47 protein-coding genes, 1 tRNA gene and 1 other RNA gene (1 of these 49 only partly in view) are annotated in these 57,671 nt (G+C 41.7%); 15 read left to right on the top strand and 34 right to left on the bottom strand.

The annotated features are described in order from the left end of the window. Nucleotides 1–10: 10 nt before the first annotated feature. Complete coding sequence (locus tag QL898_RS01645; protein WP_290175558.1) at nucleotides 11–811, bottom strand: lysophospholipid acyltransferase family protein; 801 nt, start codon at nucleotides 809–811, stop codon at nucleotides 11–13. 306 nt (nucleotides 812–1,117) lie between these two features. On the opposite strand from QL898_RS01645, the gene hflX reads away from it, so the two are divergent. The 5 genes from hflX to QL898_RS01620 all read left to right on the top strand — a co-directional run bounded on the left by hflX (nucleotide 1,118) and on the right by QL898_RS01620 (nucleotide 6,067). Beyond that, nucleotides 1,118–2,545, top strand: a complete 1,428-nt coding sequence (hflX, locus tag QL898_RS01640) for a ribosome rescue GTPase HflX (protein WP_201547936.1) — start codon at nucleotides 1,118–1,120, stop codon at nucleotides 2,543–2,545. Between the two features lie 373 nt (nucleotides 2,546–2,918). Continuing rightward, nucleotides 2,919–3,353, top strand: a complete 435-nt coding sequence (locus tag QL898_RS01635; RefSeq protein WP_290175584.1) for a CidA/LrgA family protein — start codon at nucleotides 2,919–2,921, stop codon at nucleotides 3,351–3,353. Between the two features lie 16 nt (nucleotides 3,354–3,369). Further along, the gene (locus QL898_RS01630; protein WP_101204237.1) at nucleotides 3,370–4,059 is read left to right on the top strand and encodes an LrgB family protein; all 690 of its coding nucleotides are present in this window, start codon (nucleotides 3,370–3,372) and stop codon (nucleotides 4,057–4,059) included. Nucleotides 4,060–4,179: 120 nt separating this feature from the next. After that, the gene (locus QL898_RS01625) at nucleotides 4,180–4,830 is read left to right on the top strand and encodes an IS1595 family transposase (RefSeq protein ID WP_290175557.1); all 651 of its coding nucleotides are present in this window, start codon (nucleotides 4,180–4,182) and stop codon (nucleotides 4,828–4,830) included. A gap of 430 nt (nucleotides 4,831–5,260) precedes the next feature. Then, the gene (locus QL898_RS01620) at nucleotides 5,261–6,067 is read left to right on the top strand and encodes a lytic transglycosylase domain-containing protein (RefSeq protein ID WP_201571512.1); all 807 of its coding nucleotides are present in this window, start codon (nucleotides 5,261–5,263) and stop codon (nucleotides 6,065–6,067) included. 156 nt (nucleotides 6,068–6,223) lie between these two features. On the opposite strand, the gene tsf is transcribed toward QL898_RS01620, so the two are convergent. The 10 genes from tsf to QL898_RS01570 all read right to left on the bottom strand — a co-directional run bounded on the left by tsf (nucleotide 6,224) and on the right by QL898_RS01570 (nucleotide 19,813). After that, on the bottom strand, nucleotides 6,224–7,105 hold the full coding sequence (gene tsf / locus QL898_RS01615) for a translation elongation factor Ts (RefSeq protein WP_290175556.1): 882 nt from the start codon (nucleotides 7,103–7,105) through the stop codon (nucleotides 6,224–6,226). 360 nt (nucleotides 7,106–7,465) lie between these two features. After that, a complete protein-coding gene (rpsB, locus tag QL898_RS01610; RefSeq protein WP_057758431.1) occupies nucleotides 7,466–8,257 on the bottom strand; it encodes a 30S ribosomal protein S2 in 792 nt (263 codons plus the stop codon). Nucleotides 8,258–8,720: 463 nt separating this feature from the next. Then, nucleotides 8,721–9,170, bottom strand: a complete 450-nt coding sequence (locus QL898_RS01605; protein ID WP_057758429.1) for a chemotaxis protein CheX — start codon at nucleotides 9,168–9,170, stop codon at nucleotides 8,721–8,723. A 35-nt stretch (nucleotides 9,171–9,205) separates the two neighbouring features. Further along, complete coding sequence (locus tag QL898_RS01600; RefSeq protein WP_057758427.1) at nucleotides 9,206–9,655, bottom strand: chemotaxis protein CheX; 450 nt, start codon at nucleotides 9,653–9,655, stop codon at nucleotides 9,206–9,208. Nucleotides 9,656–9,685: 30 nt separating this feature from the next. Next, the gene (locus QL898_RS01595) at nucleotides 9,686–10,048 is read right to left on the bottom strand and encodes a response regulator (RefSeq protein WP_057758425.1); all 363 of its coding nucleotides are present in this window, start codon (nucleotides 10,046–10,048) and stop codon (nucleotides 9,686–9,688) included. 61 nt (nucleotides 10,049–10,109) lie between these two features. Continuing rightward, the gene (locus tag QL898_RS01590) at nucleotides 10,110–12,290 is read right to left on the bottom strand and encodes an ATP-binding protein (protein ID WP_290175555.1); all 2,181 of its coding nucleotides are present in this window, start codon (nucleotides 12,288–12,290) and stop codon (nucleotides 10,110–10,112) included. A gap of 12 nt (nucleotides 12,291–12,302) precedes the next feature. Then, complete coding sequence (locus QL898_RS01585) at nucleotides 12,303–13,172, bottom strand: transporter substrate-binding domain-containing protein (RefSeq protein ID WP_290175554.1); 870 nt, start codon at nucleotides 13,170–13,172, stop codon at nucleotides 12,303–12,305. A 355-nt stretch (nucleotides 13,173–13,527) separates the two neighbouring features. Beyond that, a complete protein-coding gene (locus QL898_RS01580) occupies nucleotides 13,528–14,787 on the bottom strand; it encodes a multidrug effflux MFS transporter (RefSeq protein WP_101204230.1) in 1,260 nt (419 codons plus the stop codon). A gap of 360 nt (nucleotides 14,788–15,147) precedes the next feature. Beyond that, complete coding sequence (locus QL898_RS01575) at nucleotides 15,148–15,960, bottom strand: crotonase/enoyl-CoA hydratase family protein (RefSeq protein ID WP_134292623.1); 813 nt, start codon at nucleotides 15,958–15,960, stop codon at nucleotides 15,148–15,150. 223 nt (nucleotides 15,961–16,183) lie between these two features. After that, the gene (locus tag QL898_RS01570) at nucleotides 16,184–19,813 is read right to left on the bottom strand and encodes an ATP-binding protein (protein ID WP_290175553.1); all 3,630 of its coding nucleotides are present in this window, start codon (nucleotides 19,811–19,813) and stop codon (nucleotides 16,184–16,186) included. Between the two features lie 489 nt (nucleotides 19,814–20,302). On the opposite strand from QL898_RS01570, the gene cysM reads away from it, so the two are divergent. The 6 genes from cysM (at nucleotide 20,303) to QL898_RS01540 (ending at nucleotide 28,545) form a co-directional block, all read left to right on the top strand. Further along, nucleotides 20,303–21,259, top strand: coding sequence for a cysteine synthase CysM (gene cysM / locus QL898_RS01565; RefSeq protein ID WP_290175583.1), 957 nt, complete (start codon nucleotides 20,303–20,305; stop codon nucleotides 21,257–21,259). Between the two features lie 142 nt (nucleotides 21,260–21,401). Beyond that, complete coding sequence (locus tag QL898_RS01560; protein ID WP_057758412.1) at nucleotides 21,402–22,226, top strand: 3'-5' exonuclease; 825 nt, start codon at nucleotides 21,402–21,404, stop codon at nucleotides 22,224–22,226. A 62-nt stretch (nucleotides 22,227–22,288) separates the two neighbouring features. Beyond that, nucleotides 22,289–23,860 (top strand): 23S rRNA (uracil(1939)-C(5))-methyltransferase RlmD, encoded by a 1,572-nt coding sequence (gene rlmD / locus QL898_RS01555; RefSeq protein WP_290175552.1) that lies wholly within the window; start codon nucleotides 22,289–22,291, stop codon nucleotides 23,858–23,860. 422 nt (nucleotides 23,861–24,282) lie between these two features. Continuing rightward, entirely contained in the window at nucleotides 24,283–26,820 is a 2,538-nt protein-coding gene (locus QL898_RS01550; protein WP_290175551.1) for a bifunctional (p)ppGpp synthetase/guanosine-3',5'-bis(diphosphate) 3'-pyrophosphohydrolase, read from the top strand. A 55-nt stretch (nucleotides 26,821–26,875) separates the two neighbouring features. Continuing rightward, nucleotides 26,876–27,814: a bifunctional DNA-formamidopyrimidine glycosylase/DNA-(apurinic or apyrimidinic site) lyase gene (mutM, locus tag QL898_RS01545; protein ID WP_290175550.1), complete on the top strand. Its 939-nt coding sequence runs from the start codon at nucleotides 26,876–26,878 to the stop codon at nucleotides 27,812–27,814. Between the two features lie 290 nt (nucleotides 27,815–28,104). Beyond that, nucleotides 28,105–28,545, top strand: a complete 441-nt coding sequence (locus QL898_RS01540; RefSeq protein WP_290175549.1) for a hypothetical protein — start codon at nucleotides 28,105–28,107, stop codon at nucleotides 28,543–28,545. Between the two features lie 112 nt (nucleotides 28,546–28,657). Here QL898_RS01540 and mscL read toward each other — a convergent pair whose 3' ends face one another. The 3 genes from mscL to QL898_RS01525 all read right to left on the bottom strand — a co-directional run bounded on the left by mscL (nucleotide 28,658) and on the right by QL898_RS01525 (nucleotide 32,873). Further along, nucleotides 28,658–29,113, bottom strand: a complete 456-nt coding sequence (gene mscL, locus QL898_RS01535) for a large conductance mechanosensitive channel protein MscL (protein ID WP_057758404.1) — start codon at nucleotides 29,111–29,113, stop codon at nucleotides 28,658–28,660. Between the two features lie 279 nt (nucleotides 29,114–29,392). Then, a complete protein-coding gene (gene typA / locus QL898_RS01530; protein WP_290175548.1) occupies nucleotides 29,393–31,243 on the bottom strand; it encodes a translational GTPase TypA in 1,851 nt (616 codons plus the stop codon). 349 nt (nucleotides 31,244–31,592) lie between these two features. Beyond that, nucleotides 31,593–32,873, bottom strand: a complete 1,281-nt coding sequence (locus tag QL898_RS01525; protein ID WP_290175547.1) for an OmpA family protein — start codon at nucleotides 32,871–32,873, stop codon at nucleotides 31,593–31,595. A gap of 584 nt (nucleotides 32,874–33,457) precedes the next feature. On the opposite strand from QL898_RS01525, the gene QL898_RS01520 reads away from it, so the two are divergent. After that, a complete protein-coding gene (locus QL898_RS01520; RefSeq protein ID WP_201547925.1) occupies nucleotides 33,458–34,186 on the top strand; it encodes a GspH/FimT family pseudopilin in 729 nt (242 codons plus the stop codon). Between the two features lie 20 nt (nucleotides 34,187–34,206). Here the strand turns inward: QL898_RS01520 and QL898_RS01515 are convergent, their stop codons facing one another. The 19 genes from QL898_RS01515 to coaD all read right to left on the bottom strand — a co-directional run bounded on the left by QL898_RS01515 (nucleotide 34,207) and on the right by coaD (nucleotide 54,049). Then, entirely contained in the window at nucleotides 34,207–34,980 is a 774-nt protein-coding gene (locus QL898_RS01515) for a pyridoxine 5'-phosphate synthase (protein WP_290175546.1), read from the bottom strand. Between the two features lie 66 nt (nucleotides 34,981–35,046). Then, the gene (locus tag QL898_RS01510; protein WP_201547923.1) at nucleotides 35,047–35,823 is read right to left on the bottom strand and encodes a DNA repair protein RecO C-terminal domain-containing protein; all 777 of its coding nucleotides are present in this window, start codon (nucleotides 35,821–35,823) and stop codon (nucleotides 35,047–35,049) included. A gap of 63 nt (nucleotides 35,824–35,886) precedes the next feature. Further along, nucleotides 35,887–36,852: a GTPase Era gene (era, locus tag QL898_RS01505; RefSeq protein ID WP_290175582.1), complete on the bottom strand. Its 966-nt coding sequence runs from the start codon at nucleotides 36,850–36,852 to the stop codon at nucleotides 35,887–35,889. A 346-nt stretch (nucleotides 36,853–37,198) separates the two neighbouring features. Continuing rightward, complete coding sequence (gene rnc, locus QL898_RS01500; protein ID WP_201547921.1) at nucleotides 37,199–37,996, bottom strand: ribonuclease III; 798 nt, start codon at nucleotides 37,994–37,996, stop codon at nucleotides 37,199–37,201. 102 nt (nucleotides 37,997–38,098) lie between these two features. Then, nucleotides 38,099–38,491 carry a DUF4845 domain-containing protein gene (locus QL898_RS01495; protein WP_227511189.1) on the bottom strand — a complete coding sequence of 131 codons (393 nt, stop codon included), beginning with the start codon at nucleotides 38,489–38,491 and terminating at the stop codon, nucleotides 38,099–38,101. 131 nt (nucleotides 38,492–38,622) lie between these two features. Next, entirely contained in the window at nucleotides 38,623–39,525 is a 903-nt protein-coding gene (gene lepB / locus QL898_RS01490; RefSeq protein ID WP_290175545.1) for a signal peptidase I, read from the bottom strand. Between the two features lie 102 nt (nucleotides 39,526–39,627). Continuing rightward, the gene (lepA, locus tag QL898_RS01485; protein WP_101204270.1) at nucleotides 39,628–41,427 is read right to left on the bottom strand and encodes a translation elongation factor 4; all 1,800 of its coding nucleotides are present in this window, start codon (nucleotides 41,425–41,427) and stop codon (nucleotides 39,628–39,630) included. Between the two features lie 388 nt (nucleotides 41,428–41,815). Then, nucleotides 41,816–43,054, bottom strand: coding sequence for a capsular biosynthesis protein (locus tag QL898_RS01480; protein ID WP_290175544.1), 1,239 nt, complete (start codon nucleotides 43,052–43,054; stop codon nucleotides 41,816–41,818). 145 nt (nucleotides 43,055–43,199) lie between these two features. Then, the gene (locus QL898_RS01475; protein WP_290175543.1) at nucleotides 43,200–45,683 is read right to left on the bottom strand and encodes a capsular polysaccharide biosynthesis protein; all 2,484 of its coding nucleotides are present in this window, start codon (nucleotides 45,681–45,683) and stop codon (nucleotides 43,200–43,202) included. Between the two features lie 75 nt (nucleotides 45,684–45,758). After that, nucleotides 45,759–47,531, bottom strand: coding sequence for a polysaccharide biosynthesis/export family protein (locus tag QL898_RS01470; RefSeq protein ID WP_102078776.1), 1,773 nt, complete (start codon nucleotides 47,529–47,531; stop codon nucleotides 45,759–45,761). Nucleotides 47,532–47,586: 55 nt separating this feature from the next. Beyond that, nucleotides 47,587–48,693 carry a capsule biosynthesis protein gene (locus QL898_RS01465; protein ID WP_240990950.1) on the bottom strand — a complete coding sequence of 369 codons (1,107 nt, stop codon included), beginning with the start codon at nucleotides 48,691–48,693 and terminating at the stop codon, nucleotides 47,587–47,589. Further along, nucleotides 48,671–49,342 carry an ABC transporter ATP-binding protein gene (locus QL898_RS01460; protein ID WP_102078774.1) on the bottom strand — a complete coding sequence of 224 codons (672 nt, stop codon included), beginning with the start codon at nucleotides 49,340–49,342 and terminating at the stop codon, nucleotides 48,671–48,673. The genes QL898_RS01465 and QL898_RS01460 overlap by 23 nt, the downstream gene beginning before the upstream one ends. A gap of 57 nt (nucleotides 49,343–49,399) precedes the next feature. Further along, on the bottom strand, nucleotides 49,400–50,212 hold the full coding sequence (locus tag QL898_RS01455) for an ABC transporter permease (protein WP_102083181.1): 813 nt from the start codon (nucleotides 50,210–50,212) through the stop codon (nucleotides 49,400–49,402). A 226-nt stretch (nucleotides 50,213–50,438) separates the two neighbouring features. Beyond that, nucleotides 50,439–50,515, bottom strand: a tRNA-Met gene (locus QL898_RS01450). 121 nt (nucleotides 50,516–50,636) lie between these two features. Beyond that, nucleotides 50,637–51,003, bottom strand: an RNA gene (rnpB, locus tag QL898_RS01445) — RNase P RNA component class A. A gap of 74 nt (nucleotides 51,004–51,077) precedes the next feature. Beyond that, nucleotides 51,078–51,794 carry a dethiobiotin synthase gene (bioD, locus tag QL898_RS01440; RefSeq protein WP_356638346.1) on the bottom strand — a complete coding sequence of 239 codons (717 nt, stop codon included), beginning with the start codon at nucleotides 51,792–51,794 and terminating at the stop codon, nucleotides 51,078–51,080. Continuing rightward, the gene (gene bioA / locus QL898_RS01435; protein WP_290175580.1) at nucleotides 51,791–53,101 is read right to left on the bottom strand and encodes an adenosylmethionine--8-amino-7-oxononanoate transaminase; all 1,311 of its coding nucleotides are present in this window, start codon (nucleotides 53,099–53,101) and stop codon (nucleotides 51,791–51,793) included. The genes bioD and bioA overlap by 4 nt, the downstream gene beginning before the upstream one ends. An 85-nt stretch (nucleotides 53,102–53,186) precedes the next feature. Beyond that, complete coding sequence (locus QL898_RS01430) at nucleotides 53,187–53,435, bottom strand: YfhL family 4Fe-4S dicluster ferredoxin (RefSeq protein ID WP_021814308.1); 249 nt, start codon at nucleotides 53,433–53,435, stop codon at nucleotides 53,187–53,189. Nucleotides 53,436–53,530: 95 nt separating this feature from the next. Continuing rightward, nucleotides 53,531–54,049: a pantetheine-phosphate adenylyltransferase gene (gene coaD, locus QL898_RS01425; RefSeq protein ID WP_102078894.1), complete on the bottom strand. Its 519-nt coding sequence runs from the start codon at nucleotides 54,047–54,049 to the stop codon at nucleotides 53,531–53,533. A gap of 251 nt (nucleotides 54,050–54,300) precedes the next feature. Here coaD and smpB point away from each other — a divergent pair, with 251 nt between their 5' ends. After that, the gene (gene smpB, locus QL898_RS01420) at nucleotides 54,301–54,777 is read left to right on the top strand and encodes an SsrA-binding protein SmpB (protein ID WP_290175542.1); all 477 of its coding nucleotides are present in this window, start codon (nucleotides 54,301–54,303) and stop codon (nucleotides 54,775–54,777) included. Nucleotides 54,778–54,891: 114 nt separating this feature from the next. Here smpB and rarD read toward each other — a convergent pair whose 3' ends face one another. Further along, a complete protein-coding gene (gene rarD / locus QL898_RS01415; protein WP_265089161.1) occupies nucleotides 54,892–55,914 on the bottom strand; it encodes an EamA family transporter RarD in 1,023 nt (340 codons plus the stop codon). Between the two features lie 242 nt (nucleotides 55,915–56,156). Between rarD and QL898_RS01410 the strand changes: the two genes are divergently transcribed. Continuing rightward, on the top strand, nucleotides 56,157–56,624 hold the full coding sequence (locus QL898_RS01410) for an Lrp/AsnC family transcriptional regulator (RefSeq protein ID WP_160021529.1): 468 nt from the start codon (nucleotides 56,157–56,159) through the stop codon (nucleotides 56,622–56,624). 90 nt (nucleotides 56,625–56,714) lie between these two features. Beyond that, nucleotides 56,715–57,671: the 5' portion of a hypothetical protein gene (locus QL898_RS01405; RefSeq protein ID WP_160021530.1), read on the top strand. It continues 36 nt past the right edge of the window; 957 of the gene's 993 nt are visible here — the first part of the coding sequence; it begins with the start codon at nucleotides 56,715–56,717; its stop codon lies beyond the right edge, outside the window.

Genomic DNA, 57,671 nt, shown 5'->3' with positions numbered 1-57,671 from the left:
CTGTAAATAATCAGTCTTCAACTGGTGCGCTAAGTACTCTTGAGTGCAGCTCAGCCAACCCTTCATTCATGCGTGCTTGCAATAAATTGGTCAGCTCGCTTTTGTTACGACCCTCTGGATCTATAGGCGCGAGTGGCAATACATAAGCGGTCACGTTTTTGCTATCGAGCACTTTTTTCATACTTTCTTTCATCGTCAGCTTACCATAGTATGGCAATGCGTCGCTTAGTGTGCCGTCTTTATTGACATAAGCGATGATGATCGGTCTGATAGGCACATCAGCGTCAATGGCTGCTTGCAGCAATGTTCCATGAATGCGCTTTATTTTTTTACCACTAGTGGTCGTCGCCTCAGGGAAGAAAATAATCGAAAAACCTTTGGCTAAAAAGTCAGCAATCTGTGCCGATACTGAGCTTGCATCACCGGATCCACGCTCGATGAAAAGCGTCCCTGCGGCATGGGCAAGTTTGCCAAATACAGGCCATTCACCGATTTCAGCCTTGGATAAAAAGAACGCTGGGCTCACAGTACCAACGACAGGGATATCCATCCATGACACGTGATTCGATACCCATAAGCCATGAAACTGCTCTACAGGTTCCACTTCTACCACTTTTACCCCAAAAGAGCCTGCCATCTTGCGGCAGAATGTCTGGATATAGCGCGGTAGGGTCTCGCGTGGTGGCTGCTTAAATGCACCGATACGCTTCGCCGCGCGTATGCCGCCGACCATGGTCGTGGTCATACCAGCAACCTGACGGCCTCGGCTCAACTGTCGTCTGAGTGAAAAGCTTGATTTAGCTTGGCTCATCTTCGCCCTCATGATTAAATAACGGGTGTTTAATAGTCAAAAAACGAGCCCAGTATAACAAAGTTCGCACACTCAGTGATAGCTTGTTCACTCAGTGAGTGCCGACTTTTATACAAACGGGTAATAAAGCAGATTTATAAAAAATTATCCGCAGCAAACGCTGTAACATAAAACCATCGCTAATTATGCTAATACGCTTTAATATCAAGTGATAAGACCATATATAGATAATCATATGAACGCTGCGTCAAAGCTTCTTGAGCTGGTTATAGCGAGACATTTACTTTATTAAATAGGTGATACTCTTTGGATTATTTTGAAAGACATGAAGGTGGCGAACGCGCCATTTTAGTACATTTAGACATCCGCCAAATTCAAGATCCTGATGATCTTAGTGAATTTGAGCTGTTGGCTGATTCAGCAGGTGCCGATCGATTGGCGCTAGTCACTGGATCACGCTCGCGCCCTGACGCCAAATACTTCGTTGGTAGCGGAAAAGCAGAAGAAATCGCAGAGTTGGTACGCGAACACGAAGCAGACATCGTACTGTTCAACCACAGCCTGTCGCCATCACAAGAGCGTAATATCGAAGCGCTAGTGAAGTGCCGCGTGTTAGACCGTACTGGTTTGATTTTGGATATTTTTGCGCAGCGCGCTCGTACTTACGAAGGTAAGCTGCAAGTAGAGCTGGCTCAGCTTAACCATCTATCAACGCGTCTGGTACGTGGTTGGACGCATTTGGAACGTCAAAAAGGTGGTATTGGTCTGCGTGGACCTGGTGAAACCCAGCTTGAGACCGATCGCCGTCTACTACAGACTCGCGTCAATCAGCTAAAGAGCAAACTAGAAAAAGTCCGTCAGACCCGTGCGCAAGGGCGTGCCCGTCGCCAAAAATCTGATGTGCCAACCATCTCACTGGTCGGCTACACCAATGCGGGCAAATCTACTTTGTTCAATCGTTTGGTCGATGAAAATATCTACGCTGCTGACAAACTATTTGCGACGCTAGATCCTACTCTACGCCGTTTAGACTGGCAGGGAGTTGGTCGTGTCGTCTTGGTCGATACGGTTGGTTTTGTTCGTCATCTGCCGCATGAGCTGGTTGAGTCTTTTCATGCAACCCTAGAAGAAACGCTAGAAGCAGACTTGTTATTGCACGTTATCGACTCCTCTAGCGAAGACATGCATGAGCAGATTCAGGCAGTCAAAGAAGTATTGGCAGAAATCGATAACGATGTACCTGTGCTCAATGTCTACAACAAGATTGATTTGACTGATGAGCCTGCACATATCGGCTATGCTAGCGAAGGTCAGCCAAACCGCGTCTATGTTTCTTCTAGACAGAATCTAGGCATGGAAGAGCTAACGCTTGCCGTACAGCAACTGCTGACAGGTAAACTGACGACGTTTGATTTGACCTTGCCGTATGATGCTGGACAGTTCAAAAACACTCTATATGAATTGGGTGTTATTGAAGAAGAAAGCTACGACGATACAGGTCGTGAATGTCTGACGATTCGTTTGCCAAGTGACCGCTTAAGACAGCTACTGGGTCAAGCCAACTTAAAACCTATCGATGTGTTGCCGCTGGCACAAGCAACATTGCTGATGCCAGTACTCGAAGAGTTTGAAAAAGTTAATGACGTTGAAGAGCCAACCATGACAGAGGCTGAAGAAAAGGCGTTTGACGAGTTTGATGCATTACATTCAGAAACAGCTGATTCAGAAAAATAATCGTTTCTGTAAAATAAGAGCTATTGTTAAAGTGAGTCATTTGCGGCAGTAGTTGAATGAGTATTTGATTCATACTGTTAGCCCACAGACCCTTATATAGTAAGCTAAAATAGAATAGACGATATCCATTGATATCGTCTATTTTTTTTGGATATGATGAGTCACAGTGCATAGGCTTTATTAGTTGCCCCACTCTCTATATAATCGCCTGTTATACATTCAACAAATATTGATAGATAGCGTTAATATTTTAAAAGTGAATCATTGCTACTATCAGTATTTATAGCATCATTTTCTACGTTGTGTTCTTGGTGCGATCATGTGCTTTGTTTTATACACCATCCATTTATATCTGACTTGGCCAGAATTGCTTATGAAGCCTGCTCACTCTCCCCATCTCCCACTATGGCTTGCGTTAATTCTAACGTTGACCATGGTTATCGTAGTCCGAGAAACGGCGGTTGTTCTCTGTCAAATGGCAGGCATCGAAAAAGCGGCCAATATTGCCGGTTTGGTTGCGATGTTTGTTATTTTGATGGCGTGGCGATTGCTTAAGGGATTACCGAGCTGGCTCACACAGGCCAGTAATACTTTACTAGTCGATAGTGGTTTTGCCTTCTTACCAGTTTCTGCTGGCGCAGGTTTGTTGCTATTTGCTCTAGGAGATGAGTTATTGGGTGTGATGATAACGATGATCGTTAGTACGCTCATCCCATTGTGGGGACTGGCATTACTGGCCAATCGTTGGCTCAATCACGCTGCAAACACTGATAGTACGACTACCACTGAGCAAAAGGGACAGCCGTGAGCTGCGGAGAGATATTATGACTTTTGACAGCGTATTTATGGCAACCCTAGCCGCAATATTATTGACATTAGCAGCACATGTAATTGCACGTGTATTGGCACGTAAACTATCATGGCTACCGATGGTCATTACCGCACTTGTTCTAGTACTTGTTTTCCTATTTGTACTGCAGTGGGATTACAACAACTATTACAGCGCGGCAAAACCTGTATTTGACCATCTGTTGGGATATGTCACAGTACTTCTGGCTGTGCCATTGGCGGCGATGAATTTTAAAGGCTTACCAGTCAAAAAACTCACTCTAATTGTCGCTATTGCTAGTGTCGTTGGGGCATTATTGCCTATGTCACTGGCCTATTTATTTTCGCTCAGTCATGAGACCCTATTGGCTTTCGCTACCCGTTCTGTGACTACGCCGATTGGCTTGAGTGTCGCAGATTTAATCAAAGCACCATTGGCAATGGCTAACCTAATTATCATCGTCTCAGGTCTGATAGGTGGTACGGTCGCGCGATTTTTGTTCCGCGGTATCAATGATGACCGTGCTAAAGGTCTAGCACTGGGGTTAGCAGCTCACGCGTTTGGTACAGTAGAAGCTTGGCAAATCAGTCACACAGCTGGACGTTATGCAGCATTTGGCTTGGCAGTGAACGGGTTGGTTACTGCGGTTTGGGTGCCTATCTTCATCAGTGCTATCGGTATCTAGTCATCACTAAAAGTCTATCTACACTATTCTTATATTTTTAAAAACCTAACCATTAATAGGCTTATCTACTGTTAATTTTAGGGGCTGTCCTAGATAAGTAAAATTATTTAGGATAGCACTATGAGAAAGAGTAAACTAAGTTGGTATAAACAAAGCAGACTAATCGAGTTATTTGTTGCCGGTTCTACCGCGAGAACAGCAGCAAGCCTAATTGGTATTAATAAAACGACAGCCAGTTATTACTTTCATAGGCTAAGACTGCTTATTTACGAGAATAGTCAAGACCCTGGTCTATTTGAAGGCGAAATCGAAGTAGACGAATCATACTTTGGTGGAACTCGTAAAGGCAAGCGAGGGCGAGGTGCTGGTAGCAAAGTGCCCGTGTTTGGTCTATTAAAGCGTAATGGCAAGGTCTACGCTTGTATTATACCCAATGCTAAAGCAGATACTTTGATCCCCATCATAAGAGAAAAAGTGAAGCCTGATAGCATTGTTTATACTGACTCATTTAAAAGCTATAACGCATTAGATGTCAGTGAGTTTACTCATTATCGTATCAACCACTCCAAAACCTTTGTTAATGACAAGAATCACATTAATGGTATAGAGAACTTTTGGAACCAAGCTAAACGGCATCTACGTAAGTTTAACGGAGTTCCAAAAGAACATTTTCACCTCTATTTAAAGGAATGTGAGAGGCGTTTTAATCACAGTGACCCAAAGTCGCAATTACTACAATTAAAACAATGGGTTAAACAGGGTTTGAACTAGTTATCTAGGACAGCCCCTAATTTTAAATTAAAAATCACCTCGACTATTCAAATGTCATTATTATTTCTTAAAAAATTGAGACACTTTATTTATCTGAATTCATAAACGAAAAAACCGACTACAAATGGCTCATTAAGTAACCTAAAAAAGTTAGCATATTGATTTATCTAAGGTTATTTAATAAAAGAAATCTGATCTTACAACTTAGTTTGTCAATCTGATGCGCCAAAAAGTTATTATATGTTATAGTAAGCAACTATTATTTTTTGTATCTATTGCAAGTGGTTCCTTATTGAAAGTGATAATTGCTCAGCTGCTGTCCTCACAGTGGGCTAAATAATTCTGCAAAATCAGTAACCGCTTAAGCGCCTAAATCAATGCATATATAGGCAAAATAATTTGCTGTTATTCGATAAAAAGTGATTTTACTATGATAAATACGGCTACTTTGATGACTCGCTGCTTATCTCCCCTTTTACTAAGTGCTATTGCTCTTTCGACCTTTTCTGTCGCTGCCAATGCAGGCAACATGTATATCTACAAAGACAAAGGTGGACAAGTACTGTTGACCAACGTCAATCCTAGTGGAAATTTTGATAAGTTTACGAAAAAAGTAAAAGTCACTTATTATAAAGACTCTAAGATGTATGACGGAAGTAGCGATAGCTATGGTAGCAGCGCCGCTAGCAACAGCGGAAGTCGCAACTCTTACGACAGCTACATTCGTGCGTCTGCTGAGCGCAACGGTGTGGACCCTGCCCTAATGAAAGCAATGATGCACACTGAATCAGCTTTTAATCCAAACGCACGCTCACCAGTAGGCGCACAAGGCCTGATGCAGCTGATGCCAGCAACTGCGCGCCGCTTCAATGTGAGCAACCCTTGGAACCCTGCAGATAATATCGAAGGATCAGCCAAATATATCGCGTGGCTTATGCGCCGTTTCAATAATAATGTCGAACATGCTGTCGCAGGCTACAATGCGGGTGAAGGCAATGTCGATAAATACGGTGGCATCCCTCCATTCAAAGAAACACGTAACTATGTTCAAAGAGTGATGAGCCGTTATCATAGCTTGTATAAGAACGATGCAGGACTGTTTGGTGCAAGTATCAGTGCTAACAATCAAACCAGTAGCACCAGTACAAGTAATGGCTTACAAAATGTCAGTTATGGTACCAGCAGCAATGTGAATAGTGCCAGCTATGCCAACTCAGCCTATGCTGCTTTACGCTAAGCCAGTTATCTAAAAGTCAGACATAAAAAAGCCCATTAACGAATTAATGGGCTTTTTTATGTCTGGATGCTTTATATCTTGATGCATTAAGAATAATAAAGCCAAACTGTGAGCCACAATTAAGGACTCACAGCCTAGTCCAATACTATTTGGTACTTACTTGTTAGCAGCCTGAGTTGCAGCAACTTCAGCAGCGAAGTCTTCTTGCTTCTTCTCAATGCCTTCACCAACTTCTAGACGTTTGAAGCCAAGTACTTTTACGCCTTCAGCTTTTAGGACTTCACCAACTTTTTTGTCGTTGTCCATAACGTATGGCTGACGTAGTAAAGTTACTTCGTCTAGGTACTTACGTAGGCCACCTTCAATCATTTTTTCAACGATGTTGTCAGGCTTGCCAGACTCACGAGCTTTCGCTTCGATGATGTCTTTTTCGCGTGCCAATACGTCAGCAGCAACATCTTCGTCATCTACAGCAACAGGGTTGAATGCAGCGATATGCATAGCAAGGTTTTTGCCAGTGTCAGCGTCGCCACCTTCAAAAGATACAACTACACCGATACGTAGACCATGACGGTATGCAGCGATGTTAGTACCTTCAAGTGTTTCAACACGGCGAATCTGGATGTTTTCACCGATTTTCTGTACTAGAGATACACGTGCTTCTTCAACAGTCTGACCTTCGCCATAAGACAATTCAGAGATAGCAGCAACGTCAGTTACGTTGTTTTCTAATGCAAGGTTAGCAACTTTTTCTGCAAATGCAGTGAAGCTGTCATCTTTTGCAACGAAGTCAGTCTGGCAGTTAACTTCTAACAAGAATGCTTTGTTTTCGCCTTGAGCGATGATTATAGCGCCGTCAGCTGCGATGTTACCCGCTTTTTTAGCTGCTTTAGCTTGACCAGATTTACGTAGGTTATCAATGGCAACTTCAACATCACCGTTTGATTCTTCTAACGCTTTTTTACATTCCATCATGCCAAGACCAGTACGGTCACGCAATTCTTTTACCATTTTGGCAGATACTTTTACTTCTGTCATAAGAGTCACCTTAGTATAGTTATGTATAGGAGTGCTGTATTTCTATTCGTTATCTTGGTATTACTTAAAATCTAGCAGACAGCTCGTTTTGAACGATTACTAATATAGCCATAAATGATGTCAAACAAATAACATCTGTACAGTACAGCGATATGGCTAGTAAGAACGATAATACTCGCCCAATAGCTACTCGCCTATACGCATGGCGTTATTAATAAGGCTTTATTCAATAACAAGGCATGACGAGTAAAACTACATCATGCCTATTATGAGCTTATACGCTGTTCAAAACATTATATGGATGCTAATAAATACACTATCAAGACATCCTTACAAAGTTAAACTTTTTAAGTCAGCTACTTATTCTGCTGGAGTTGCAGCAGCTTCTTCTGCAGCTGGCGCTTCTTCAGTTGCAGCAGGTGCTTGCTCAGCTTTACCACCAGCTTGAGTCTGTGCGTATTCTTTACCAGCGATGATAGCATCAGCCATAGAAGTTACGTACAAAGTCACAGCACGGATAGCATCATCGTTAGCTGGAATGATGTAGTCAACGTTGTCTGGGCTAGAGTTAGTATCAACGATACCGATAACTGGGATACCCAAGTTCTTGGCTTCTTTAATAGCGATAGCTTCGTGATCTACGTCTACTACGAAGATAGCGTCAGGTAGGCCGCCCATGTCTTTGATACCACCTAGTGAACGCTCAAGTTTTTCCATATCACGAGTACGCTCTAGCGCTTCACGCTTAGTTAGCTTAGCGAAAGTACCGTCTTCTGCTTGCTTTTCTAGCTCTTTTAGACGGTTGATTGACTGGCGTAGAGTTTTCCAGTTAGTCAACATACCACCTAACCAGCGATGGTCAACGTATGGCATGCCAGCGCGAGCTGCTTGCTCACGTACGATACCGCTTGCAGCGCGCTTAGTACCAACAAACAATACTTTGTTCTTCTTAGCAGCTAGGCCGTTTACGTAAGTCAACGCTTCGTTGAACGCTTTTACGGTGTGCTCTAAGTTAATGATATGGATTTTGTTACGTGCGCCAAAGATGTATGGACCCATTTTTGGGTTCCAAAAACGTGTTTGGTGACCAAAGTGAGCGCCTGCTTGTAGTAAGTCGCGCATTTCGATTTTGGTTGGATTCTTTGTAGCCATGAGAATATATCCTATTGGTTGGGTTATGCCTCCACATCACAAAAACAGCCTATTTAGCGACACGCATCTGCTACCAGTTAGTTTTCATTAGTAATGCACTAACAGATCACAAATTAATCAAGTCGCCAAACACCCAGCAATTTTTTGCCATGATGTGTGTGTCATTGGTTGGTTTAAAAAATAAGCTATCGCTAGATTGAAGCAAATGCCCAAATCTAAACTATAAAAAATAGCTGCGCTGTATTTTATCACATAACGTCTTGGAATCTCCAGCAGTTTGTTTGTAGTGTATCAATAAGATAAAAACAAACTATGGCGATAACAAAACAGATAACAAAACAAAAAAAGCGACACATTTGCATCGCTTGTTTCATGATTGTCTTTTTAATAGCTATTTTTTAAGCAGGGTTACCGCCGTCGCTCTTTTACAGTTATCACTCTTTTATAGAGGATTGACTATAACTTATGCAATGCAAATACCAATGACCGCCTTGTAACCACGCCACGTAAATGGTGTGATATAGCTTTGACGGTCTTTAGGTAAATAAGACACGCTTGGTGCACTCTCTACAATGTGCGGCGGCGAGATAATAAACTCTGAACCAAACTCTGTCCGAGCATTACCTGAAATTGTATTGGCCATTTCACCCAACAAATCTTTCATCATTGTGATTGAAGAGTCAGGCTCGCCCATCACTTTGATGACTTCTCGCAACATCACGCTTGGTGCACTGACATAGACGCAACCCTCTAAAGGGCCTGATATCTTAATGACACCGCTATAATCAAAGCCAATCGCGCTTTTGTTGTTGTTCAAGTAAGGGGTATCAATTGACACTTCCGAGCCATCGATTTGCGCAAAAAACGCATTGATCGAGCTTAGAAATACACCCAGTTTTTCTACTTTAACCATAATATATTAATATCCATCTGTATTACGTGGCAGCATTAGTCTTGCAAACAAACCACAATCTCGCCTACTTGAGAATGCCAAGTGATGGGGATGATAAAAGAACGCTCATCGTTCGGCAACACAATACTTTGCGGCGCACCTTTGAACACAAATGGCACAGAGATATGAAACTCTGAGCCAAACTCTTTGCGTGCATTGCCTGCGATAGTGTTGGCCACTTCCCCAGCCAGATCTACATAGTTCTCTTCACTTTTATCGGTTTCGCCCATGCTGTCTAAGATTGAAGACAGCAAATCACGCGTCGCCGAAAAATACACTACGCCTTTTTGGCCACCAGATATACCAATCACGCCCGTATAATCATGGACTTTTGGCTGTTTGTTTTCTAGTAGGTAAGGGGTATCAGCAATTAACTCTTCTCCCCCAAACTGATCGAAATAATTACTAATAATACTTAAAAAAATCTGTAGCTTTTGCTCTTTCATAATGACATCTGCTTTGGTCGATGAATGGTATTAGTCTTGCATCAGCTCATACAAAGACTCTACAAGCTCCTCTTCTGAAAAAGGCTTGCACAAAAAGCCACTGGCACCTAGTGACAATGCTTCAATGCCGGTGGCTTTATCCGATAACGCTGATACCACCAAAATGCGTACTTCAGGATCAATCGCGATGATTTTTTCAATACATTCTAGCCCATCCATTTGTGGCATGGTTAGGTCCATGGTGATCACATCAGGACGATGGACATTGAACTTTTCGATGGCTTGAACACCGCTAGTCGCTGTCGCAACCAACATGAATTTTCCTGAATCGTATGCGCGCTGAATACGGTTTCTAATAATATTTGAATCATCAACAATCATTAACTTATGCATAACTTATCTACTACCTTTAATGAAGTGCTTGTCGTCCCTGACAATATAATTACTATTTTAATTAAGCTTTAGGTAAAGTAATGACAAACCGTGTCATCTGACCCAGCTCGCTATTTACGTTAAGCTTGCCATCATACTCTTTTACTTTTGCTTTGATGATATCAAGTCCGACACCGCGACCACCGTCTTCATCTGCGTGCTCTTTGGTAGAGAATCCAGAAGAGAACAGCTGTTTGAGTAAGTCGCCTTTGCTAAGCTGATTTGCCTCTTCCGTACCGAAACGACCTTCTTCAATCAGCTTATTACGGATGCTGTCATAGTTGATGCCTTGTCCGTCGTCTTGCACCACCAACATAAAGTTTGAACCGTTGTCCTGCACTTCCAAATCAATGGTTCCAATGTCAGTTTTGCCAGTAGTATGACGCACACTTGGCGACTCGATACCATGGACTACTGCATTACGCAGCAACTGGATACTGATTTCTTTGATTGGCTTTGCAAGATGCGCCGGAATGCTGGTTTGGGTCAGCGTCGTACTTTTTAGCTGTACTCGCTTGCCTTGTCTTGCAGCAATCTCTTTTGTAAACTCATTGTAAAAAGACAATAAATCGTCATCCGCTTCATTGTCTAAGTCGATATCTAGCCCACCATCAAATTCAGCATTGCCAGCTGTATGGTTTGCTACTGGATTTTGAGTAGCGACTGGTGCTTGTACGGTTGACGACTTAGCTACTGTCGGTGCTGAGCGGTTGATACGCTCACCCAATGTCGCAATCGTGTTCGATAAGCTAAGCAAGTCATCCAAATGTACTGCCAATGGTAAGAAGTCATTACCAGACAACTGACCTTGGTTTTGTAATGCATGTAACTTGTCTTCAGCATCAGAAGCAATCTTCGTAAAGCTGTGTAGTTTTAGTGCTGATGCTTCGCCTTTTAAGCTGTGCATTTCACGATAAATAGCTTTCAATTTACCTTCAAGCTCGTATTGTGAGCTACCAGGATTTTTCAAGATGTTATTCATCTTCTCGATATGCGCTTGGGTATTACCAATAAACTCATTAATAATCTTTGGATTTACATTCAAGATAGTCGTTAACATCTCAATTTGCATATCGTTTTGCGAACGCTCTTTTTCTAGGCGCTGTTCTAAGTAGACTGCATCTGATACATCATTCACGTTGACCAAGATACGAGCAATGTCTTTATTATCATAAACACGTGAGAATTTAAAATCCAAGAAGCGATTATCAAGACTCTTGTCGTCAGACAGGTTATGCAGCATGACTTTATTTAATGGGTTAAGTGAATCTACCAGTTTTTCTTTAACTCGAGGGTTATAGAGCTGTTCAATAAACTGCTGGGTGGTCTTGAGGTCTTTATCAGAGATACGGCCACGCAAGACATTGGTAAAGTTTTCCCCTGCCAAACTATCAGAGCCGATGATATTGTTCAGCGCGCGAGAATGCTGTTGACCAATATTCAAGTCTTTATCCAGTAGGAAAAGACCCGTATTTACCGTTTCCATAATCTCTTGCGTTTCTTGGCGAGCGGCAGATGCTTCAGCATCCGTCTCACGTAGACGACGTACAAAGAAGAATACGAAGATTAGGAAGTAGGTAAAGATAGCGGCAACACCAAGCACCTGAATAAGACGAATGGTAGTTGCTTGACGTTGTGCACTATCGAACACGTCTTTTGTCAAATTATCCAAAGAATCGTTAATAAACAAACTTGATGTTTTCGCCTGTTCAACGGCCTGCGTCAATTCATCAGCAGACGTTACCATGATATTATCAGCATCTTTTAGATATGTTTGAATCTTAGGCTCTAGCGCTTTCCATTGCTCATTGGCCGCAGCAATATTGGTTTGTGCTTGACTATCAATTTTTGGCAAGTCATAGCTATTACCTTCTGCATCTGTAATTGTACTGCCTTGCTCAATAGCAGCAATCGAGCTGGTGATTAGCGCAGTATTTTGTTCTAAACGGCTTAGCACTCGTTGTATGTGCGGAGAGTTAGTATCCTCACCATAACTACTGTCTAAATCGAAAAGATCTTTAATTACTGCCTGTGCACTGTTTGCCACTTGGTTAGTTTGGTCAATTAAAGCCGTGTTTCGTTCTAATAAATTTGAGGTATAAAACGTGAACGCTAGCAAAGCACCGATTAGAGATAAAAATAGTGCAATTGAAATAATCAGACCTTGATAGCGCTTATTGTCGACATTAGGTACGGTTGCCATCTTCAGAATTCCTTAGTTCAATTGCTTAGTATTGGTGTCAGAGTCGCTCTTTTCAGCAGGGTCAGCTTCACCCAACCAGCGCGCCTCAATTTCTTTAAATGTCCCTTTTTCTTTTAGTTTGGCAATACCTTCATTAACCGTTTTGATAAGCTGAGTATTTTCTTTTGCCATGAGCACCACTTGCTGGGCTGAAGGTGCATCTGCAGCTTCATAGGGTACAATTTTCACTTTATGCTCAGGATAGCCTTTGACGATATATTGCAAGACTGGCATATCGTACAAGAAGACATCCGTATTACCTTGAACCAAATCCTGATACGCCAAAAATGCTGTAGGTCTTGAAATTAGCTCAACTGAACTGCCCATCTCTTTTAGCGTGTCTTCTTCTTTAGATCCTTCTAACGTACCTGCTTTTAGACCTTTTATATCGTTTAAGCCTTTTATATCGAACTTACCTTCCAAATACATGATAGTAGCTGGGTTGAAAAAGTATGGTGTTGATAGACCATATCTCACTGCCCGATCGTCTTTGTAAGAAATACCAGAAATCGCTAGATCACGCTTTCCTGTTTCGACGCTATCGAACATGTCTTGCCAAGTTTCCTTATAAAACTCGACTTTGAACCCCTGCTCTTCACCAATAGCACGAATTGAATCAACATCAGTGCCTTGCATATTGCCATAGTCATCCTGGAATGAAAAAGGCGGCAAATCACCAGTCATGGCAACTTTCAATGTTGGCGCTGTATCAGGTAGCTTACTCACAAAGCTATCCGTGTTTTCCTTTACTGGTGTATTTGCACTTTCTTGAGTGGCAGAATTACCACAGCCAAATAGGCCAACACTCAACAAAATCGGTAACGCTCGATATAACTGCTTCATAATCTATCCTTGAAACCTAACGTTGTTTTACATTTTAATTAATTGACAATCTAGCAAGGTTAAGCAATGTCTATACATATTCACTTACAGAAAGTTACGCTAGATAGTACTTGCCTAATTTCGCGATTGCAATAATTATGTTTGGTCATTATTTAGAGTTAGTTATACATACAAAATACAGCATATAATTCAGAACAACTTATGTTTGCTAAAATCTAGTGACCGTTGCTACTTAACGTCTCTACAAGACTTGATCCTTAACTGAATAATTATTCAACACAAAAAAAAGCACTTATACGCTGTGAACGTATAAGTGCTTTTTTTTAAATACAGTTAACTTAAAATAGAGATGCTGTTACTCTGCGTCGTCCAAATTGAGATTACGATCAATCTTCCAAATCAGGAAAGAACCGAAACTCATTAGTGAGAACAGAGCAATACCGACCTTGAGGACTGGGTTGACTGGAAACAGGTTCAATAATAAACCGCCAAAGATACCGACTGAAAACATTAGCGAGCCTTGTAATGCACTTGCCATACCAGCACGGCGTTTCTGAAAAGCGAGCGCAATTGCAGAAGCATTAGGCTGAGTCAAACCCAGTCCTGCGATACAAAAGAAAATACAAGCTAGTACCAGTGGCAACCAAGCATCCGTCCCTAAAAGCAAGCCAGTCACGAATAGCACACCCGCAGAGATAACCTGCATCATCGCCCCAAATCGCAAAATACTTAGTATTCGAAAGCGATTGGTAAGCCATTGGTTCAGCTGAGTCAAACCGACAAAACCCGCCGCATTCATTCCGAACAACCAAGCAAAATGTGTCGCTGAGACGCCATAAGTATCCATAATTAACTCTGAAGCCGAGCTGATATAGACAAACATCGCTCCCATTAACAATCCACCACCAATTGCTGGGTAATTAAAAGTCGGATCTTTTAATAAATCCCAATATTGACTGAGCACTTCTCTTGCAGGGCGTACGTTACGGTTTTCTTCAGTCAAAGTTTCAAAAAAGAAAAACTTAGTAAGTAGCAAGTTTAGAGCGCCAAATGCAGCTAAGAACCAAAAGATAGAGTGCCAATCAAAAAACTGTAAGAATAGCGCGCCAAGCGATGGTGCCAATATGGGTGCTAAGCCCATTACTAAAATCATGATGGAAAAAGCTTTCGCCGTTTGTTTTGCAGTGAGGCGATCTCGAATTGCGGCACGAGTAACTACTGCACCGACGCACGCGCCCAACGCTTGTAAAGTACGGCCTGCAAACAGTACGTACTCATTATCAGTGGTCGCACAAAGGATAGAAGCGATAACGTATAACGTCATACCTATATATAAAGGTTTGACACGGCCAACACGATCACTAAAAGGTCCGTAAAATAGCTGCCCAAATACCAAACCTAAAAAGTATGCAGGGACAGAGTTGGCCATAAAGGCCGTTGAGACACCGAAATCATCGGCCATCGATGGCAATGCTGGCAGATACATATCAATCGATAATGGGCCCACCGCAACCATCAGCCCAAGCATCATAATCCATGCAACAGGCAAATCAGCAGAGCGCACTCGCTCAGAAGCGATAGGTTTGTTTGGAAGGGATGGTTTTGAAGCAGACATATTTAGACCGTTTTATTTTATATAGTGGCTATTATTTTTGATATTTTATTTTTCGACGTTTAATTGCTTGCACATGTTGTTAGGTAGGCTTTCGTCATTTTACTGGCTTATCCAGTAATCAAAATAGATACCTTTAACAACAATAGTGCATCTTTACCCATATCGGTGCAAGCAGACAATGCTATATCGTGCTATCTGCTTGCATTTCAATGGCTATAAGATAATGGCGAAACAACCGCTAACAATTAAAACTCGTCAAAATAATTTATCAAAATATGTCTAGTTTTCTTAGGTAGCAATTTCTTTTATCAGAATGAATCAAACGAAAATAACACTAGAAAATTTACTGATAGCAAAAATTTAGCGGAATTGGCGTTTGCCAAATAAGGTGCTGGCCTGCTTTGCTTTTCTGAGGGCAAGCTTACGATTACGACCAAGCATCATTTTAAGCTGCCATGCTTTTTCTTTATACAAAGTCTTAGCAGGTTGATCATACATCGCATTTATCACGCGTTTACTTGCTAGTACCGCATCAGGAGAGCGCTCTGCAAACTCTGCAGCAAGTTTTTGTGCTTGTTCAAGAGGCGCTTCACTACAATGACTAATCAAGCCTAACTCTTTGCCTTCATTAGCATCGATGATACGAGCGCTCATGGCGAGTTCTTTTAGAGTATCTTCTCGTAGAACCCCAAATGCTGATTGGGTCAGTCCCATATCTGGCACTAGGCCCCACTTAGCTTCCATAATAGATAACTGACAATCAGGGTGACTGACACGTATGTCACAAGCCAACGCCAACTGTAACCCAGCGCCGATACAGTATCCTTCCAACACCGCTATGACAGGTACTGGCAGATCACGCCATACCAAGCATACTCGTTGGAACGCACTTTGCCATGGTTTAATCAATTCCCAAAGCGCAAATGCTGTGTTTTTTGGATGATTTAAGTCTCCTAAATCAATACCTGCACAAAACGTCCCCTCTGCCCCATTTAGAATGACTGCGCGTATGGTTCTGTCCTTGCTAATACGACCTGCCAGCTTAATCAGCTCATTGATTACCTGAAAGCTCATGGCATTTTTTTTATGTGGACGATTTAAGGTAACCGTCAGTATGTTGTCTGTAATACTAACTTGTAAGGTCTCATACTGGTAACTTGCAATCGCGTTCATAACAATCCTTATTAATGAATAAAATAAATATGGTGCTGATATTCACAATATTAGCAGGCTTGTCTTTGTTCTACCGTAGTAATAACTGACTGCCACGATACTATAGTCAGTTTCATATACAGCAGATATAGATTGTCTAGTTGATAGCGACTAGCAAATTTAACGAAGTTACTTATCGATCTCTGAACCTGAATGATTCTGACCTTATTACCTCATCTTCAACTTATATCATTTTCCACGTCATATCATTTTCGCTCAAGCGATGATAATTAAGCTGCGGATAAGAAGATAAATCCACCTTTTGCAAGTTGTCTAGCGCCGTTAACAATGCCTCATAATATGGCTCAATCATTGCAAACTGTACAGGCGTCGTATGCTGTACATTCAGCAAGCACTTATCTTCCAAATCTTGGCTAGCCTGACGCAGTTGCGGTACACCCGTATATCGACTACCGCCCAATATACGATGGGCAATTTGTGCCAACATATTGCGGTCATGCGCTTCCCATGCCTGAATGAGTGCCTGTTTTTCATCATTGATAGTATCGATCATCATGATAATAAGCTTGGCCGCCAATTCAGGTTTGTTCGCTGAACGAGTGAGCGCATCTTGCCAATCTAAAATGTTTGAGGTATCACTTTTGCTTATATTGTTGTTACTAAGGTCATTATTGATTTGCTCGTGCAAAGTCGTATTATCATGAGCTGTTCTATCTTGAAAGCTTTGGTCTTGAGGGCCTTTATATTGAGAGCTGTCGATAGAATTTGTTGTTGATTGTAGTAGTGGCGATTGACCTTGTTTTTGTAGACGTAAGCTCTCATAGCGCGGCTGAATATCGCGCGCAGTATCTCGTCTATAGCCTTCACGAGGCTGGCTATCGCGCAAATAATCATCACGGATTTTTTTCAGAGATAGTGGACGGGTAATTTTCGGCTCGCTACTGACAGAAGTACTATTACGATCTACCCCGTTTCCTCTTATTATTGGATAAGTATCGGTTGAGTCATCTGAAGACATACCTGAACTGGCTTGAGACTCTTTATTATTTACCTTGTTAGAGAGTAAGTCGTTCGATAAATCATTGTCATTGATTGAGTAACCGCGCAGCGAGTCAATAGCAGTTAGCTCAGCCTCTGATGAGTCGGTACCCTTTACGTTAGCACCTTGTACATTAGCATCTTGTAAATTATCACTCTGCAAATCAGAATGCTGTAAGCCAAAGCTTTGCAAATCTGTATCGGGCAGCGCGGTCAATTGTGGTGCGGTACTCTTACGACCAAGCCATTTCTGTAACACTTGCAATAACTGAGGTTGGCTAATAGGTTTGCCGACATAGTCGTTGATACCGCTGGCTATAAGTTTGTCTCGTTCATCTGCTAACCCATGCGCGGTCAGAGCGATAATAGGGATACGACTATCCGCATTTTCGATATTTCGAATCTGCTTAGCTGCCTCATGTCCCGACATCCGCGGCATTTGAATATCCATAAATATCAAATCAATATTGTCTTTGTCTTGCGTAGCCGCTTTGTCGTCAGCGCTTATATCCTCATGATAGTACGCACTGTTTGTTTTCTTGTTTATCTCATCACGTGTTTCTGCTTTAGAAAGTTGCGTTTTATTCGATAGACTTTGCTTATCACTCTTAGCAGTTTTGATGTTTTTGGTTTGTTGTTTACTGATAATCTCGATAGCATCAAACCCACTGCTCGCCGTGACCACATGAATACCCAGCTCGCTCAATAGAGCATCAAGCACTAGTAAATTGGGCAAATGGTCATCAACTGCCAGCACAGTGACCCCTTTCCAGCGTGGTTCCTGCAGGCTTTGCGGCGTACTACGGCTTTGAGTATCGAGCATCGCATACAGCTGTCTTTTGTCTAATGGTTCATACAATATATTGGCATGATAGCGATTGAGTAGCGCTTGATCGGCCGCCACTTGGTAGCCAAATACAGCAAGCTTACCTTGATAATGCAGACGAATTTGCTTGAGGAGCGCCATCATATCGTCTTGGGTATCATCATCAACGATGACCCAATCCCAATAGTTACCGTGCTCTTTTAACGACTCCAGCACACCCGGCAACGAGTTGGCTTGAGTCAATTTAATCGGTAAATATTGTAAGCTAGCCTTGAGTACTTGTATCGAAGCAGTATGATTGATCCAAACCAGTACATTAAATTCATCGGTCTCGCTTGCCAGTGGCGCCAATACTGGTAATTCAATCGTCTGCCCTGTGGCTGCCTCTAGCACGTCAACATGGGCTGGCATGCGAAACCAAAACGTCGCACCTTGGTTGGCAATATTTTCTTGAGCATTATCATGAAATCCAATATCACCGCCCATCAAGCGCGTCAACTGTTTGGAGATGACCAGACCCAACCCTGTACCACCATACTGACGCGTGATTGATGGATCGCCTTGGCTAAAGCTTTGGAACAGCATTTTTTGATCTGCCAGAGAAATGCCTTTGCCGCTATCTTGCACGCTAATCATCAGATAATTATCACGGTGATCATCTAAGCTCACACGCACCACTACATCACCACTATCCGTGAACTTAATGGCATTACCAACGATATTGGTCAATACTTGCTTAAGACGTAACGCATCGCCGTTGATGCGCATCGGCACATCATTGTAAAACAATACTGCCATGCGTAAACCCTTCTCCGCAGAGACAGGAGATAGCATATCGACTACATCATAAATGGTGTCATAGAGATCGAATTCATGGCGATCCAGTACCAGCTTGCCTGCTTCAATTTTAGAAAAATCTAAGACATCATTTACCAAAGCGAGCAAATGTGCTGAGGACTTACGTATGGTCTGTACATACAAATCCTGCTCAGGATTCAGCTCGCCATGACGTGCCAACAAATTAATAAAGCCATCGATACTGTTCAATGGTGTACGAAGCTCATGACTGATATTGGCTAAAAATGCAGACTTGGCTTGGCTGGTTGAAATCGCTGCATCACGTGCATTTCGAATAGAGATGTTTTGCATCTCCATTTCATCAAATGCCAACCGTAAATCATCCTCAGTCTGCTCGGCATGGTCTTTGAGCTCTTGAAAGCTTCTATGCAAGCGGCGCAATGTTCTGACTAGATCTTGCTGCAATAGATTCAGTTCACCATCTGACTCAACGGGTACAGGTTGGTATAAATTATCGACATGGGTACGCTGCAACTGCAACCGCAGCTCATAAATGGGGGCAATCCAACGTTTCGAATAGATATTTAAGCTCAGTAGTAGAATCAAGATAGTAAACAAGCCGGTAATCACTAACGCCATCGCAATACGGTAGCGTGCAATGTAGAGCGGCTCATTATCCATATCGACGAGCAACCACAATGTCTGCCCTTCAAACTCTCCCAATACACTGCCATATGCTGTGCCTACAGGCGTTGGTCGTTGTGACAAAAAGCTAGTGGAATCACTAATCAATGGCCACTCTTCATTGAGGCCATAACCGACTGTTGCCAGTATTTGATTGCCTTCATTAATAATAGCAATGCGCTGTACATGCTGCTCGGACTGCATACGTCCAAGCTTATCTTGGATACCTTCTAGCGTCGTCATCGCCGCTTGCTGGGTCCTCTCAGCACTACTCCCTACTTGCTGGCGCTCTTGTTCTAGCAGCTCAGGAATCAATTCAGCTATGACTGGCGTATAGCGAATAAGTACCGCTTCGGCCAATACTTCTTGCTCCGAGTCACTTGCACGCATGGTTTCGTGAAATACCAAAATGCCGCCCACTGCTGCCAACACACAGATAGGCAAAAACACCAGTATGATCAGCTGACCGTAAGCACTACTGGTATCGAAACGTTTTTTATATGCCATGCTAGGTCTACTCTCTACTAGGTTCTTGCCATGAATTTTCGTAATAATGTCTCAAGATTATCTTAACAGGATTCTATAAGTTCTGGTTAAGCATTCCATGGGATGAACAACGTTATAATTAAAGTGCCAACCACTCTGTGTTAAATAGAATATGGCTTTAAGCTATCAACTCTACTTTTGCAACCCTCAACGTAACATTGACATTGACCTGATACAGTGACTATTAATCCTTGATGCGATAAGCGCAGCTGAAAACAAAATGATATAATAAAGCCACTTTTTATTCACCACAATATATCGCTCATAGTCATAACATATGAGAGCGCACTCTAATGCCTTTCGTTTTTAGCTCGCTTATCACTGCAAACCTATATACCAAGCGACTGTCTAAAATTATGATCAAACAATAAAAACAGCGCTTCTATCAAAAACAAGCCATTAAAAACATATTTAAAAAATATAAAAGGATACTTTATGTCCACTACGGCCATGTCAAATGCTAACTTTATTACTCAAATCACTACCCTCGCTGATTGTGTTGGTCAAACGCCGCTGGTAAAACTTCAACGCCTGCCTGAGCAAGAGCACATTGCCAATGGCGCCACAGTACTAGCTAAGCTTGAAGGTAATAATCCAGCGGGCTCTGTAAAAGACCGTCCTGCTTTTAATATGATTTATCAAGCAGAACAGCGCGGTGATATCAAACCTGGCGATATGTTGATTGAAGCCACTAGTGGCAATACTGGTATTGCATTGGCTATGGTCGCTGCGATGCGTGGCTACCCGATAACGTTGCTGATGCCAACCAACTCTACCCAAGAACGTAAAGATGCCATGATTGCTTATGGCGCAACGCTGATTGAAGTAGACGAAGGTATGGAAGCTGCGCGCGACTTGGCACTGCAGATGCAAGCAGAGGGCAAAGGGGTTGTATTGGATCAGTTTAATAATCCTGACAATAGCCAAGCACATTATCTGACTACAGGCCCTGAGCTATGGGCACAGACAGAAGGTAAAATTACGCATTTTATTAGCTCGATGGGCACGACAGGTACGATTACCGGTGTATCACGTTACTTAAAAGAGCAAAATCCAGACGTCAAAATCATCGGACTACAGCCTGACGAAGAAGCCTCTATTGCTGGCATTCGCCGTTGGCCAGCGGCTTATATGCCAGGTATTTTTGATGCAGACTTGATTGATGAAGTGATGGATATCGATCAGCGTATTGCTGAAGTCTATATGCGTAAATTGGCGAAAACTGAAGGTATTTTTGCGGGAGTATCTTCGGGCGCAGCTGCATGGGCAGCGACCCAAGTGGCAAAAGCAAATCCTAATGCTGTTATTGCCTTTATTGTCTGCGATCGTGGCGATCGTTATTTATCAACGGGTTTATATAACGTTGACAATAGTAATACGGATAACAGCAGCGCAGAAGTTAATTAATACATAAGAAACACCATTTAGTATCGTTAATTTCAAAGAAGTGCAAAGCGGCCAAGTGCAGATGTAATACTTCAAGCAAGGTCAATGCTGTTATTCTTTTATAATGAATTAACTATAAGCTCATAAATAGTCAGGATTATCTATGTCACAAGCGCTACCATCCGACCCTATATTGGTTTTTGATATCGAGACTGTCGCCGATGTCGATGCAGCACGCCGTATCTATCCGCAATTGGCCGATCTTAACGATGCAGATGCGTTAAGTGCGCTGACAGCGATACGTACACAAGAAGCAGGGCACGACTTTATGCGCCTGCCACTACAGCGTATCGTCTGTATCTCAGCTCTGTATATCAAAGATGGTAAGTTGTCGCTATTTTCTTTGACTGCCGATAAATTTAGTGAAAAAGAAATCCTAGCCAAATTCTTTAGAGCCTTTAACGACATTGAGACATTGCCGCAACTTATTAGCTGGAATGGCTCGGGCTTTGACATACCTGTACTGATATATCGTGCCATGCAATATGATTTGTCAGCACCATGGCTGTTCGAAGAAGGCGAACGTATTAAAAATATGCGCTTTGATAATTATGTTAATCGCTTTCATACGCGTCATCTGGACTTGATGGATCGGTTTAGCCAGTACGGTGCTAGTCGCCGTGAAGCGATGGATATCGTCGCAAGTCTGTACGGATTACCTGGTAAAACTGACGTAGATGGCAGTATGGTCGGTGCGCTTGTTAGTAGCGGTGACTGGCAGACCCTATCTATATACTGTGAATCTGATGTGATGAACACTTGGCTTATTTATTTACGCTGGTTACGTCTAACAGGACAGTTGTCTTCACAAGATTTTGATGCTTGGCAGCAGCAAAGCTATGACTATCTGGCAAAGTATACCCAAGCTGACGGTAGTCCGCGACATCAAGAGTTTATCGCTGACTGGTCATCGGCACCCGAATTATAGAAATCGCATTATTAGTAGTTTTTTATTCCCCTTTTCTAGTTATTTATTATTAAGGCAGGTTTATGCAACCCACCGATTCAAAAACATCTACAGCATCTGATACGGCAGCGCAAATCAGTAACGCTCAAACGAATGAAGCTCAAACAAACGACACCCAAACGATTGTCATTCCGCCGAGTAAGAAAAAATCAAAGCCATCATCAAAGACACGTCGTCGTCTAAAAGATGCAGAGCCAATTCCATTCAATATTGATGGCTTATCACATGATGGTCGCGGTGTTGCTGTGTATGGTAATGGTTTTGATGTTGCGGAAGGCCATGCTGAAGACAAACATGGCAAAAAAATCTTTGTTAGCTTTGCCCTACCAGGTGAAAGCGCTTTAGTGAAAATAACCAACAGCCGTGCTAGCTTTGAAGAAGGCGATGCCATTAGTATTACTGCCAACCCAAATCCTGAACGTGCTGTGCCACCCTGCCCGCACTTCGGCACTTGCGGCGGTTGTAACTTGCAGCACTGGCAGCCAGATGGACAAATAAACTTCAAGCAGTCAGTACTGGCTGAAATGCTAATGCACCAAGCCAACGCGGAACCTGACAATTGGCTCGCGCCTGTCATCGGCGATCGCCTCGGCTACCGTACCAAAGCACGTTTGGGCGTGCGCTATGTCGTCAAAAAAGAAACCGCGCTTGTCGGTTTCCGTGAGCGTTCAAGCAACTTCTTGGCAGAGCTAAATGAATGTCATATTCTAGATCCGCGTATTGGGTTTGAGATTGAAAACCTAAAAACGCTTATTAGCACTTTAGAGAGCCGTGACAAGATTGCTCAGCTTGAGCTTGCAATGGGTGAGCAACTGCCAGAACTACCTGATGGCAATCAGCCAGTTGCGCTCATCGTCCGTAATTTAGAGCCTTTATCAGACGCTGATATAGACAAACTAAAAGTATTTTTCGCAGCGCGTAATTGGCAGCTATATTTGCAGTCGAAAGGCGTTGATAGCATCCAACGTATTGCTTTGACAGACGCTGATGATTTGAGCGAGCAATTTGGGCGTTTATATTATCAATTGCCAGAGTATGATCTGACTTTTGAATTTATCCCTACTGACTTTACTCAAGTAAATTTATCGGTTAACCGTCAGATGACCAAGCTTGCTTGTGACTTATTGGACTTAAAAGCAGGCGAACGCGTACTAGATTTATTCAGTGGTTTGGGTAACTTTAGCTTACCACTAGCGCGCCTCGTTGGCGAGACAGGCTCAGTAGTCGGTGTTGAAGGTAGTGAAGCCATGACCGAACGTGCTGCTGACAACGCTCGTCGCAATGGTATCAACAATACTGAGTTTTACAGTCAAGATTTGACGCAAGACTGTACTGATAAGCCATGGGCCAACCAAGGTTTTGATGCACTATTGATTGATCCACCGCGCTCTGGTGCTTGGGAGATTATGCAATATTTGCCAAAATTCAATGCTGAGCGCATTGTTTATGTCTCTTGTAATCCAGCGACCCTTGCCCGTGATACAAAAGCATTGTTAGAACAAGGCTATCGTCTGACTCATGCTGGCGTGATGGATATGTTCTGCCATACGGGTCATGTTGAATCTATCGCTCGCTTCGAAAAAGTAGCGGTTTAACGTTATTAATCTTCAAAACGATTAATAGCTGAAAATGACTGTTAGTTGAACCTAATTAAAGAGACAATTAAGCGTTATTACAATTATCTAAGATAACTCAAAGCTTTGATAAGTTTGTGCTAATAAATAGCCATTATTTAGCGTAATTGACCACAGCCGTACAGAGGCTCGCTTGATTTGTCACTTTAAAATGAGATAATAGTAAACAATCTTCCTATGTTTTTGGTGATGTTTCCAATCGCTACATAGCAAGCATTTGCACTCATAGCTTTATATATTTTACGCGCATTTTATAGCTGCTAAAAATAACATTTTTAGCAGTTGTATTGGTTTATAGCTGACACTTTATGGATCGTTAATTCAGAGTGTGTGCATAGTAGATGAGGTTATAATCAATTCAAAATAGCTAAGAGGAGTCGGCTATGGTAAAAATTCGTGAAGGATTACCGCTGGTGGATGGACAGACCACGCAGGCCGATAGTGCAACACTTGCGGCGCAACTGGTGGCGAGCCAACGCTCTCACCAGTCAGCCAATAGCTATGCCCAAATTCCCCTCGACATCAAATACCAGTTGGCAACCCACAAGCTACATACTACTTTTGATCGCTCCGCTGCACACACTTATCATCTGCATGACCCTCATACTGAAGACGAGTATTTGGATGATACCAATGCGCTATCAAACAAAGAGCTTGAGGCGGTCGGCTTAGACCAGGCCAATATCGACGTACCGACTTGGTTAGATAATGTGGCCAAGCGTATTGGACAAGAGTCAGTACCCAACCTAAGTGCAGCTTGCGAGTTTATTCGCAGTCATATGAATACCAGTGAATCTGAGCGTTCAGGCGCTTATGTCACAGGTATTGGTATGACCGATATTCTGACCTATCTTTATCAAGATGAAGATGCGCTAGTCGCAGCCATGCTGTATCGCAGTGCGCGCAAATCAATCATTAGTCTCGCTGAAGTTGAAAAAAACTTTGGTCCAGATATTTTTACGCTTGTTAAAGACACCCTTGCAATGGGTAAGCTGTCGGAGATTATTGAGAGCAACAAGCGCTTAGAAGACCATTTCGTCAACAATCAACGTGATCAGCTATCAAATATTTATAGTATGCTCATCTCTGTTACTAACGACGTGCGCGTGGTACTCATCAAATTGGCAGAGCGTACCTTTGCCATGCGTGAATTGACATTTTCTAGGCCAGAGCGTCAAACTCGTGTCGCACGTGAGGTCATGACTATTTATGCACCATTAGCGCATCGCCTAGGTATTGCACAGCTAAAATGGGAACTCGAAGATTTAGCTTTCCGTTATTTAGCACCTGACCGCTATAAAGAAATTGCTAAGCTACTGTCAGAAAAACGTAGCGAACGTGAGTCCTATATTCAGCGCGTACAAGACAAATTAAATGAATCATTAGCAGATGCCAGTATTGAAGGCGAAGTATCTGGGCGCGTCAAACATATCTACTCTATTTATCGAAAGATGAAGCTTAAAGGCTTATCGTTCGATCAGCTTTATGACATTCGGGCCTTGCGCGTCTTGGTCAATAGCCCTTCTGACTGTTATCATGTTTTAGGGCTAGTACATGGCTTATGGCGTTATATTCCTGAGCAGTTTGATGACTATATTACTAACCCTAAGTCCAATGGTTATCGCTCGCTACATACTGCTGTAATTGCGGAAAATAAATCACTCGAAGTCCAGATTCGTACTCATGAGATGCACTTTGAGGCCGAGCTTGGCATGTGCGCGCATGTCAATTATAAAGAAGGTCTGAAGAACAAAAAGGACAACTACTTAAATCAAAGAATCAGCTCACTACGTCAGCTGTTGTCTATTAATAATGAAACGCGTAGTCAAACGCGCTCATCCACTCTCACAGGCGAAGAGATAGATGACACAGAGTTCGATGAAGAAGAGCAACTCGTTGATTTTGATGAGCTAGAACGTATTTATATCTTTAGCCGTGATGGTGATATTACTGAGCTACCAAAAGGCGCAACTGTACTTGATTTTGCCTACTATGTGCATACTCAAGTTGGCAACAGTGCTCAAGCCGCTCGAGTCAATCAACGCTACGTGCCACTAACCTACCAGCTCAAAACAGGTGAGCAGGTTGAGATTATTACTAAATCCTCACGCGAGCCAAACCGTGACTGGTTAGTAGCATCCTTAGGTTATATTCATACCAACCGCGCGCGCTCAAAACTGCGTCAGTGGTTCAATAAGCAAGACCGTGACAAGAATATAGAGATAGGTCGCCAGATGCTCAGCAAAGAGCTTGAGCGTCTATCTGTACATCCTAACAGTATTGATTTAAATGATTATATTCAGCATTTTCACGTTAATACGACCGATGATATCATTGTGGGTCTTGTTACAGGTGATATTGGGCTTAATCAGCTCACCAGTCATATTTCGCGTCAGCTGCATCTAGAGCCTGAGATCCCACCAGAGAGCTTTGTACCGCATGTAGATAACCGAGATACAGGTAAGCTCGATGCGTATAAAATCCATATCGATGGTTTGGATAATATCGAAATCAATTTGGCAGGTTGTTGTCATCCTGTGCATGGCGAACCGATTGCTGGTTACATCACTTTATCGCGTGGCGTTAGCGTGCATAACCGAGGCTGCCCAGAGTACTTACGTCTGGTCGAGCGTGACCCTGAGCGCAAGATAGAAGCCGCTTGGCAAGTACAGACGGGGCGTTATCAGCCTGTTGATATTCATGTCGAAGCATATGACAGACGCGGTTTGCTACGTGATTTGACTCAGATAATTGATAAAGAAAACGTCAATATTCGCCAAGTTCAAACGTTAAGTAATGACGACAATATTGCTTTTTTAAAGTTCCATATTGAAGTCTCAGGATTAGCCCATTTGTCTAAGTTGCTCGCAAAATTAGAGCAGCAACATGGTATTTTGCACGCGCGCCGTGCAGTCGTGTAAATAAAACCTTAAGTCAGTCGTTGTTTATTCCACAATAGAGTTGTCAAAAAATACTATGCCTGAATTACCTGAAGTAGAAACCACTAAAGCCAGTCTTGCTCCATTATTGGGGCAACAGGTCGTTGATGTTAAAGTATTTCAACCAAAGCTGCGATGGATGATGCCAGATAACTTAGACGAGCTGGTTAATTACACATTAGATAGTGTTGAGCGCCGAGCAAAGTATCTGATTCTTAATTTTCTGCCAGTAGCTGTACAGAATAACGCTGCAATGTCAGCTAGCAAAATTGAACCGCGTCAGCTTCTCATTCACTTAGGAATGTCAGGTAGCTTACAACAGCACAGCTACGGTACTGATAAGCGTAAACATGACCATCTGGTTGTCATCTTTAATGATGCTAATAATAAGTCTCAGCTACATTACTATGATCCTAGACGTTTTGGTTCAGTACTATGGCATGAAGATTACGGCAATAAACTACTAGATCATCTAGGTCCTGAGCCGCTTTCAAAAGATTTTACCGCAGACTATTTGTACAGTTTAATCCAGCGTATAAACTTATCTAGCAAAGATAGCAATGGGGCATCTTCAGATAATGCTAAAACGAATAAGCGACTAAAACCCATCTCCCGAGCGATTAAATCTGTCATCATGGAACAAGAAGTCGTAGTTGGTGTTGGCAATATCTATGCGACTGAAAGTCTGTACTTGTCCGGCATCCACCCCGCTACACCAGCCAATCAAATTTCGCACGAACAAATTGTCATTTTAGTGAATCATATTAAAGAAATTTTGAAGAAAGCGATAAAACTGGGCGGTTCAACACTACGAGATTTCACAGTAGCCAGTGGTCAAACTGGTTACTTCCAGCAAACCCTAAATGTGTATGGTAGACAAGGAGAAAGCTGTCTACATTGCAGCACGACGCTAGAGAACATCAAACTTACTGGTAGAGCCAGTGTGTATTGTCCAAATTGTCAGCCGTTAAAATAGTTCATAACTGATATCTATTTGTGGGCACTATATTTAGATTGAATAAAGCTAGCATCTGAAAAAAGTAACCGTTTTTAGAAGTATTAAATATCGCCAAAGCTATTACTAGATTGCTCTCATTTTTGTTGCTTATTAGCGCGCATCTTGCTTTAATAGTGCTAGCGCTTACATAAATAGTGCGCACCCTTTATTTTTCTGTAATATTTAGCCTAACTATTGTTGCCGCAAGATTCTTGTGTGAAGATAGCAGCAGCCATTAATCATACTACTATGAGTTTCAGGATATCGTTATGACTGTTAAAGCAAAAACCCAACACACAGTTAAGCAGAGATTTTTTACTGTATTGGCAACTCTAGGATTGGTAGCTGCGACTATTCAGCCTACTTTTGCAGCTATAGAAATTGATGAAACTGATTTCGGGCCTTCGTACGAAACGATGGTAGTCGATACAATTGTTGGTAAACCACTGCAACTCGTGAATGCTGTAGCTGGTACGGCAGCTTACATCGTAAGCCTACCTTTCTCACTTATTGGTCGTAACGCAGATCAAGCACAGCAGAAACTGTTCGTTGAACCTTGGGATGCGATGGGACGCTGTTTAGGCTGTACAGTTGCAGAAGACAACTATTACAAATCTCAAGTTATTGATAATAACGTAGTACGTATCGTTGTCGATCAACCATCAGAAATTTTAATTAATACCAATGACTATGTAGTGGTCACTCCGTAACAATTTGCTTTTAGTAGGCACATCAAATAGTTCACAAAAAATGACTGTGACTATTTCATAGCAAAAAGGCTAACGAGGAGTTAGCCTTTTTTATTGTCGAAAAGTCGATAATTTATTTAGTAATACTAGTATTACTTAATTTGGCACTGATTTCACGTAGCAACTTCACTTCCTCTGATGGCTCTTCTACTGCTTCTTCTATAACCTCCTCTACCTCTTCAGCACGGCGCATTTTATTGACACCTCTAACCATCATAAAGATGATGAAAGCTAAGATTAGAAAGTTAATAAGTACGGTAATAAAACTACCATAAGCCAATACAGGTACACCTGCCTCTTTGAGCGCATCATAAGTCATAGCAATACCATCAGGTGCATCGCCTAAAACTAAGAACATGTTCTCAAAATTAATCTCGCCGCCAAAGATAAAAGCGACAATAGGCATAATAATATCATCTACCAAAGATTTTGTGATGGTAGCAAAAGCCCCGCCGATGATGACACCGACTGCCAAATCCATCACATTACCTTTGACAGCAAACTCTTTGAACTCTGAAACCATACTCATTGTTTTTTCCTCAAAGTTTATCTATAAGACAATAGATATTTATATATTTAGTATCACATCTAGCTTTCATGTTAATAATTGAATACATTAATACCACCATTCATTCTGTCTGTATTTTTCCAAGATTGCAACACAAAAAAAAGCAGTATAAAGTGAACCACTAATAGCTCACCTTATACTGCTCATTTTTAACCACTCAGTGCCAGTAAAAACTACTGATGCTAAGTGTTCGCGCCAAACATCAATATCATGAATTACTCAGTAACTCATTTATTGATATTAAGCACCTTTCTTACCACGGCCGTGACGCTTACGCTCACTTTCAGTCAAGTAGCGCTTACGAATACGTACCGCTTTTGGCGTTACTTCGACTAGCTCATCGTCTTGAATAAATTCAAGCGCTTGCTCAAGAGTGAATTTCACTGCTGGCGTCAACGTCAATGCTTCGTCAGTACCACTAGCACGTACGTTGGTTAGCTGTTTAGCAGTCGTTGGGTTAACAGTCATATCATCGTTACGAGAGTTAAGACCAACAATCATACCTTCATAAACTTCAAGCTGTGGCTCAGCAAATAACTTACCGCGTTTCTGTAGGTTAAACAGAGCAAAACCTAGGCAAGTACCATTTGCCATAGAAACCAATACGCCGTTAGAACGACCACCAACATCACCGATCTTCTGTGGACCGTAATGTGAGAAGCTCGAGGTCATGATACCACTACCTGAAGTCAGGGTTAGGAACTCAGAACGGAAACCGATCAAGCCGCGCGCTGGCATGGTTGCCTCAATACGCATACGGCCTTTACCGTCCAGCTCCATGTTAGTCATCTCGCCTTTACGTAGACCAACTTGCTCCATGATAGAACCTTGATGCTCTTCTTCGATATCGAAGACAACGTTTTCATACGGCTCTTGTAGCTTACCATCAACTTCTTTAACGATAACTTCTGGACCAGAAACACCTAGCTCAAAACCTTCACGGCGCATGTTTTCGATAAGTACTGATAAATGAAGCTCACCACGGCCTGATACTTTAAATTTATCAGGAGATTCAGTGTCTTCTACACGCAATGCTACGTTATGAATCAACTCACGCTCAAGACGCTCACGAATGTTACGTGAAGTCACAAACTTACCTTCACGACCAGCAAATGGTGAATTATTTACTTGGAAGTTCATGGATACTGTAGGTTGATCTACCGTTAGTGCTGGTAATGCTTCAACGTTGTTAGGATCACAAATAGTATCAGAGATGTTTAGCGCATCAATACCTGTGATACAAACAATATCACCGGCTTGCGCATCTTCAACGTCAATACGGTCAAGACCATGGTAACCCATGATTTTTAGGATACGGCCGTTACGCGTCTTACCATGCTTATCAATAACAGTCACTGGCGTGTTAAGTTTAACTTTACCACGCTGAATACGGCCAATACCGATAACACCAACAAAGCTGTTGTAGTCAAGGCTTGAGATTTGCATACGGAACGGAGCGTCAGCATCAACCTGTGGTGGCTGAACAACGTCAACGATAGTTTTGAACAATGGCGTCATGTCGTCAGCTAAATCGTCTGCTTCTAGACCTGCAATACCGTTCAATGCTGAAGCATAAACAACTGGGAAATCAAGCTGCTCATCGTTTGCACCTAGGTTATCAAACAAATCAAAGATTTGATCCATTACCCAATCAGGACGTGAGCCAGGACGGTCAATTTTGTTGATAACAACGATCGGCTTTAGACCTTGTTCGAATGCTTTTTGCGTCACAAAACGAGTCTGAGGCATTGGGCCATCAACAGCGTCAACAACTAAAAGTACGCAGTCAACCATAGACATTACACGCTCAACTTCACCACCGAAATCGGCGTGACCTGGGGTATCTACAATGTTGATACGGTATTCAGTTTCTGAAGTTTTATCTGTCCAGCGGATAGCTGTGTTTTTAGCCAAAATGGTAATACCACGTTCTTGCTCAATATCACCTGAGTCCATTGCACGCTCAGCAATGTTTGCACGGTCGCCAAAAGTACCAGACTGATGTAATAACTTATCAACCAAAGTTGTCTTACCGTGGTCAACGTGGGCAATAATTGCAATGTTACGCAGGTGTTTGATATCGTTCGCCATATAAAATGCTCGTTTCGTCTTAAAAAAATGCAGTAGCAGTAAGCGCTGCTGAATAAACTTTCATCATCAATCAGATAGATATTGAATCTAAGATGATGCAAAAAAGAATGCTATCAAATAAAAAAGTTCAATACAATCAAATATCTATACTGACGAATTCATCATACAGATTGCTATGCTAATGTACATACTGTTAATTTACAGAATGTTTGGGTGGCTAGTATAACATTATTGATTCATAAATTTATGTAATAACTCACTTTTCTCAATACATAAATAAAAAAAAGCCACCCATTGGGTGACTTTTTTTGTAACTGTATATTTAACTATACGGTTATTTTGCTACTACTTACTGAACAACCATATCTTTAGTTTGTTCAACAGTCATTGTTTTGTCACCAGTGATGATGGCATAAACACGACGGTTCATAGCACGACCTTCTTCAGTGTCGTTTGAAGCGATTGGGTTGTTGTAACCATAGCCTACAGTTGATAGACGGTTTGGAGCGATACCGAATTCGTTAGTTAGCATAGATTTAACAGCAACGGCACGAGCTTCAGATAGACGTTGGTTATAACGTGCTGAAGGACCAGTCTTAGAAGCATGACCTTCTACACGAGCGGTAGAGTTAGGATACTCACGCATCTTCTCTGCTACTTTAGCGATTTCTGGCTTGTACTGGTTTTTGATAGCTGACTTGTCGTTATCAAAGAATACACGTAGTTCCATTTTCAGTTCGTCAGTAATGTCTACTGGTACTGGGCAACCGCGCTCATCAACTACAACGTTCATTGGAGTGCCTGGGCATGCATCGATGCTATCAGGTACGCCATCACCGTCAGAATCAAGATCAGCTTCAACAACAACTACTGGAGTGTTGTCAACTACTGGCTCTTGCATAGGTGGTACTGCTACTGTAGGTGCTAAATGGCCACCTAGTACTACTTCTAGACCGGCCAAAGCCATGCCTTCCCACCAGTTGTTGTCAAAGTTATGAATCGCACGAGCTTCACCACGTAGACTTAGCGCGTCATTGATGCGATACATAGCACCTAGACCTAGGTTACCGATAGTATCTTTAGAGTTTGATACTTCAGTACCAGCAGCAGTAGGAGTAGTCTCACCAACTTTAGTGTATTCCTCTTGGTTCTCTACTTTGATCTTAGATTGACCAGCACCAATTAACACATATGGCTTAAGTGCGCTATCAGTGTAACCAGTAAATTCTTCAGTACCGATCAAGAAGTTACCAGAAATCATAGTCTGTTCGATATCAAAACGGTTAGCACCAGATTCCGCTGAGGCTTCAGAAGCTTCGCCGTTTGCATCAGATACGCCATACTCTACTTGGAACTGAGTAGAAGGAGTAAGTTCGATACCTAGTGCAGCACCAGTGTATAGGCTGCTTTCTTTGGCTACGCCACCATTATCGTTGCCTAGACGATCTGTATTATTCTGCAGGTTCTGACCAGTGGTAAGAACTTCGCGCTGTTTGTCAGCTGTATCGCCGAACTCTTCATCAACCATGTGATAACCAAGAAGCAACGGGCTAATAGTAACACCAGCATTAGCTGCCATCGGTGCAGCCGCTACAGCAACAAGGGCTAGAGCTATTTTATTCAATTTCATGGACTTCCTCCAAAGGATAATTTTAGTGATGCATTAAGCAAAACCGATTCTCAAGACGTACTAAGATAGACATCTCTTACGCATTTTAAGTTACAAAGCAAAACCAATTAAGGAGTAGCTTAGCGATTATTAATTCAGTTTACAACTTTTTTCGTTAACGAGCTACACATTATTACACGATAATGTTGTAACTAAAACACAATAAACAGTCTAAGTTACCCAGAACTAACACACCTTACGCTTCTTATCTTTTACACATCAGTTTGCGATAGATGAATAGTCTATTGATAGCTATTTTCTTGAAGCATTTTATTACAATTAGAATTTTTTCTCTATTGCTAATGTCGATCTTTCACTAATTGAAACATTTTTTGACAGTCGCTATATATTACATATATATTGTAAAAAACCAATATTCTTCTGAAAATCAAGTAATTAGCAATTACATCTGTTTTATATACAGTGGAGTAAGAGAAAGTTTAAAGAATTTGGACAATTGGTTTGCTTAAAAGACAGTCAACACAAGGATGTGTGAGACGTTGTTTTCTACTTAAATGACAAACAGCTATAGGATGTAGCGCATTATGAACTTACTTCATAAGGTACTGGCCCATTATAAGAGAATAGCCATTTTTACCCTTTGTTTACCTATTTGCAGAAAAGACGGATATGGAATTGATAAGTTTTTAGCTATTGCATCTGGGTTACTCAATAAACTATTTAAGTTAATCGATTATAGGAATCCATCCCTTCAAAACAATAATGCTTTAAATGCTAAGCAATCAAATGGCTTTACTCTCGTTGAGCTAACTGTGACGACAATGGTATTGGGAATTATCGCAGCTATTGCAGTGCCAAGCATCTTAACGCACTTAGCACGAATGGAAGCCCAACGTGTTAAGCATCAGTTAGAGAATACCTTATCCTTAGCAAAGGCCGAAAGTTATATAAGCCGGCAGGATGTCTTAGTTTGTTTATCGAATGATGCACAGCAATGCCATAGGAACAGTGATAAAACGCTTCTGCTATTCGTAGATAAAAACGACAACAAGCATTTTGATTCTCAAGTAGACACGTTATTAGCGCAGCAATCTTTAAACCTAAGATATAGTACAGTGAAGTTAAGAGTTGGCGGTAGGCGTCACTATACTAAGTTCTGGGGCGATAGCGGCAGACCACGCGGACATTTCGGTCATATAAAATACTGTCCTACCTCTTCTTATAATAAGTCAATGTACCAAATCTCTTTTAACCAATCCGGTATCGTCAAACATAAACTTAACGTAGACCACCCTACGAAATGTAATGGGTAATAGATGCCATATATGAAAAACTATTTATACATGGCTTCTTTCATCATTGTCACAGCGCTTTCTAGTCCTACGAAGACCGCATCTGCAATAAGTGCGTGACCAATATTTAACTCATAGATACCATCAATCTTTGCAATAGCATTCACATTGTCACACGTTAGACCATGACCCGCGTTAATAAGCAATTTATCGTCTAGGCTCTGTGCTGTAGCTACTGCTTGTTCAATTCTTTTAAGTTCAGCCAACTGTGCGTCAGTATCATTTGCTAATCCTGCTTCGGCATAAGCACCCGTATGCAACTCTACCGCGTCTGCACCACACTCTATCGCGGCTGCAATCTGCTTGTCATCAGGATCAATAAACAAAGAAACCTTAATATTAGAGGCTTGCAGTTTATGAACATACTCTTTTAGAGATATGACTTGCCCTGCAACATCAAGACCACCTTCTGTCGTTAGCTCTGCACGCTTTTCAGGTACTAGACATACCCAAAAAGGTTTAACTTTGCAGGCAATTGCAAGCATCTCATCAGTTGCGGCCATCTCTAGATTCATTCTCGTCGACAACTGCCCTGCCATTTCATAAACATCAGCATCTTGTATATGACGACGATCTTCACGTAAATGTATAGTGATACCATCTGCCCCTGCCTTTTCGCACAGTAATGCAGCAGCTAGAGGACTTGGATAACTCACACCGCGCGCTTGACGAAGTGTTGCCACATGATCAATATTCACGCCTAGCAAAGGTTTTTTTGTATTGTTTTCAGATGAGGTAGATACAGAGATACTCATAAAAATCCTTTGGACAATTAAGCCTAACTTATATAGTTGATACTACGATGATATTTGAGAATGCAGTTATTGATAACGCTGCTGTTGCTGCCATAACAGACGACTTTGTAGCGGCTGATAATCAAGCAAATGATCAATAAGATGTCGATGTAGTTTTGACCAATGGCTCAATGTTTGCTCAGTAATACCTAAACGTGCCATTTCTATAATATCCGCACCCTTAAAAACAGTCTGTCCAGACTCACTGGCTAAATGCTCAGACTTTTCATTATGTACTAATACAGGGAGCAAACCTATATCCGGTAAAAAGCGGTAAGTACAATCATACTCGATGGGATCTTCAACGTTGTCATGCGTTAACGTTAAAGTAAATCCTAATTCGGTAAATAGATACTGCTCAAACTGACGTAAACAAAGGCGAAGCTCGCTATTACTTAAGGGCTGCTTGAGTTGTTGTAAACTAATTTGATAATGCTGCCATAGTACTGGCATTGGATCTTCAGTAGGTAACAGCCGCCACAGAATCTCGTTTATATATAGTGCGGCATACTGATGTTGGCCGCCGATATTAGCGTAAGGTACGGCTTCTAAGACAGCAGGTGTACTGTCTTTTTGAACACTGTCAGCTTGAGTATTATCTTGCGAAGCAATATTAATTTGACTAAAGGTTTTTAGGTCACGTTTGCCTGTAGCAAAAAGCTGTAATGGCATAAATAGCGGCGCGCCTTTTTTCCCAACACCATGTATCACACCGTGTTGTTGAGAAAAAAGATAATACAAAGCGCGTTTTTCTTGATAAGGACGCTGATGCAATAAATACCCGACGAGCGCTTCATTACGCATTTTTTATTACCTAAATAGCTAAAAGGCAGATAGTACTTTTGAAGCGTTCGTTCTTAACCGCTATCAATAGCCCAAACTGGTCAACGCACGCTCGTCATCAGACCAACCACGTTTCACTTTGACCCACAAAGTTAACATGATTTTTTTGCCGAACAACTGCTCCATATCTTTACGAGCATCCATACCAACTTGCTTGATACGCTGGCCCTTATCACCGATAACAATGGCTTTTTGACCACCACGCTCAACATAGATAGTTGCATCAATGAAAGTACAAGCTTTGCGTGGACGCCCTGTTTTTGGATCAGTATGGGCAGGTTCGTCTTTAAACTCATCAATCTGTACGGTCAAATCATATGGCACTTCATCACCCGCACTACGCATGATTTTTTCGCGAATGATTTCACTGGCTAAAAATCGCTCAGAGCGATCAGTGATTTGCTCTGTATCATAAATAGGCGCAGCGACTGGTAAATGCGAAGCAATCACTTCTTGCAAACGATCTAAGTTTTGATTTTTTAGTGCAGATACGGGAACGATATCAGCAAAATCGAAACTATCATTGAAAGTTTCGATAAGTGGTAGCACGCTGCCTTTATCTTTTAGAGTATCTGCCTTATTAATAACCAATACGACTGTTAGATTGGTCTCACCGAGCTTTTGCAAGGTCAATAAATCATCGTCACGCCATTGATCTGAGTCAACAACAAACAGTACTAAATCTACATCTACTAGCGCCGATACCGCCGCTTTATTCATACGTTCGTTAATAGCACGTACTTCGTTGCGGTGAATACCTGGTGTATCAACAAACACTGCTTGCATTTCATGGTTTGACAAAATGCCATGAATACGATGACGGGTAGTTTGCGGTTTACGTGAGGTGATAGACAGCTTTTGACCCAATAAGTGGTTCATTAAAGTTGATTTACCCACATTTGGACGTCCAACAATGGCCACATAACCTGCTCTAAAATCATAAGCCATACGAGCATTGCCACTCGGTGCAAAAAACTCTTCAATAGCCATATCATTGTCTAATGCAATATCTTCTGCATCAGCAGCATAAATCTCTTCGGTAACTTTGATATTGTTTTGGCTTGACTCAATATCTGTATTCTCACTCAAATTTTGGGTGCTATCTTCATTGTTTGATGGCAAATCAGTGTGATTGCTCATAAGTTAATCCTATAGGGTTTGTGACTAGCTGAACAGTCGTTGATGCTAAATTTATTCAGTCACCATTGAAAACGGGCTAGAAACATTTAAAGTTTTAAAATAAATAATATGTGAGGTAGTTTTAATGTATGTTTTGCAAGCTATAAACCAATCTAAGCTAATATTCTGCATCTAAAAATGCATTAATAGACATCGGCTATACACGCTTTTTCGCAGATCCTGGCAATTTATGTAATTGATTAATCATAAGCTCTGCTGCTTTCTGTTCAGCGATACGGCGGCTCTCACCAGATTCAGTAATATCAGGACAGTTATTGATATTGACATGGCAACGTACAACGAAAATTTGATGCGGTGCATTACCACGCGTTTCCATGAGCTCGTAATTAGGCAAGTCAAACTGTTTAGATTGTAGCCACTCTTGTAACCGACTCTTGGCGTCCTTTAGCGCTTTTTGGTCGTTGACATTATCAATCAAATCACCATACCAAGAGAGAACACATTTACGAGTAATATCCATATCTTTACTGTCTAAATAGATAGCACCAATCAGAGATTCTACCGCATCCGCCAGTATGGAAGCACGATTGCGACCGCCACCTTTGCGCTCACCTACTCCTAATATAAGATGGTTAGATAGCTCTAAGTTTTGGGCGATAATTACCAATGACTCTTGGCGCACCAATGTCGCACGCATACGCGTTAAGCGCCCTTCGTTTTGACTAGGATAACGATGATATAAAGCTTCACCCACAATCATCCCTAACAGTGCATCACCTAAAAACTCTAAGCGCTCATAGTTTTTTTTGCTATCAAATGAGCGATGCGTTAACGCAAGTTTAGGTAGGCTCAAGTCATTGAACTCATAGCCTAACTTACGCGTTAATACTGCTAACCGCTGAATAAATTCTGAGCTAACAACAAGCGTGTCAACAGACGTACTATTTTTTTGGGAAGTAGGAACCGCTTGGGAATGGTGCGAAGTTGGTTTCATGCGTGGTTTGTGGTTATCCCTTCTGCTTGACAGATTTAGTTTAATAATATTATTTGATATATTTTATGAAATAATGAATGTGCTATGTCGTACTATTGCGACTTACTCTGCTGTTGCCATCTCGATGTTACCTTCGAAACGGTTCACGATGTCGACATTGCTAAAAAAGTTATTAGTTACGGCATATTCTTTATAGATAGCCAATTGACCTATTTTTTTATCGGTAAAGGTAAATACATCTTCTGCCTTGGTATCATAGTCAGCATTGATAGATAACTGTTTGTTGACACGTTCAACGAATTGCTTAGCTGTTTCGTTATTACTATTGGCTTCTTTTAGCTGTGCACTTAATACCTTGGTCAATTGGTAGTCGCCAATTTGAGCTGGTACGATAGCTACTGTCAATTTAGTCGCAATACCCAAAAGCATAATAATGAGAACAATGTTTGTCACACTGGCACCGCGCTGCGTAGCCAAACCAGATAATTGCTGCATTATAAGATCCTTCTAAAGATAAACGACTATTTCGAATAAGTGTATAAATAATAAATAGCCATTAATTATTTATCAACGATATTAGCATAAAACTATTATCAACCAATCAACCTCTAGACAATCTCATAATCTTAATTGATAGTACCATTACGTTCAAATGTCGGTAAGTTTAGACCAGGTGGTTTATGCATCCAGATATAAACTGCCTTACCTGCTAGGTTTTCATCCGGAACAAATCCCCAAAATCTACCGTCTGCACTGCGATCTCGGTTATCACCCATCACAAAATACTGATCTTCTGGTACGTCAATGCGCCACTCTGTACCTTCCGACTCAACCACCTCTGGTGATTGTTGTTGTAAAAATGGCGCGTATTGTGAACTGTTCATACCGTCCAAATAGCGCACGAGATGCTTGTTGTCACCTTGTATTTCTTCAAAATATTGTGCCGCGTCTTCTTCTTGCTGGCCCATTGCAGAAGCACTCTCTTCGGTCAGCACTTGACCTGGACCAACCTGGCCTGGTAAGTATAGCTGTGAAGTCAATTCAGCATTTGCCGCGAAATCTACAGACTTAGTCTCAACAGGTACATCATTGATAGACAGCGTGCCTTTACTATAACTTACCGTATCGCCAGGTAAACCGATAACACGCTTAATATAATAAATGCTCGGGTTCTCAGGATAGCGGAACACTGCCACATCGCCATGCTCAGGTTCACCTGTATCTAGCACCTTATTATAGGTTAACGGCAAGCGCACGCCATATGCATACTTATTGACAGCAATAAAATCACCTGTATATAGCGTCGGTACCATAGACGATGATGGAATATTAAATGGCTCAATTAAAAATGAGCGTACTATCAATACCACTGCTAACACAGGGAAAAAGTCATAAGCCCAGCGAACTAGTAAGCCTTCTTGACCTCGACCACGAGTTTTGCGCTGTTTGAGCGCTAGCTTATCTAACAGCCAAACAATTCCTAGGACTATAGTTAACGGCACTAAAATTAAATTAAAATCAAAATCCATACCAAATTGCCTATTAACGAGTGGCTTATCTAACACCTTTACGATAAGACCCACTACATTTGACTGTTATCTACAATGACTATCTTAGGTTACGTTTAGCGATTAACTATCAACTTGCAACACAGCTAAGAAGGCTTCTTGCGGGATTTCCACATTACCTACTTGCTTCATACGTTTTTTACCAGCTTTTTGCTTAGACAATAGCTTTTTCTTACGTGACACATCGCCGCCATAGCATTTTGCTAATACGTCTTTACGCATAGCTTTTACCGTACTACGACCAATGATTTGGCTACCGATAGCCGCTTGAATGGCGACATCAAACATTTGACGTGGAATCAACTCTTTCATCTTAGTAACTAGGGCATTACCACGATAACGTGATTGGGTTTCGTGCACGATCATCGCTAAGGCATCGACTTTATCGCCATTGATTAGCACATCAACTCTCACCAGCTTATCGGCTTGATAGCGCTCAAAGTTATAGTCTAGTGACGCAAAACCACGTGAGACCGACTTTAGGCGATCAAAGAAATCCATGACCACTTCGCCCATTGGGATATCGAATATAAGCTGTACTTGGCGACCCATAAAACGCATATCAACCTGAACGCCGCGACGCTCAATACATAGCGTCATCACATTGCCTAAGAATTCTTGCGGTACTAAAATCTGACAGCGTGCAATTGGCTCACGGAATTCTTCTATGTTGTTTGGCTCAGGTAGATGTGATGGATTATCTACATAAATTACATCACCATTCTTTTTCTCAATTTCATAAATAACTGAGGGCGCCGTAGTAATCAAATCTAAATCATATTCACGCTCTAAACGCTCTTGGATAATTTCCATGTGCAGCATACCCAAGAAGCCACAGCGGAAACCAAAGCCAAGCGCATCCGACGTATCTGGCTCAAAAAACAGCGACGCATCGTTAATTTGCAGTTTTTGTAAGGCTTCACGGAATTTTTCAAAATCACTTGAATCTACTGGGAACATACCAGAATAGACTTGTGGCGTGACTTGTTTAAAGCCTGGGATACGATCCACATCAGGGGTCTTAGCATGAGTGATGGTGTCGCCTACTGGCGCTCCGGCAATATCCTTAATACCCGCAATAACAAAGCCGACTTCCCCTGCTTCTAAAACACCCGTATCTACAGGCTTAGGGGTAAAGACACCAATCGAGCCAACTAGATGTGCCTCTTGAGTCGATTTGATATATAACTTGTCACCTTTACGTATAGTACCTTCACGCACCCGTACCAATGAGACCACGCCCAAATAATTATCGAACCAAGAGTCAATAATTAGTGCTTGCAGTGGTGCTTCACGGTCACCAGTTGGTGCCGGGATAAACTCCACCAGCGCTTCTAGCAGCTTATCAACACCAAGACCAGATTTGGCTGATACTCGCGGTGCATCAACGGCATCGATACCGATAATATCTTCAATTTCTTGAATGACGCGTTCAGGCTCAACTTGTGGCAAATCAATCTTATTTAACACCGCCATGACTTCTAAGCCTTGATCAACGGCTGTGTAGCAATTGGCTACTGACTGCGCTTCTACGCCTTGAGCGGCATCAACAACCAATAGCGCACCTTCACAAGCTGCTAATGAACGCGACACTTCATATGAAAAGTCGACGTGACCCGGGGTATCAATAAAGTTAAGCTGATAGCGCTCACCATTTGGATGATCATAAAACAGTGTTACTGACTGTGCTTTGATAGTGATACCGCGCTCACGCTCAATATCCATTGAGTCGAGTACCTGCGCCTGCATCTCGCGATCTTGCAAGGCACCGCACATCTGAATAAAACGATCGGCAAGGGTCGACTTACCATGATCAATGTGGGCAATGATTGAAAAGTTACGAATATTGGCTAATGCAGTCACAAAGCGCCTACTAAATTAAGGGTGATAGAATAAAAGATTTGAGCAAATGCTGTCAGGCGCATGTCACACGGTCGCTATCTAAAAAGTCGCTATCTAAAAACTGGCGGCCTATAAATTAGCCATAAAGATCCAAACATTATCAGACCGACATCAGATATCACTATCTTTAATCAACCACTGAAGACGCCAACCGTTATGCGCAAACATAAAAGCGTATTCTAGCAGTTTTCCACTATAAAGTAAGGCGATTTTATTTGTTGTCAGAGGATTTACCAGTGAGGTTACAAGCCGATAACGCTACAGAAAAAAAGAAGGCAATAGATTGTTGGCTAATTTGTTTATCGCGCCTGTGTCTTTTGCGATATTTCACGTTTATCCCTGTTATTTTTTATGGCATCTTACTCTCAGAGAACGCCGAATCGTCAGTGTCTTTTGTCGCGCTCAGATACTTATATATCCATGGCGACTTGCCATAAAAAGCACCATTTATTTGAGTTTGCTCTATCAAGTACTCACGAAATCTCAAATAAAATTCATTATCTGGGCCCTTAGGCTGCTGCCAAAAATCATCAAGCGGCTTTTGATCTGTTAGCTTAGGAATATCGTAAATTGCACGACCCATAACCTTAGTAGGTTTCTTATGATAAACCGACTGCAAGCCTGTCGTACTGTTAATAGTCACCATGCCAATACTATATTTCACCAAAGTTGGCAGGTGCATATCACAACCATAGAAAACACGATGAGACACTTGATAGCGCTCAGCTAGGCTAGCTACCAGCTCCCGATAGTCTCTATGACCACGATCCAATGGATGATGCTTAAACACAAGTAACTGTTTTTGCTTAGCAAATTTTGCAAAGCTTGCGATAGACTCGTCAATGAACTGTACCACATCACGATAATCACTATGATGGGTAATCTGTGAGTCATTATGTACTTGCAAACTGATCAAAAAATAATTGTTACTTTCTTGTTTGGTCAGTCTGTTTTGCAACTGTTTGTCTGGCAAATATCCTCGTAACTTCCGCCACGGTGCCTTTAACCAAGCGATGGCCTCTTGCCAAGCGGTCATACCACGATAATGTGAATAATGTGGGTAACGGCTTTTATAAAGCCAAGCAATGATGTAATAGACGATGGCTGCGATACTGAGGCGATAAAATCGATTATGAGTGTATAAAGGCTGATCATTGGCTTTTTTAAGTGCTTTAATCTCAGCAGTGTTTAGACGTGAATAGCCATTAATCCCATGCTCTTGCAAGGTAATGTAATCAGGACGCAAGTACCCTTCTTCAAAGACAAAAAATGAAATACCCAGCTTCTCACTGATACACGCCGCTTGAGTATGATGCGGTCGACAATCGCCAAAGCATACGATCGCATCAATGGCATTTTCTTTAATGAACACCTGCAACCAAGAAGAAAATTGCGCTAATGTATTGGTATATTCGTAGGTATTGTCGTGATGATAAAAAAAGGCATCGCCTGCATTAAAATTGATTTTGCTTACTTTAATGTCTTGAGTTTGCAAGAATGACGAAAATCGATTAAAAAACCCACCCATTTTTCCTTGTAGTAGCAAGACATGTCGATGAGTAAGCAAGTGAGACATCGAAGCTGCCATAATACAGGGCTACCATTAAGTGAGAAAATAAGAAATAAAAATGAGAAAGGTCGTGCAACCGTGTGAAAACACATAGCGTAAAAGTGATTATACCGAAAAAGCACCTATTTGTCGCAATGCAATTATACGGTGCTATTCTAATAAATTAACGAGACATTTTACGCAATTTTTGTTGCCATCGATGACGTTGCTGCATAAAACGTGTGGTCGCGTGACGTTTAAACTTTGTAGATAAAGACGAGGCCCCAGTCTTAGATGAACTATTTAAAGTACTAGCCATTTTAGATTGCGATTCTTCATTACTCGCAAGCAGCTGTGAGTCTTTGAGAGGGTATAAATAATCAATCACCTGCTCTACTTGTGCTAATCCATAGCCATCAGGTAGACGATACAACGGGTAGCATATAAGTGCGCCATATATTAGCTGTTCAAGAGTCAAAGGTATATCTCGTTGACGCCTTTTTAGATAGGTATATTTCGGTAGCGACTGCCCGTCAATATCTGTGGTCAACCCCCAACCTGCATAAAATGGTAAACCATAGCAGGTGACGTCCAATCCACGCAGCAACGCTTCAAAACCAGTCAGTGAGCTGATCGTATGAACCTCATCCACCCATTCTAAACAATCAGGCATGGCAGTATCGTAGGCAACCGCTTGAACTTGTTGTAGATGAGCTTCTGATACTTTACCTGCTCGCAGTCCTGCCTCAACATCAGGATGCGGCTTATAAATCAAATAAGCGTCTGGGTTATCTTGTCGTACACGTTCGATCAAACCACTGTTTGTCTTTATTGTGGAACCGCAGTACTGTACTGACAAATCGTCCTCTACCTGACCGATAATAAGAACACGTCGTCTCCCAGATATTTTGGCATCCTGCATCCACGAGTTATTTTGAATACTAGAAACATCTATACCAACCCCAACATTGTATTTACTTACCCGCTGATTCAGCAGTTTGTCTTGCAGTTTGTTTACGCGAAGACGCTGTTCAGAACTTAATGGCTGACAATTTTGCAGCAATGTTTCTAAGTCTGAAGGCTGGGTCGCATCGTAATAAATACCTTGTTTGTCTATGACAACAGACAGTGGTGCGAGTAAAGTAGCACCTAAACCATTTGATCGGATAAACCCATCTTCCATACAATAAATAGCTGGCATGTCCGAGCTTTGTTCAGCAAGTTTACTCTGTAGCTTCTTCTGTACTTGCTGACGTTTGGCCAAACCCCATACCAATAAAGGCTGGCTGAAATTGACACGGAAATGGTCTGGATGTAGAAGATTTTTTAGACGCGGTTTTGGTTTAACGAATAATGTCGTACGCGGTAGGTCTATAAAGGCTTTGACAAATGGCAGCTTCCAACGACTAAATTCATATATCGTCAAATCGCCTTCAAGACGCGCTTGCCACCACCGATTGGTCACCAACCACTCAATGGCTGTATCGATATCACAAGCTTGTTTCGTTGCTGGATCTACATAACGACTATAATTAACATAAGCACTATAAAATAATGTTTCTAATGACGTTTCAAGCGTCTTATGTGACGTGGCAGGAAACATTGCTGAGTTTGACAAATCTCTATTACTGAGAAGTATCTCAGCTGACTCTAAACGACGTTTCTCAACTGCTTTAAGTAAGTTTTTAGGTGCATTAGTGTCATCGGTCAGCCCCCATCCGCTATACCAGCTGACTCCAAAGCAATGTACTTTTTTACCTAGCATTAATGCTTCAAAGCCCATATGTGAGCTGACGGTATAGACATCACTTACTTGCTTAAGCAGTTCAATAGGATTGAGAGATTCAGTCAATAGCCTAACGTTTTTAGGCAGTTTTAAGTTGGATAAGTAGCCTGATTTTGACGCAGGATGAGCCTTTATCCAAATATGGGCGTTAGGATGGTTGTGGCATGCAGATTTTAGCATCTTCTTAAATTGACGTTTATTCGCACCAGCACCTTTAACAGAGGCATCACCCGCTACCTGATCAATCAACAAGATATGTAATGGTGAAACACTTTCTTTTTCGTTAATATTTTCTTCATTAATCAATTTGTCCAACGACGGACAATCGATTATGGAATTATATTTACTCAGTTTTTCTTCGCATATACGTGTCATCAGATGATGAGCACGTGCCTCGTCTGCTGCGCGATCATTGCTAGTACTCTTGGTGCGCTCAACAATCAACTGCTCGAGGCGCGAGTGATGCGTCATATCAAAGTAGATACCAACGTCATCGATAACCACACTCAAACCGTGGCGACTATTAATACCTGAATCTAATGAACGCAAAAATCCATCTTCAATACTGAAAGCATTCACATTCTGACGGGTGGCAGCTTTATCAGCTCGTTGAAAGCTTTTCTTGTGTCCCCATCCAATAAATGCCTCAGGTTGTGATTTTTTCTTGTGATTTATCAGGCTTTGTTGCAAGCCTGACCACGGATACCAGCGCTGGATATCAGCTTGCAACACTTGCGAGAGTAGCAAGTTATTGCGACACATACCTTTACCAACTACTGCCAGTTGCTTTGGTGATTGGTACTGTGACGATGGCGAAAGTAGCGCATGATCAGAGGTAGACATAGTAGATACCTTGACTTCATTCGCTACTTCTTTTGCCATACCTTTAATACCTTCACTCGTTAATTTTAGTTAAATCTATTCAACAGTCATCGTTAAGTTATGAATGGCTAACCGTTATAGGTCTAGAACTACCTTGGCAGCAATTGCTAACTGATAAACAATCTGTGATAGACCGCGCGCAATCTCCACACGCTTAGTTTTAACTTTCGGTAATACCATAATCTCGTCACCCTGCTGGATACGATACGCAGTATTGACCACTTGGCTCGCCCCATTTTGATGAATAATTAAGATATCTTTTGTATCAGCGTTATCAGAGAAACCACCAGAGTTAGCCACATAATCGCCGACGGTATAGTCAGGATTAAAGGTAAGTGCCCCTTGTGCTCGTACTTGACCATTGACTGTAATGACTGACGTTTGTGCTGGTATTTCAATAATGTCGCCTTGTTGCAGAATAATATCCTGCCACGAATTTGGCACAACGACGATTTGACCATCCGTCTGAACATTGCGAGCTTTGGCAACGAACTGCTTAACCAATGCTGCATCATCTTGACGCAATGCGGCTTCTTCACGAGTCGTTGACTGAGTGGCAAGCGTTAGTTCTTCTAGACGGTCGAGTGACTCGTTAATCATGCGTTTTTGTTGCTCAGCAACAGATTCGCGATAGATGGTTAGATGCGTTAATTTAGCCAGTGGACTTGGCTGTAATTGTGGCACGATATCTTTTAGACGCGCGCCATATGGCACAACCATTGCACCATTACCAGTATGTGCACCTTTTACCTGCACCGCGATGGTACCTGCGTAACGATCTGACGTTACTACCATTTGATCGCCATTATAGACGGGAACGTTTTGTGCTTCACTTAATGAGTAGTACTCCGCCGTTTGTGCACGTCCTGCACTGCGAGTAATGCTGACATTAGTAGCATTAGCTGCTGGATTAGACACTTGCAACACATCGCCAATAGTCAGATCATTCACATCAAATTCAAAGGTATATTCGTTTTGAACTTGACCGCTTACCACAAATGTCTTTTTCTGTGGTGCCACGGTGATGACATCACCATCACGGAATGAAAATGCCTGTAATTTACCTGCTAACAAAAAGTCATATAAATTGACTTGCTGTAGCATTTGACCATTACGTTTGATTTGGATATCGATATAACTACCGCGCGTTGGGTCAACGCCGCCTGCTCTATCTAAATAAGACAATACCGAGTCTGCTGCTAGACCACCGTAATAGCCTGGTTGCTTAACAAAACCTGTGACGAATACTTTAACTGGCTGCGCCTGCTCTAATGAAGCATAAACCCCTACATTCGAGCGGTAAATACGACTGACAGCATTTTTGACCACGTTTTGTAAGCTGCCATTTTGCACACCAGAGACACGGACTGGTCCAACGTTCGGTAAGAAAATATTACCTTGTGGATCGACGGTCATGGTAGCGGCATACTGATAAGCGCCCCACATTCTTACTTGGACGTTATCACCAGGGTTAATCACATAGCTATCATTGAAGGTAGAGCCTGAAGTCGTCGAAAATGCCCCACGGAACAATTGCTCACCGAACATCATATCTTGAGTTTTAATATCTTGATAAGGACGCGTGGTATTAATAACTGACTGACTTGGTAAGCTTGCTGCGTTAACCGCTTCTTGGGTTGTTGCTTGCCCTGGTACTGCCCCAGCAAATGCTTGGGTAGACACGTTAATATTGCTCTGGTTCTGAGATTGACTCATGTTATTACTGCTTGTGCCAAAGCCTGAACCTGATATTTGATCTGCATAACTGCTTGCAGCTGTTGCAGACATACTAGTCGCCGCCATTGCCAAACTTGTCGCTATCACGATAGAACGTGGTTTCATATTCATGAGTTATATTCCTTTCCTGATCTATCGATCATTACTGATATCTGGTTTTTCAAGATTAGCTACGGTGATCACGGACAACTGCCATTACCAAACGTACAAATCCGTATAGCATTAAGAGCAACGCAAGCGATGTCCAAATAAGATACGCTTGGCGCGGATAAGTTGCATCTTCAGCTTCGTAGGGCGTTGAGATCACAATCAAGTTTTTCATTTTCTTGAATGCTTCTAGTCTTGATTTTTCAAGCGATGACAACGACAATTTATACAATTCGGTAGCAAAATCCACATCTGCCTTGATGGTCTCAAACTGTACCGCTTGACGGTTCAACTTGGTTGTATTTGGCGAGGTCAATTTGGTTTGTTCTTGAGTGATTTGCTCTTCAACGGCCTTTATCTGGCTTCTTAGTGAAACCACTTGCGGCGCATCTGGATTTAGATAACTGAGTAACTGGCGCTCTTCGGTACGCAACGAGCTTAATTGTGCTTGTAAGCTACCAATTAACTGATTGACGATCTGTGCATTGGCCTGTGGATCATAGATTTCGTTTTCGTTCTGATAGTTTAATAGCTGCTCTTTGGCATCATTTAGGCGCTCTTCTGATTCATTTAACTGAGTTTCTGCAAACGCTAATTGATCACGAGCTACTTCTTGCGAAATACGGTTTACGAACTGTTCAGACTCTCCCAAGATAGCTTTGTTCAGCTCAAAAGCATACTTTGAGTCAAAGCCTTCTGTTGATACCGAAAGCACATAGCTCTGCTCATCGAGATCAATGTGAACCCGTTTCTTGAAGTATTCGAGCAAATCTTCCTGAGTCGCATCAGGATCGATTTCATAAATAGGGTCTGAACCATCAACATGGTAAGCTTCACGAAATTTAAACTTATTATCGAGTCGCTTCACCATATCATTCGACAAAATATACTCTGTCAAATAGGTCGCATCTTCTTTACTGGTACTATTAACGCCCAATAGAGCTGATATACCACCACCAGATGGTACGCTAGACTCGCTAACCTGCTTAACCACTACATCTGCAGTAGAAACAAATCTTGGGTGGGCTATAGTCATGACATAGAATATCACCAACACCCAAGGCAAAATCACTAAGCCGATGAAAAGCGAAAAATTGAGTATGTTATTTTTTTGCTTTGTGGACATGCTTTTCATAAACTTTAATCGCTTCTGTTATATCATCAAACACATGTGCTGTCTGATCCATTAATACAATACCAATGTCGCAGCTTGCAGTTATATCTTTTAAACTGTGAGATACCATTAGTACTCCAGACGTTTCTTTTCGAGCCTTCAAAATCTCTCTTGATCTTTTTTTGAAGGCTGCATCACCAACAGCACCCACTTCATCAAGCATATAGTAATCAAAATCAAAAGCTAAACTTAATCCAAAGACAAGCCTTGACTTCATACCAGATGAGTAACTACGTACAGGCATATCGAAATACTTACCGATATCTGCAAACTCTTCTACAAAACGAATTTTTTCGTCGATATAAGGACCGCTTGAATAAAGACGACAAACAAAACGTACGTTTTGACGACCGGTCAAACTCCCTTGAAAACCACCTGCCACCCCTACTGGCCAAGAGATGGTTGAGTCGCTAATAATTTCACCGTGGTCTGGCTCATCAAGGCCACATATAATACGTAGCAAGGTTGACTTGCCCGCACCGTTACGACCTAACAAACCAACACTTTGCTTATCACCAATGGTTAGATTCAAGTCTTTAAACAGATAATGCCGACCTTTTGTAGTCATAAATGACTTTGAAACATTCTTAACTTCAATCATTTATTTACCATAAATTATCAATAACATGAATAAAATATCGATTAAATTTCAATCTACTTACTTAGAACGTATCAGATCTTTTTCAACTGCTTTATACATCAGAAGCCCTAAAAAATTTATACCAATTGTCCACTCTAAAAAATAACCTATATCAATGTGATAGGAGGGATAATTTGGGGCTAGAGAGTGTTTTATAAGCTCCAAATTGTGCACTAATGGATTATATAACAAATAACTAAAATAAGGTTCTGGAACAATAAGTAAAGGGAAAATAACACCTGAAGTAAAATATAGAATTGTAAAAAATATTGTTATTACTTTAGATATCTCACCACCATAATGTCCAACAACCATCATAATAAGCGCTGTGCCAAATCCAAATAAAAAAAGTGTTATCCAGCAAAAAATAACAATATGTAAGTTACCTAGACTTGGAAATATACCGAAAAAAGACAATCCAGCTAATAATAAGATAAAAGTAAAAAAATAAATAATAAGTTCAAGAAATGAGCGAGCAATAATAACATCTATATGCCGAATTGCTCTATATATAAGCAAGCCACGATTACCTTCGACAGCACCTAGCGCTCTCGTTGCCATCTTTTGGAACATACGAAAAGGCACCATGCCTGCCACTAAGAATAATGAAAAATTCATCCCTGGTACTAAGCGCTCACGAATAGCCCCAAAAATTACTAAAAAAATTAATATCTGAAAAAGAACCTCAAGTGGCGCCCATAGATAGCCCAAGCGATAGCCGCCGAAGCGCGTTTGGAGCTCACGCATTAGTAAAGCATGAAATGCGGCACCCATGACTTTAAGGCCACTACGATGCTGAACAGGACGATAAGGAGGTAATTGTATAGACATGGCGTTACAGGACTTTACCGAAAACAGCCCCTATGATAAGTAAGCGCGACATAAGTTACAAGAATTAATCTGTACATATCCTGATAAACCTATGATTTAGTAAGAAATCTGTAAGTAAATCACACCTAAAACGCTATCTATCAATTGCTTCTAGTTTATAAAACCACTTATTTTAGGCAAAAAAAAACCAATCTCGATAGATTGGTTTTTTTCGTACTGCTATATATGGTGGCGATGAAGAGACTTGAACTCTTGACCTCACGATTATGAGTCATGCGCTCTAACCAGCTGAGCTACATCGCCGTTTTAGGCTGCACATTATGCCCAAGCTGTTGACTGCCGTCAACCCCTAATAAGCATTTTTTGCAAAAAAATGAATTTAATTCAGATTAATTGCAACTATTACTATAACAAACAATAAAAAAGGTTTGGTAAACCGATAAGCCGGGTTCTGTCGTGGACGATCATTCCTCTAGGCGTATCATCGCTAATACGCTCAAGCAACCTACCCGCATCGAACGCGGGCCGCGCCATGCCGATGCCTATTTGGTCTTGCTACGCGTGGAGTTTACCATGCCGTGAACTGTTGCCAGCCACGCGGTGCGCTCTTACCGCACCCTTTCACCCTTACCGATAATACCCTAAGATACTAAAGGCGGTCTACTCTCTGCTGCACTGGTCGTCAAGTTACCCTGCCCAGCCGTTAGCTGGCACGCTGCCCTATGTAGCCCGGACTTTCCTCCCCTGCTCATCTGTTGCCAGTGTACAGCGGCGATCGCCTAGTCTACCAAGCGCGCTAGTATAGCAAACTTATTACATTCTGCGCATGTCTTTTGGATTTATTTTTGTGGACAACACAAATAGGTTAAACAAAATTTTCTGGTAGTGTTTCAATATTACCGACCAGATTATCTTTTAGATATGGTATTTGTAGCCAATGCGCTTCGGGATAATGATTGTCCAAATATCTTCGTAGAAATTCAATAGTGCTATTTGCGATCTCAGTATCCGTTTGTTCAGCATCATCATGAATATGATTGTAAATAACACTATGTACCATTAATCCGCGCGATTTTATGGCTTCTAAACTCAGCAAAGTATGATTGATACTGCCCAATCGACCAGAGGTGACCAAGACGATAGGATAGCCTTGCTCGGCAATATAATCTAATATCAGTAGATTCTCTGTAATCGGCACAAGTAAGCCACCTGCACCTTCTAGTAGTACCAGCTCATACTCAGATTGCAGTCGCTTAGTGGCGTTAGTAATCATATCAGGATCAAGTGTCTCTCCTGATAACTTAGTAGCCAGATGAGGAGACGCAGGCTTCTTATAACGATGAGCACAAGTCGTAAAATCTAGGTCACATTGCTGCAGAGGTATGTCCATTAATTGACGATGCGTAATAATGTCATCAGCGATATTCATTTCACCATTATCTGGATTTATCGATACGCCCGTCTGTACTAGCTTTTGAGTAATCACACTCACATCTTGCTGCATAAGCGCTTTGGCAAGTAGTCCAGTGGCATAGGTTTTACCGATATCGGTATCGATACCAGAAACAAATAGAACACTCATGATTGACCTCGGTCTTCTAAATACGTACTCACTACTTTTAGCAACGCTTGGCATAAGATAGCCAATTCATCATCAGTAATCACATAAGGTGGCATGATGTACACCAGCTTACCAAATGGCCTAACCCAGATACCATTATCAATCAATAAAGACTGAAATGTAGGCATATCTACCGCTTCATGCAACTCAATTACAGCAACTGCGCCCAAACAACGAACCTCAGCAACACCCTCTAACTGTGTAGCTGGTGCCAATTGCTGTTCCATCATGCGCTGCATATTGGCGGTGCGCGTTTCGATATCATAAGACAGGATCAAATCAATCGATGCCCATGCCACTGCACAAGCCAGTGGATTGCCCATAAAGGTTGGGCCATGCATAAGGGCTGGATAATCACTATTATGGATAGTATCGGCAATTTTGCGGGTACATAGCGTGGCGGCAAAAGTCATATAGCCACCCGTCAAAGCCTTGCCAATGGTCATGATATCAGGGCTGATGCCAGCATGTTCACACGCAAATAATTTACCACTACGGCCAAACCCAGTGGCGATTTCATCCGCAATCAATAGTACATCATGCTCATCACACAGTTGACGCAGCAATTGTAGGTATTCAGGACTATAAAAACGCATCCCGCCTGCGCCCTGAATAATCGGCTCAATGATAAACCCCGCCAGCTGCTCGCCATACTTTACAAAAAACTGAGCCAACGATTCACGCTCATCTACTGTCAAAGCGCGATCAAAGCCAAGTGGCGGCGCAGGGACGAAATGCTGCATCGGTAATTGCTTGCCATATAGGCTGTGCATACCATTAACAGGATCACAGACACTCATGGCATGCCACGTGTCTCCGTAATACCCTGAATGGGTTGATGCAAACTGTTGCTTGGTTGGACGCTTGGCAGCTACTTGATACTGCAGCGCCATTTTTAGTGCCACTTCTACCGCGATACTGCCACTGTCCGCATAAAAAATTGCATCAAGTCCGGCAGGTACAATGTCGAGCAGTTTTTTACCTAAATCTATCGCCGGCTGATGAGTCAATCCACCAAACATGACATGCGCCATTTTACCCAACTGCTTAGTCAGTGCTTCATTCAGTTTTGGATGGTTATAACCATGAACGCTCGCCCACCATGACGACATACCATCGATCAGGCGCGTGCCATCTTCGGTGATGATATAAATACCTTCAGCTCGATCGATTACGATATTAGAGTAAGTGGGTGGCAGGCTAGCATATGGGTGCCAAAGGTGTTGCTGATCAAAGTCATTTGTGACTTGGCTGGATTGCGTGGTTATTGTTTGAGTGGTTATTGTTTCCATGGTCATTGTATCATCCCTAAAACGCTGTAAATCTCAGCGTCATCAATCGCTTATAAATACTCTATTGACCCGTAATACGTTTGTATTTAGATAGCAGGTCACTTTCAGTCTCGACATGATTGGGATCGTGAGGAATACAGTCGACTGGGCAAATCACAACGCATTGTGGCTCGTCAAAATGTCCGACACATTCTGTACATAGATCAGGGTCGATGACATAGATATCGTCCCCTTCTGAGATGGCTTCATTGGGGCAAGCAGGCTCGCACACATCACAGTTGATGCACTCATCAGTGATTAATAGTGCCATGAACTGTTCCTTATATTTTTGCTTATATCAGTCATATATGGCTGCTCCTTACTGTTTTAGCAAGTGCTAGCAGCATATCTTTAATGCAACATCTTTTATTTAATATTTAACTTTTTATCGAATGCTTGCAAAACACAAGGTGGAACGAATTTGTTGACGTCACCGCCGAGCTTTGCAATTTCGCGAATCATGGTAGATGAGATAAAGGAGTAATTTTGAGATGGCGTCAAAAACACCGCCTCAAAGTTTTCATCAAGCTCACGATTCATATTGGCTAGCTGAAACTCGTACTCAAAATCTGACATTGCACGCAAACCACGCAAAACTGCAGTGGCGTTTTTTTCACGCATGAAATCAACAAGCAGACCTTCAAAACCAATCACAGATACCTGCGGTAAATCAGCAAATACGGTTTCGACCAAAGCAACGCGTTCTTCAAAATTGAACAAGGGTTTTTTGTGATGGCCTGAGGCAACCGCGATAACGACCTCATCAAATAGCTTGACGGCGCGTGTGACCAAATCTACATGACCGTTGGTAATAGGATCAAAGGTACCAGGGTATAGAATTTTGGTATGTAGCTTTGAGGAATTGGGAGAAATAGAGTGGCTCATAGCATGACTGATATAATCGGTGATATTAGGCCATATGCTAGCAAATTTTGCTCAAACTTAATACTTATCTGCTACATTTGTCCTAACAGCTGATTTACCTTTTCATCAGAGGCTTTGATACAATAGGCAGTTCGACTCATCCATCTCATAATTGAAATAAAAAACAAGACTAGTTATTGGATTAGGATGAGGAATTAGTGGGACTGATTAAATAAGGAGCCTGTATCTTAGGTCATCCTTATGGAGAAATTATGTCAAAAAAATCAAAAAAGCCAGATAATCAGATTTGCGCCAATAAAAAGGCGCGTCATGAGTACTTTATCGAAGAAACCTTTGAGGCAGGACTGGCATTACAAGGTTGGGAAGTCAAAGCCATTCGTGCAGGAAAAATGACTATCACTGAAGCGTACGTCATATTCCGCAATAACGAAACTTTCTTGTTTGGTGCGCACATTCAGCCATTACTATCGAGCTCTACGCACGTTAGTCCAGACAGTATTCGTACGCGCAAACTGCTGCTCAATCGTCGTGAAATCGAAAAACTGTCTGGAGCAATCAATCAAAAAGGCTACGCTTGCGTACCGCTGTCTTGCTACTGGAAAAACTCGCTAGTGAAATGCCAAATTGGCCTAGCATTGGGTAAAAAGCAGCATGACAAACGTAAAACGCTAAAAGATCGTGACTGGGAACGTGATAAGCAACGCGGCTTTAAGCAACATTTAGATTAAGTGTTATTTAATCTATATAAAGAAGGACGACTCAATATTTACTGAGCCGTCCTTTTTTGTTGTTTGTGACGTTTAATAAAATAGTAACCTTTATAACATCTAGCCAGTGGCTTTCTATGCCATTTGCTCTTCTAGAGACGCTGCTGTCTTTCTGCTAGCCTGACGCAATTGCCTAACACCATGCGCAATCAAACACGCAATACCTAGCCAAATCAGACCATAGCTATAGATCATCGCTGACTCAAATGGGTTACCTAGTACGGTCACTGCCAAAATAAATAGCAACGCAGGTTCCAAATAGCTCATCATGCCATAGACGTTAACTGGTAGCATTTGACTGGCATCAATATTGGTCTTCATCGCCAAGACACTGAGCACACCCAAACCTATTAGCATCATGATAAAGAAACCAGAGCCGCTAACCAATGCCAAACTGCTTGGGGCAAAGAAGAACAAGTAAGCCAGCGCAAAGGGCGCAAATATCGTTAAATCAACCAACAACCCAGTCACTGCACCGACTCCCTGCAGTCGGCGTAAAATGTAATAAACCGGATACGTACCGCATACCCATAGCGTCGCCCAAGAGACACTTTGGGTACGAATAACTTCGCTACCCACACCCAATGCAGCAAAGGCTACTGCCAACCATTGCAAACGGCTTAGTTTTTCGCCAAAGAGGACACAACCAAACACCACCATCATTAACGGGAATAAGAAGTATCCCATCGCGGTTTGCACACCTTGGCCATTCACTGGCCCCCACATAAATAACCAAAACTGGCTGAGAAATATCGGTGTAGGTAATAGCAACCAAGCCCATTGCTTAGCGCCTTTTAACACTTTCAATTTATCAATGTGTAATCCTAGACGTCCACTTACCATCAGGTATCCAACCAACGCTGCCCACATTGCGAGCATACGCCAGATAAAAACTTGCGTCCCTGATAATGGCGCTAAAAAACTGCTATACGCATAGAGTACGCCAAATAGCACATTAGACAATATGGCAAAAGACACCCCTAATATCAGAGTGCGTTGTTGTGCGCTACCTGTCGTCCAAATCGCAGGTAGTGGCAAACGTGCAGCAGTCGTTGCTAGGGTATTAGCGAATACATTGGAGAACATTGAGATAGACATGATAAGCACCGTAGATATTAATAGATGATAAAAAACCAATTGCTAGCTCTTATTTTGAAGCAGCTCTAATTGATATGATCTATTTTACTAGGCTGCTTTGATATATTATCTCTATATAGATATATTTATGAATAAAAATATCAAATACATGTCGTATAAACTATTATTTTCTTATATTAAACTTTATAGTGATAATATTTATAAAAAGCGATAGAAAACTCTGCTGTTAAGGATTTCCTGATATGAGCCATACTTTAGATAATATTGATAAAGCTATTTTGAACTTGCTACAAGATGATGCGACATTACCGCTCAAAACTGTCGCAGAGCGAGTGCATGTCTCTATCGCGACGGCGCAGCGGCGTATACAGGCGCTAATAGATAGTGACGTGATTACCAAACAAGTAGCCATCGTCAATCCTGACAAAGTGGGCTACGGTCTGACGGCCGTAGTGATGATAGAAATGGAGCGCTCTAACACTTCAATGCAGCATCGGTTTGAGCGCTTGATGGATGCGCAATCACGAATCATGAGCTGCTATGAAGTATCTGGCGATTTTGACTTTATGCTCATGGTCAATGCCAAGAATATGAGCGACTATCATCAGTTCACCCGCAGCTTACTGACTTACGAAAATAATGTGCGCAATTTCAAAAGCCAGTTTGTGATGAACTTTACCAAAAGTGGCACGAAGATTTTGCTTGATTAAGACATCATATGTAGCATATCAAGAAATAAAATGATAAGAGTAGTGTAATTTTAAATATGGTAGCTAATGACGACTTTAAGGATTCTTGTTGTGCAAAATTTAAATACATTTTTAATGTTCAAAATAAATAGCTTACCTTACTTAAAACTCTCACTAAATAGCCTGTTTATTATAGGGTTATTTACAGTTGTATCTCTACCTACTTATGCCTATGATATTCAGCCTGTTTCAAATAGTTGCGATATTTATAAAAATATCGAACAATCTGATAAACCTATCACATTAAGCGAATTCAAAGAAACGCCAAATGGCATAGACATATATTCAGATAATTTTGCATTACAAGTGGCAAAATTTCAGCTCTGTCAAACAAAATATCCTTTCAGTAAGGATACGGATGTTATTAGCCAATATGCTAAATACGAGCAAGCATTATCTAGGTTTGCGAATAAAGCTATTAGCGACTTTCCTAAGAAAGATAGCTTAAGCCATAAACAAATAGAACAATTTAAATCTGATGGTGTTTACTATCAAGAGCAACTAGTCGAGCTTTACTTCCAGATGGCTCTAAATTACTACATAGGTGAATTTGTTCCTAAAGACGATAACAAAGCCATACAATACATGAGTAAGGTTGTAGACTATTTTCAACAAAATAAAGCAAACTCTTCAATTTGGCTAGATTATATGGTGGGTACAGGTTTAGTACGAAAAAATAGACGTGTAAGTCCAAACAACCCTATTATCTTACAGCAGGAAACTGAGACTGGATTAGGTATTGTAAGTACTGCATTATTATCCAAAGCTGGACATTTAGATAGCAAAGCTGTTCTATTGCTTGAGGCTTTCAATTATTGGCGGGCATCTCATGTTAACTCAAGTCAAAAAGAGCTTGAACAGTATTTACAGCCTCTTATTTCAGAGTTGACCGGTTACGCTGAACTGGGCAGTTACAAAGCAATAGAGGGCTTAGATGAGATTTATACTGAATTAGCTTTAACTGATGCGCGTTATGAGCCGAAAGCAAACTATTGGCAGAAGCAGTCA

Origin of the sequence: Psychrobacter sp. APC 3279 (assembly GCF_030407795.1) — a bacterium.
GTDB lineage: Bacteria > Pseudomonadota > Gammaproteobacteria > Pseudomonadales > Moraxellaceae > Psychrobacter.
Note: the sequence above shows the minus strand (reverse complement) of the source record. Positions and strands in the feature narration are given on the sequence as shown.

Bases quoted from the DNA above. Each gene is read 5' to 3' on its own strand.
- QL898_RS01645 (WP_290175558.1), bottom strand. From the start codon at position 811: ATGAGCCAAGCTAAATCAAGCTTTTCACTCAGACGACAGTTGAGCCGA.
- QL898_RS01635 (WP_290175584.1), top strand. From the start codon at position 2,919: ATGAAGCCTGCTCACTCTCCCCATCTCCCACTATGGCTTGCGTTAATT.
- QL898_RS01630 (WP_101204237.1), top strand. From the start codon at position 3,370: ATGACTTTTGACAGCGTATTTATGGCAACCCTAGCCGCAATATTATTG.
- QL898_RS01625 (WP_290175557.1), top strand. From the start codon at position 4,180: ATGAGAAAGAGTAAACTAAGTTGGTATAAACAAAGCAGACTAATCGAG.
- QL898_RS01620 (WP_201571512.1), top strand. From the start codon at position 5,261: ATGATAAATACGGCTACTTTGATGACTCGCTGCTTATCTCCCCTTTTA.
- tsf (WP_290175556.1), bottom strand. From the start codon at position 7,105: ATGACAGAAGTAAAAGTATCTGCCAAAATGGTAAAAGAATTGCGTGAC.
- rpsB (WP_057758431.1), bottom strand. From the start codon at position 8,257: ATGGCTACAAAGAATCCAACCAAAATCGAAATGCGCGACTTACTACAA.
- QL898_RS01605 (WP_057758429.1), bottom strand. From the start codon at position 9,170: ATGGTTAAAGTAGAAAAACTGGGTGTATTTCTAAGCTCGATCAATGCG.
- QL898_RS01600 (WP_057758427.1), bottom strand. From the start codon at position 9,655: ATGAAAGAGCAAAAGCTACAGATTTTTTTAAGTATTATTAGTAATTAT.
- QL898_RS01595 (WP_057758425.1), bottom strand. From the start codon at position 10,048: ATGCATAAGTTAATGATTGTTGATGATTCAAATATTATTAGAAACCGT.
- QL898_RS01590 (WP_290175555.1), bottom strand. From the start codon at position 12,290: ATGGCAACCGTACCTAATGTCGACAATAAGCGCTATCAAGGTCTGATT.
- QL898_RS01585 (WP_290175554.1), bottom strand. From the start codon at position 13,172: ATGAAGCAGTTATATCGAGCGTTACCGATTTTGTTGAGTGTTGGCCTA.
- QL898_RS01580 (WP_101204230.1), bottom strand. From the start codon at position 14,787: ATGTCTGCTTCAAAACCATCCCTTCCAAACAAACCTATCGCTTCTGAG.
- QL898_RS01575 (WP_134292623.1), bottom strand. From the start codon at position 15,960: ATGAACGCGATTGCAAGTTACCAGTATGAGACCTTACAAGTTAGTATT.
- QL898_RS01570 (WP_290175553.1), bottom strand. From the start codon at position 19,813: ATGGCATATAAAAAACGTTTCGATACCAGTAGTGCTTACGGTCAGCTG.
- cysM (WP_290175583.1), top strand. From the start codon at position 20,303: ATGTCAAATGCTAACTTTATTACTCAAATCACTACCCTCGCTGATTGT.
- QL898_RS01560 (WP_057758412.1), top strand. From the start codon at position 21,402: ATGTCACAAGCGCTACCATCCGACCCTATATTGGTTTTTGATATCGAG.
- rlmD (WP_290175552.1), top strand. From the start codon at position 22,289: ATGCAACCCACCGATTCAAAAACATCTACAGCATCTGATACGGCAGCG.
- QL898_RS01550 (WP_290175551.1), top strand. From the start codon at position 24,283: ATGGTAAAAATTCGTGAAGGATTACCGCTGGTGGATGGACAGACCACG.
- mutM (WP_290175550.1), top strand. From the start codon at position 26,876: ATGCCTGAATTACCTGAAGTAGAAACCACTAAAGCCAGTCTTGCTCCA.
- QL898_RS01540 (WP_290175549.1), top strand. From the start codon at position 28,105: ATGACTGTTAAAGCAAAAACCCAACACACAGTTAAGCAGAGATTTTTT.
- mscL (WP_057758404.1), bottom strand. From the start codon at position 29,113: ATGAGTATGGTTTCAGAGTTCAAAGAGTTTGCTGTCAAAGGTAATGTG.
- typA (WP_290175548.1), bottom strand. From the start codon at position 31,243: ATGGCGAACGATATCAAACACCTGCGTAACATTGCAATTATTGCCCAC.
- QL898_RS01525 (WP_290175547.1), bottom strand. From the start codon at position 32,873: ATGAAATTGAATAAAATAGCTCTAGCCCTTGTTGCTGTAGCGGCTGCA.
- QL898_RS01520 (WP_201547925.1), top strand. From the start codon at position 33,458: ATGAACTTACTTCATAAGGTACTGGCCCATTATAAGAGAATAGCCATT.
- QL898_RS01515 (WP_290175546.1), bottom strand. From the start codon at position 34,980: ATGAGTATCTCTGTATCTACCTCATCTGAAAACAATACAAAAAAACCT.
- QL898_RS01510 (WP_201547923.1), bottom strand. From the start codon at position 35,823: ATGCGTAATGAAGCGCTCGTCGGGTATTTATTGCATCAGCGTCCTTAT.
- era (WP_290175582.1), bottom strand. From the start codon at position 36,852: ATGGCTATTGAAGAGTTTTTTGCACCGAGTGGCAATGCTCGTATGGCT.
- rnc (WP_201547921.1), bottom strand. From the start codon at position 37,996: ATGAAACCAACTTCGCACCATTCCCAAGCGGTTCCTACTTCCCAAAAA.
- QL898_RS01495 (WP_227511189.1), bottom strand. From the start codon at position 38,491: ATGCAGCAATTATCTGGTTTGGCTACGCAGCGCGGTGCCAGTGTGACA.
- lepB (WP_290175545.1), bottom strand. From the start codon at position 39,525: ATGGATTTTGATTTTAATTTAATTTTAGTGCCGTTAACTATAGTCCTA.
- QL898_RS01480 (WP_290175544.1), bottom strand. From the start codon at position 43,054: ATGGCAGCTTCGATGTCTCACTTGCTTACTCATCGACATGTCTTGCTA.
- QL898_RS01475 (WP_290175543.1), bottom strand. From the start codon at position 45,683: ATGGCAAAAGAAGTAGCGAATGAAGTCAAGGTATCTACTATGTCTACC.
- QL898_RS01470 (WP_102078776.1), bottom strand. From the start codon at position 47,531: ATGAATATGAAACCACGTTCTATCGTGATAGCGACAAGTTTGGCAATG.
- QL898_RS01465 (WP_240990950.1), bottom strand. From the start codon at position 48,693: ATGTCCACAAAGCAAAAAAATAACATACTCAATTTTTCGCTTTTCATC.
- QL898_RS01460 (WP_102078774.1), bottom strand. From the start codon at position 49,342: ATGATTGAAGTTAAGAATGTTTCAAAGTCATTTATGACTACAAAAGGT.
- QL898_RS01455 (WP_102083181.1), bottom strand. From the start codon at position 50,212: ATGTCTATACAATTACCTCCTTATCGTCCTGTTCAGCATCGTAGTGGC.
- bioD (WP_356638346.1), bottom strand. From the start codon at position 51,794: ATGAGTGTTCTATTTGTTTCTGGTATCGATACCGATATCGGTAAAACC.
- QL898_RS01430 (WP_021814308.1), bottom strand. From the start codon at position 53,435: ATGGCACTATTAATCACTGATGAGTGCATCAACTGTGATGTGTGCGAG.
- coaD (WP_102078894.1), bottom strand. From the start codon at position 54,049: ATGAGCCACTCTATTTCTCCCAATTCCTCAAAGCTACATACCAAAATT.
- smpB (WP_290175542.1), top strand. From the start codon at position 54,301: ATGTCAAAAAAATCAAAAAAGCCAGATAATCAGATTTGCGCCAATAAA.
- rarD (WP_265089161.1), bottom strand. From the start codon at position 55,914: ATGTCTATCTCAATGTTCTCCAATGTATTCGCTAATACCCTAGCAACG.
- QL898_RS01410 (WP_160021529.1), top strand. From the start codon at position 56,157: ATGAGCCATACTTTAGATAATATTGATAAAGCTATTTTGAACTTGCTA.